We start from the raw sequence: 56,482 nt of genomic DNA on the forward strand, positions 1-56,482 counted from the left end.
TTTTGCCCGCCGTTGTTGTCTTCTGATATTACCTTGCGTGACTGGTGTTCAGAGGTGTTTTCTTCCGATCTAGCTGTGTTGGGGGGGGGGCCGGCCCCCCCCCCCCCCCCCCCCGGCCCACGATCAGCCGCCGACCTGCTGGTTGTAGCCGGCCACGATGTTCTCCAGGGCCTTGTCGGCCGACTGCTCGCCGTTGATCGCCTTGCCGATCTCCGCCTTGGTCGGGTCGTCGGCGAGGCTCTTGCCCTTCAGCACCCAGTTCGTCTGGGCCTTGTTGAAGTAGCCGGAGATCGGGTCGTAGAGCGGGATCGACTCGTTGTAGAGCTTGAACGCCGCCTGGGCCGCCTCGGACTTGAAGGGGTACGTCGGGTTCAGACCGGTCTCGACGGGCAGGAAGCCGGACGCCTCGCACAGCGCCTGGTAGTGGGCCGGCTCGTACAGCCAGGACAGGAACTTCTTCGCGGCGGCGGCCGCGTCGGCGTTGTTGTTGAAGCCCACCGTCATGCCGCCGCTGTTGACGTCACTGGCCTGGACCGGCTGAGCGGGGGTCGGGACGCTCGCCCACTCGAACTTCGTGATGCTCTCCGCGAAGGAGGCGACCTGCCACACGCCGGACCAGTAGGCGACGACGTCACCGCTCTGGAACATGGCCGACGGGTCGGCGCCGCTGGTCCACACCGACTTCGGCATGACCTTGTCGTCGTTCCATCCGACGAAGGTGTTCACGGCCTTCTTGGTCGCCGCGTCCACCGAGAACTTGCCGGAGTCGTCGGCGTGGACGTACTTCCCGCCCTTCTCGTACACCATGGCGCGCAGCCGGGACGGCGACTGGTCGAAGGTCAGGGAGTACTTGGCGTCGGTCTTCTCCCGGACCTCGTTCGCCGCCTTGATGAACTCGTCCCACGTCCAGGTCTTGTCGGGCGAGGTCGGGTAGTCGACGCCGGCCTTCTCGAAGAGCGACTTGTTGATGAACATGCCGGACGCGGTGACGTCCGAGGGGATGGACAGCACCTTCCCGGACGAGTCCTTGGCGACGAAGTTGGCGTTGATCTTGTTCGTCTTGTTGTCGGCGATGGAGGTGAGGTCGATCAGCTTGTTCGACCAGATCGGGTCCAGCGCCGGCACGGCCGCCACGTCGGGCAGCGAGTTCGCCTGCGCGGAGTTGCGCAGCTTCGTCGCGTAGCCGTCGTAGGGGATGTTGACGAGCTTGACCTTGACGCCGGTTTCCTTCTCGTACTGCGCCACCATCTTCTTCCAGCCCGCGTCCTGCCCCGGAACCGTGGAGATCCAGAACGTCAGCGACTTGGAGGTACCGCCCGAGTCGGAGCCCCCTCCGCACGCGGAGAGCAGCAGGGCGCCTGCCGACGCCGCGGCAGCGAGGGGAACCATGCGGCGCATGCCGCGGCCGAGTCGGCTGGAGCGCCGCACACCTACATTGGTCATCTTCGATCCCTTATTCGTCGCAGGGGACGGAGCACGGCGCCGATCGAGGCGGCACGGGTGCATCTTGCAGGAGAAGTCGCTCTCCGGGGGCGCGGCCTCGCCCGGCCGCGTCATCCTGACGGGCGAGGATCCCCGGCCGTCCTGGCCGTCACCGCACGGGCACGCCCTCGTGCGGTTGCCGTACGTCGAGTACGGGCGGGACGCTCGCTCCAAGCCGGCGTCCCGGCCGACTTAGAAAGCGCTTGTCCGGACATTGGCAGACCGAGCCGGAACCCGTCAATCCTTGGCTCGCGCCACATCGGTCACGGTTTGGACTCCCCGGGCGACGGCGAGCCGGGAAGCGCCCACGACGGTGCCGAGATCACCGACTGTGCTGCTGACCACCTCGGTGGGCCAGCTCAGTCTCGCCATCTCCGCCCGCACCCCCGCCAGCAGCTGGGGATCGGCGCCGGTGCTGCCGCCCAGCACGATCAGCCCGGGGTCCAGGACGGCCGTCACCGCGGCCGCCAGACGCCCGATGTCGGCCGCGTGGCGCTCCACGACCCTGCGGGCCGCCGCACGGCCCTCGTGGGCGAGGGCGAAGAGTTCGTCGGGGGTGCGCGGGCAGGGCCCGTCGGCCGCCGGCCAGGCCTCGGCGGCCCGGCGTACCAGCGAGCGGGCGCCGATGTACTCCTCCAGGGCCTCCTGGCGGGGCTCCACGCCGTCGTCCCACGGGTAGGGCAGCCGGGCGAGCTCACCGGCCGCCCCGTTGGCCCCGCGCAGCACCTGTCCGCCCACGACGATGCCCAGACCGATACCGACGCCGATCCGCAGATAGCCGAAGGAGGCACGGCCGCGGGCGGCGCCCTCGTGCAGCTCGGCCAGCGCGGCGCAATTGACGTTGTTCTCGAGATGGACCGGGACGCCCTTGGGCAGGGCGACGGCCATGGCGTCGAAGACGGGCCCGGCCTTGGCGGTGGCGGGACGGGCTCCCGCGCCGTCCTGCTCGGCGGTGACGTCACCGACGGCGACGACGATGGAGCGCAGCGGAGCGCCGTCGGGCAGGGCGAAGACGGCCTCGCGGACCACGTCGGCGACCTCGTCCCGGGAGCCGGTGGCCTGGGCGAGCAGGGTGCCGTCCAGGGCGCAGCCGCGCACCCGGGTGAGGGCGGGGCCGAGGTCGACGGCGAGCACCGCTCCGGCGGCCGGTCCCAGGCCGTATACGGCCGCGGAGCGCCCGGTGGCGCCGGAGGCGGTGCCGGAGTGGGCGGCGAGACGGGCGTTCTCGAGTTCCGCGACGGCGGAGGACACCGTCGGCTTCGACAGGCCCGCCAGGCTCGCGAGCTGCGGGCGGGTAGCCGTGCCGGCCTGTGCCAGCACGGCGAAGACCGCGCTGGCGCTCTCGGTCAGTCGGGGGGCTTCCGCCACGTCGTGTTCCACAGTTCTCCCACGGAGGTCGAGCGCCGCGCCCCGGGTCGAAGGTCTTCACGGGGTGCGGCGATGGGATGCCATGACGTCACGCGTTCCCGCCCCGCAGCGGCTCTGCGGTGGTCGAGTGCGCGATTTCTCTTGACGCACTGTACTTCGTTAGTTAACTTCCTAACGAACGTCACGGTACTCGCCTGCCGTGGTCCGTCAGAGGCCCGTCCCGGGGCTTCCCTAGCTCTTCAACTGCCCTTCCTCCGGCACGGTTTCGCCCGCCGTCGCATGCTTTCAGCGCAACGACGAAAGAGGATCCGTGCAGGACGCCACACTTTCCGGCCCTCTCGTGGTCGGTATCGACGTGGGCGGCACCAAGACGCATCTGCGCGCCTTCGCGGGTGACATCCCGGTCGCCGATCACGTCCGCTCCAGCAGCGGCTGGCGGCCGCACGACCCGGTGACCGCCGCCGGCTGGCTCGCCACGCTGGCCGCCGACGCCCTGCCGACGGGCGCCCGCCCGTCCGCCCTGGCGGTCGGCGGACATGCCTGCGAGACCCCTCGCCAGTGCGCCCAGATCCGCACCGCACTGCAACTCCACTTCGACGCGCCCGCGCTGGTCGTGGGCGACGCCGAACTCCTCGTGCCCGCCGCGGGCCTGGACAAGGGGGTCGGCCTGGTGGCCGGCACCGGTTCGGTCGCGGTGGGCCGCTTCCCCGACGGACGCCCGGCCCAGGTCGGTGGCTGGGGCGCGGTCCTCGGCGACGAGGGCGGCGCCGCCGGTCTCGTCCGCGAGGCCGCACGCGCCGTATGGGCCGCCCATGACCGCGGGGAGGAACCCGACGCGCTCGCACACGGGCTCGTCGCCTCCTTCGAGGTCGCCGAAGTCCCCGCGATCGGGGCGGCGATGGAGGCCGCCAAGGACATCTCCGCCGAGTGGGGCCGGCACGCACCCGCCGTGTTCGCCGCCGCCGAGGCGGGCTCACCGCTCGCCCTCGCGGTCATCGAGGAGGGCGCCCGCTCGCTGGCCGCGCTCGTCGAACGGCTCGCCGCCCGCGGAGTCGCGGTGGACGACGTGGTGGTCGCGGGCAGCACCGTCCTCGCCCAGCCCGTCCTCTACGACGCCTTCGCCTCCGCCCTCTCGGACAAGGTCCCCACAGCCAGGCCACAGCCGCTGCGGGTGCCGCCGGTCGAGGGGGCGGTGGCGCTGGCGCGTTCACTTCTGTGACACCCGCCGGACGCCGGGCCCACCCCCGTCCGACACAACTCGCCCGTAGATCTTCGCTCGTAAGCCTCATGGGGCACATCGCGGCTCGGTACTTCCCCCGCGCCCCACGGGCTGTCCTCGCACAACTCCCCCGGCCGCACGGCCGAAGAACTCAAGAGAGGCAGCAGCATGCCGTCATCCGCCGGGCCCCGCACCACGTCGTCGGTCAGTGAACTCGCCGTGAACAGAAGGGGGTTCCTGCGAACCTCCTTCGGTGTCTCGGCCGGCGTCCTGGCCGCGCCCACCTTCGCCTCGTGGCTCGGGGCCGCGGACGCGAAGGCCGCCACGGGCGCCGCCGCGTTCGTCGACGACTACAAGACCAACATCGTCGCGAACCAGACCGCCGAGACCAACGCGGTCCTGCGGATCCTCGGCGGCTTCGCCGAGATATGGAAGACCGGCGCCGCCTGGAACACCGGCGTCCCGCTGCTGCCCGAGATCCTGCGCGCCAACATGCGCTACTGCGCCCGTATCACCCAGGCCCGCACCGAGGCGCAGGCCAAGGAGGCGTTCGTCTACGACCGCCAGCACCAGAGCTACGCGATGATCGCCGCGCTCGGTCCGCTCGCCGATCTGTACAGGTCCGGTGCCAAGGCGGTCACGTCGATCACCAGCGCGCCCGACACCACCCCCGCGACCACCATCAGCGACGCCGTCCCCGCCGGCGCGCCCGCGGGCTCCGCGATCGGCGCCGGCTCCTACACCTCGGACCTCGGCCAGGTGGCCAAGCTGGTCGACACCGTGCGCGGCCCGTTCGCCTCCGGCAACCCGGCCAAGTTCGCCTTCCAGTACCCGCGTCCGTGGCGGATGAACGAGGACAGCGAGGTCGTCGACACCGGGACGACCGACGCGCTCGGCTTCCCCGTGTACGACTCGGACGTGGTCGTCGTGACCCAGCTGCTGCGTCAGCGCGGCACCAACCCGGCCGAGGACGGCGGCTTCCCCAGCGGCCACACCAACGCCTTCCACCTGGCGGCACTGGCATTCGCGTACGCCGTCCCCGAGCGGTTCCAGGAGCTGGTGACCCGCGCCTTCGAGCTCAGCCACACCCGGATCATGTCGGGCATGCACTCCACGGTCGACGTCCTCGGCGGCCGTGTCATGGCCACCGCCCTGGCCGCCGCCGCCCTCGCCGACCCGGCCAACGCCGAGCTCAAGGCGGCCGCCCGCGCCCAGGCCCTCGCCTACTTCGAGGCGCGGACCGGCACGACGGCCGACACCCTCTACGCCTACGCCCACGCGGACGCCTCGGACGCGTACGCCGACCGCGACGACAACGCCCGCCTGGTCGAGCCCAAGCTCACCTACGTCCTCACCCGTCGGGGCCGCAGCACCCCGCTGACCGTGCCGAAGGGCGCCGAGGTGCTGCTGGAGACGCGGCTGCCCTACCTGGACGCCGAGCAGCGGCGCGAGGTGCTGCGCACGACCGCGCTGCCCTCCGGGTACGTCCTGCTGGACGGCTTCGAGCAGTGGGGCCGGCTCAACCTGTTCGCCGCGGCGGACGGTTACGGCTCCTTCGACGCCGACGTGACCGTCTCCCTCGACGCCTCGGCCGGCGGCTTCGGCGCGGCCGACGCCTGGCGCAACGACATCGACGGCGACGGCGGTCTGACCAAGCGCGGCACCGGCGCCCTCACGCTGACGGGCCACAACCGGTACACGGGCGGCACGGTGGTGCGCGAGGGCGTGCTGTCGGCCGCCTCGGCGCACGCCCTCGGCCACGGCGACGTGCGGGTGTCGGGCGGCACGCTGCGGGTGGCGACCAAGTCGTCGGTGCAGATCCACGGGACGTACGCCCAGGAGTCCTCGACGCTCGACGTGACGCTGCGGTCGGGCCGCGGCCCCGCCCTGGAGGTGACGCGGCGCGCGGTGCTGGGCGCGGGCAGCGTGCTGTCGCTGCGGCTCGACGCCGACAAGCCGCCGGCGGCCGGGAGCGTGGTGCGTGTCCTCGGCGCCGCGGGACTGCGCGGCCGGTTCGACCGGGTGGAGCTGAACTCCGACACGCTGCGGGCCGTACCCGTCTACACGGCGGAAGGTCTGTCGGTACGACTCCTGAAGCGGTGACGCCCCAAGGGGCGGAAGCTGATGCAGAGTAGGCGCATGAGGCGCCCCCGCATCGCTCCCGCCCCTGCGCGGCCCACGTCGTCGCGGGGCGGATGATGGCGCGCGAACTGCACCCGGTCCTCGAGCCGCGGACGCCTCCCGACGTACCCGCCCCGCGCCCGGCGGGGCGGCCGGGCAGGCCGTGGCTCGTGCCGCTCCTCGTCGTGGTGCTGCTCGCGCAGATGGCCGTCGCCATGGTGACCACCGCCGTGCAGCAGACGCCCACCATCGACGAGCCCGTGTACGTGGGCACGGCCGCCGACTCCCTGCACGAGCACGAGATCCGCTACAACCCCGAGCACCCGCCGCTGGGCAAGCTCGTCATCGCGGTCGGGGTGGCCCTCGCCGATCCGCACTACGACCCCTCCTTCCGCGGCGACCAGGGGCAGGTCGGACGGCATCTGCTGTACGAGTCCGGCAACGACCCCCGGCAGCTGATGCTCTGGGCCCGGCTGCCGGTGATCGTGCTGACGCTGGCGTTCGGACTGGTGGTCCTCGCCTTCGCCCGTGAACTCGTCGGCCCGGCGGGCGGGGTCGTGGCGCTCGCCCTGTACGCCCTCTCCCCCGACGTGATCGCGCACGGCTCGCTGGCCACCCTCGACGTGCCCGCGGCCGGCTTCCTGCTGACGTCGGTGTGGCTGCTGTGGCGGGCCCGTCGGCGGCCACGGCTGTATGTACCGCTCGCCGGTGTGGCCGCCGGTGCGGCGCTGGCGACGAAGATGAGCACGCTGGCGGCCGTTCCGGTGCTGCTGGCTCTCGCCGCCTGGTCGGTGTGGCGCCACGACTCCCACGACCGGCGCAAGACGCGGGCGGCCGCGGCGGCGGGTGTCGTGGCGGTGGTCGCGATCGCCGTCGTATGGCTCTCGTATCTGGTGGTGGATCCGCGGCTGCGCTGGAGTCCGCAGCAGCATGTTCCCGTCGTGCACGGGCTGCGGGCGCTGCTCGTCGATCTGCTGCCGTTCCCGGAGGCGTACCGGGACGGGATGCGGGTGCAGTTCGGCTTCGAGAACCATCCGTGGCAGGGGTTCCTGTTCGGGCGGCTCTACACCGGCTCCCTCTGGTACTACCTGCCGGCCGCGCTGCTGGTGAAGACCCCGCTCGGCATGCTCGCCCTGTGGGCCGCGGGTGCCGTCGCGGTCGTGGCGGTACGACGGTTGCGGCCCGCGGCGCCCTATCTGCTGGTCCCCACCGCCGTGCTGCTCGCCTCGGCCATGACCGGCTCCCGGGACTTCGGCACCCGGTACGCCGTGTTCGTGCCGATGTTCCTGGCGGTGGCGGCGGCCGGGGTGCTCGCGGTCCGATGGCGGTGGGCCGGGGTCGCGGTGGGGGCGCTGGTGCTGTTCGTCGCGGTCAGCTCGGCGCGGACGTTCCCCTACTATCTGCCGTACTCCAACGAGGCGTTCGGCGGGCCGGCGAAGACGCATCTGCGGTTGCACGACTCGAATGTGGACTGGGGCCAGGACCTGGGCCGCCTCGCCGACCGGCTGCGCGAGCGGTATCCGGGGGAGCGGATCTGGCTCGTCTACAAAGGCAGTGGTGTGCCGTCGTACTACGGCATCGACGCATCCGATCCGCGCGAGGTGCCCCTGGACGACGTACGCGGACTGCTGGTGGTGTCCGACTCCTCGGTCGCCAAGGCCACCGGCCGGCTGGCCGAGTTGATCGACAGCAGTCGCTCGATCGATCAAGTCGGTCACTCGATCACGATCTATCGACGGTGACCGTACAACCCCTGGTCACAACAGTGTGTGGGCTATGTTGAGGCACTGTGGAAGACAAAGGAGGCGCACCCGTGCCATCGCCGCAGCAGGCACGCGCACAGGCATCCGCGATCACCTCGGGCAAGTCGGTTCCGGAGGCCGAGGCCTCCCCGACCTCCCAGCTCAGGACCCTCTTCGACCGGCCCCGACTCTCCCCCGGGCAGCGCCGCATCGCCCAGTACCTGATCGAGCACATCACCGAGGCGGCCTTCCTTTCGATCACCGATCTCGCCGAGCGGGTGGGCGTGAGCCAGCCCTCGGTGACCCGGTTCGCCGCGGCGGTGGGCTTCAGCGGTTACCCGGCGCTGCGGGAGAAGCTCCAGTCGATCGCGCTGGGCACCCTGGCGAGCGGTCCGGCGGCGGCCGAGGAGAACAGCGGCAACGAGTTGCAGGCCGCGGTCGACGCCGAGATCGAGAACCTGGAGAACCTGCGCCGCGACTTCGCCGACCCCGACCAGCTCATCGACATCGGCCGCGAGCTGTCGCGGTCGACCCCGCTGACCGTGCTCGGCCTGCGCATCTCGGTGTCGCTGGCGGAGTACTTCGCCTACGCCGCACGCCGCGTCCATCCCGACGTACGGCTGGTGACCCTGGGCGGCAGTGTCGCCTACGACGCACTGCTGCAGTCGCGTGAGGCGGGCGGTACCTGGGTGCTGGCGTTCTCGATGCCCCGCCATGCGCAGGAGACCCTCACGGCCGTGCAGGTGGCGCGCAGCGCCGGGCTGCGCGTCGCCCTCATCACCGACCTGGCGCTCGGCCCGGTCGCCGACGAGGCGGACATCGTCTTCGCCACCGGCACCGGCTCCCGCCTGGTCTTCGACTCCTACGCCGCCCCCGGGGTGATGGCCGCCGCGCTGCTCCAGGCCATGACCGACGCCGACCCCGAGCGGACCCAGGCCCGCCTCGAGGAGTACGAGCAGATCTCCGACCAGCACCAGTTCTTCCTGCGCGACTGACGCGGCGGGCGGACACCGCCCCCCTCCGGCCCTCATCGGCCACACCTGACGAACTGCATCACAACGGGACCAATCACCTCATTTCCCGCATGAATGTTTTCATACGTCTTGCAAACCGGACGGCATATATAAATACTGCTCACGGATCGCCCCGGCCGCCCCGGGACCCGTTCCGCACCCCCGTCCCCACCCCCCGCAACAGCCCGCAGAAAGCCGACGGTCCGCCCATGCGCACGCTGCACCATCCGCCGCGCGGGCGCCGTCTGCCCACCGGGCCCCTGCGCGAACACCCGAAGCCGCCGCCACCTACCCGCGACGGCGCATCGGATGTTCGGTCGGGCATCGCCTCGGCGAGCGCCCGCGGCGGCCCCGGTCATCCCCTAGGCCGGGGCCGCCCATATCCGTCGGACCACCCCCTCCTGACGCCGCACACCCGGAAGAGATGGCCATGACTCCCATGACTCTGACGACCACGCGCATCAGCCCGGACTGGCCCTGCCAGGTCAAGACGCCCGGCAGCTACGACTGGGAGCGCTCGGCGGCCAAGTGGCTGCGCGAACTGGTGCCGGCGCGCTACGCGAGCTACCCGGCGCTGATCCGCCACCCCGTGCTGCTGGCCCGGCACGCGCAGATCCAGGTCCAGCAGGAGATCCGGGTCGCCCGCACCGCCCTCCAGACCGCCCGCGCCGATCTTCCGGGGCTCGGTCTGCCCGAGTCGGTCATCGAACACACGATCAAGCTGTACGCGGCCGAGGTCCTCCAGCTCCAGCACATCGCCCGCAGCGTACGGGCGGTTTCCCAGGCTCTCGTCGAGCACAGCGCCGGACGCTGACCGAGGCGCACTTTCGAGTGAATCCGGTCCTGACAAGGCGGCGATCGGACCACGCTGCGTGTGCGATGCTCGTCGCGTGACGAGCGAGCCCACCGGCCCAGCGGAGTCCGGCGCCCCCGACACGGTCGCGCTGGCCAGGATCGTCGCCCGCCAGCGTGCCGAGATGGACCGGCTGCGCGACCAGGCGGCCACCTCGGCTGTCCTGGAACGGGCCAAGGGCGCCGTGATGGCACTGACCGGGTGCTCCCCGGACGCCGCCGGCGAGGAGCTGTCGCAGCGCGCCAAGACGGCACACCACACGCTGCTGGAGGAGTGCTGGATCACCCTCGGCGGTCTGGCCCCGTCGGCCCCGACCGCCGCGGCGGACGCACCGGAACGGGACGCCGTCGTCCACACCCTCCGGGACCCGGACGACGCCCACGACCTCGGACGCCTCGGCCGGGCCCTCGTCCGGATCGGCACCCCGCAGGATCTCGCCCGGTGCCTGCTGGAGCATCTGACGCCGAGCACCGAGCCGGACGCGGTGATGATCTTCGCCCGGCTGCCCGCCGGCGGCCTCGAACTGGTCGGGCACGCCGGCATCGACGACACCCTGGCCGCCCAGTGGCGCCAGGTGCCGCCGCTGAGCGGGATCGCCGCGTTCGACGCGCTCCGGGACGGGCAGCCGCGCTGGCTGGAGGACATCGAGACGGACCGCGAGCGGTATCTGCTCATCGGGGACCCGCCGGAGCGCTGGCTGTCCCGCGCCTGGATTCCCGTGGTCACCAAGGACCGGGCCGACGTCTGTATCGGAGTCCTGCGCGCCCGGGGTGGACGGTTCACACCGGCCGTCCGCGAGCATCTGCTCGCCGTCGCCCGGCTCTGCGCCGGCCGGCTGCGATCCTTCGCGCCGCGCCGGGAACCCTCCACCGACGCCGCCGTGGACGCCGTACAGACGGTGTTCGACGCGCTGCCGGGCTCGACCATGCTGCTCACCCCGCTGCGTACGCCCTCCGGTGAGGTGGAGGACTACCGCATCGAGGCCGCGACCGAGGAGGCGTTCGACGCCCTCGGCCGCACCGGCCGGGACCTGCTCGGTCTGCGCCTGCTGGAGTGCTTCCCCACCCTCGCCGGCGAGCCGCTGTGGGAGGGGTGCCGGCACACGCTGGCCACCGGGGAGACGTACGAGGGAGAGCCGTTCGCGCAGCAGGCGGTGGTGGAGGGCGTCGCGGAGCTGTCCACCTACTCCGTGCGGATCACCCCCCTGGGCGGCGCACTCGCCGTCAGCTGGCTGCGCCACGACTCCTCCGACCGGCAGGAGCAGCGGCTCGCGGACGTCCAGCGGCTGGGGAACCTGGGCTGGGCGAACTGGAACCTGATCACGCACGACGTCAGCTGGTCGTCGCAGGTCTACACCGTGCTCGACCGGGATCCCGCCGCCGGTCCGGTACGTCTGACCGCGCTGCGGGACCTCGCGGTGCCCGAGGACGCGCCCGCCCTGACCCACGCCGTCGGCGAACTCGTGCGCCGGGGCCGGCCCTGCTCCATGCCGTTCCGTATCCGCGCCACGGACGGGATCCGGCATCTGCGGATCGTGGCCGAGACGGTCACCGACGTCCACGGCACGCCCATCGAGGTGCACGGCTTCCTCCAGGACCTCACCGCGCAGCGCAGCGCCGAACTGGCCCTCATGGAGAGCGAGCAGGCGATCGTGACCCAGCACGACGTGCTGCGCGCCGAACGCTCGCTGGCCGCCCGGCTCCAGCACGCGCTGCTGCCCCTGCCCACCCGGCCCGTGCAGGCGGCCGGGCTCCAGGTCGAAGTCGCCTATCTGCCCGCGCAGTCCGGGATCCATGTCGGCGGCGACTGGTTCAGCGCCATCGAACTGCCCAACGGCGACGCCCTGTTCGTGGTCGGTGACGTCGCCGGGCACGGCATCGACGCCGTCGCCAACATGGCCCAGCTCCGCTTCACCGCCAAGGGCATGGTCATCACGGGCTCGTCGCTGACCGGTGCGCTCGCCCGGCTCAACACCCTGCTGCTGCACTCCCGCGGCACCCACGGCACGGCCACCATGGTCCTGGCCCGCTACAGCCCCGACGGGCACCGTCTCGTGTGGGCGCAGGCCGGGCATCCGCCGCCGCTGCTGCTGCGGGACGGCGAGCCGCGCTATCTGGACCGGCCGGGCGGCATGCTCCTCGGGGCGAGTTCCGCACCGCACTTCCAGGAGGCCGAGTGCGTGCTCGAACCGGGCGACCGGCTCCTGCTGTACACGGACGGGCTGGTCGAGCGCCCCTCGGAGGGCATCGACCGGGGCTTCAAGCGGCTGGCCGACGCCGTGGTGACCCACCACAGCGACGCGCCCGGCTCCCTGGGACCGATGCTGGCGGATCTGCTGGAGGGTGATCTGCGGGACGACGTGTGTGTCGTCGACATCCGGGTGCCGTTCGCCGATCTCTAGGGCCCGCTTCCCCTGCTCGCGCCTGGATCCGCCTCACTCGTCGCCGCGATGGCGCCAGTACCAGAGCGCGCCGACGACGAGGGCCAGCAGGAAGACGGCGGGCAGTACGAGGCCCGGGATGCGGGAGGCGCTCATCGGCACGGCTTTCGGGTCGGACGGGTGCCTCCATCGTGAGGCCCGTCGGCCCGTGGTCCCGCGTTCTTTCTCCTTTGTTACCCGGCGTTCGAGAGGTCAGCCCGTGCGGGACTCCAGTGCGAGGCGGGTGTCGTTCCCGTAGACGCCGGTCTCGTCGCCCCGGATGCCGTACCAGACCTGGAAGCGGGCCACGGCCTCGGTGAGCACGGCGTCGTAGGTGCCGCTGGTGGAGCCGTTCTCGTAGACGTTGGGGATGCGCAGGAGGCGCTGCTGGAGGTCGGTCACCTCGGGGCCGCTGGCGCCCTCGCGCAGGGTGCCGGGCCCGTCGGGGTCGGTGGCGGCCGGGGTGGTGACGGCGGAGGGGGTGGGTGTGGGGGACGGCGAGGGTGCCGCGGTGCCGTCGGCGCGGCCCGGCAGCAGGAGGGCGCAGCCGAAGCCGATCAGCGCCGCCGCACTCACGCCGACCACGACGGCGGCGCGGCGCAGGCCGGGGCCGAAGCCGAAGGGGCGGGGGCCGTCGTAGGCGGGGACGGGCGGCAGTTCCTGTGTCTCGTCCTCGGAGCCGGACAGCCGTCGGGGCATCACCACGGACTCGTAGCGGGCGCTCTCCTGCGGCGATTCCCTGAAGAGTTCGGCCAGGGCGTCGGTGCGCCGCGGGCGCAGCACCCGGATCGGTTCCAGGGGCGGGGGGTCCTGCTGCTGACCGCGCTCGCGCGGTGTCGGCATCTCGCTCTCCTTCCGTCCCGTAGGCAGGGGCGGGGTCCGTCCCTTCGCGGAGTGATACGCGGCCGTGGCCCGGTGAGTTCAGTGGATTCCTTCAACAGCAAACGATCGATACGCTCAGCTTGGCGTGAACTATTGAGCGTTTGATCGATGGCGTGCTAGAAACCGCCGTCATGACGACTCGTTGGTCACGTCGCGGCTTTCTGGCCGCAAGCACCGGTACCGCAGTTGCTGTCGGTCTCCCCGCACAGACGAGCGCTGTCCCCGCGTCCGCCCTCCAGGCCGCGGAGGCGGACGAGCTCACGACGCTGCGAGCGAAGTGGCGCACCCTGCTCCTCGGCGAGGGATTCAGTCCCACCGCCGAGCCGTTCAAGAGCCGGCTCACCGAACTGGGTAGCACCGCGGCCCAGTTGCGGTCCGCCATGACACCGGCGCCCGGTTCGCTGTGGCCGGATCTGGTGTACGCGGACCCGGAGCCCGACACCGACCAGGAGTCGTACGGCTACTCGGGCAACATGAACGCGAGTTACAACCGGCTGAGCACGCTCGCGCAGGCGTACTGCCAGCAGGGCACCGGGCTGACCGGCGACGCCGGCTTGAGGACCGCGATCCTCACCGGCCTCGACCACCTGCACTCCGAGGTCTACCACGCCGGCCGGACCCGCTACGGCAACTGGTACAGCTGGCAGATCGGCGCACCGCAGGCCCTGCTCGACGTGTGCGTGCTGATGTACGACCAGCTGTCGGCGACACAGATCGCCGACCATGTCGCCGCCGTGGACCACTTCGTGCCCGACTCGGCCGTCGCGAACTACACCGGCACCAGCACCGGGGCCAATCGCGTGGACCTGTGCCGGGTGCTGGCGCTGCGCGGGATCGTCGGCGGTTCACCGGCGAAGGTCGCGCTGGCCCGCGACGCCCTCTCCCCCGTCTTCCCGTACGTGAGCGGCGGCGACGGTCTCTACACCGACGGCTCGTTCGTCCAGCACACGACCGTGCCGTACACCGGCTCGTACGGTTCGGTCATGCTCGGCGGCCTCGGGATGCTGTTCGCACTGCTCAGCGGGTCGAGCTGGGCGGTCACCGACCCGAACCGGCAGATCGTGTTCGACGCCGTGGAGAACGCGTGGGCGCCCTTCCTCTACAACGGGCTCGTGATGGACGGGGTGTCCGGCCGGGCGATCAGCCGGGGCCTGTCCGCGACCGACGCCAAGCAGATCCAGCAGAACGATCACCTGCGCGGTCATCCGATCCTCGCGTCGATCGTGCTGCTCGGACAGGGCGCGAGCACGACGGAGAACGCCCGCTGGCGGGGCCTGGTCAAGGGCTGGATGCAGCGCGACTACTACAGCCCGCCGATGAGCAACCCCACCCTCGGTCTGACGGGTCTGGCCCGGCTCAAGGGCGTCCTGGACGACACGTCCGTCACCGCGATCGCCGAGCCGACCGCCCACCGCCTCTTCACCAACATGGCGCGGGCCACGCACCGCAGACCCGGCTGGGCCGCGTCGATCAGCATGGCCGACCGGCGCATCACCTACTACGAGACCGGCAACGGCGAGAACCTGCGCGGCTGGCACACCGGTTCCGGAATGCTCTACTGGTGGGGCGACACCTACGCCAACGGCCAGTACAGCGACGCCTTCTGGCCCACCGTCGACCCGTACCGGCTCCCGGGCACCACCGCCTCCCGGCTGGCACTCGCGGACGCGGCCGGCGGCGACTGGGGCGCCTCCCTGCCGGACGTCAACTGGGTCGGCGGCGCCACGGACGGGCAGCGGGCCGCGATCGGCCAGTACCTCAAGGGACTTCAGTCCACGCTCCTGGCGAAGAAGTCGTGGTTCTGTCTGGACGACTCGATCCTGTGCCTCGGCGCCGGCATCAAGTGCGCCGACGGCACGACCGTGGAGACGACGATCGAGAACCGCAACCTCGGCCCCACCGGCGCCCACTCCTTCACCGTCGACGGCACGCTCAAGTCGGCCGCCTACCCCTGGTCCGAGACGCTCACCGGCGCGACCTGGGCGCACCTCGGCGGCATGGGCGGCTATGTCTTCCCCGGTAGCGCGACCGTCCGGGCACTGCGCGACTCGCGCGACGGCACCTGGAGCGCCGTCAACAAGGGCGGCTCCACGACGGTCCTCAACCGCAAGTACCTGACGATGTACGTCGACCACGGCACCGATCCGACGAACGGCACCTACGCCTATCTGCTCATGCCGGGCGCCACCGCCGCCCAGACCCAGGCGCGGGCCGCCGCCCCGACCTGGCTGACCGTCCTCGCCAACACCGACAACCAGCAGGGCGTGTCCGTTCCCTCGCAGGGCTTCACCGGCGTCAACTTCTGGTTCGGCGGCACGGTCGGGAGTCTTGTCGCGAGCGATCCGTGCTCGGTGATGATCACCGAGAGGAGCGACGGGACCGCGGTGATCTGCGTCAGCGATCCGAAGCGGATGAACTCGGGCCTCACCCTCACCTGGAACCGGGCGGTGTCCTCGGTGGTGTCGAAACCGTCCACGGTGACCTCGGCGACGACAGGGTCCGCGCTGCGGCTGGTCTTCGGGGACATGACCACGCTGGCCGGAGTCACCCAGAAGACCACCGTCAAGCTCGGCTGAGGAACCTGTGCAGGGACGCCTTCATCGCCGCGACGAAGGCGTCCCTGCCGTCGTCGTTCAGCGCGTCCAGGGACAGATAGGGGTTCAGGTCCTCCAGCTCGACGAGCAGCAGCTCGCCGCCGGGCGCACGGCAGGCGTCGACGCGCTGGATGCCGTGGTCCACGGCGTTCCAGTCGATGAACCGGCGGGCGAACTCGAGGTCGTCGTCGGTGGGTTCGTACGGTTCCAGCTGCCAGCGCCGGTCGGGGTGCGGCGCGTACAGCGCGTACTGGAAGGCGTGGTCGATGAAGTAGAAGGACACTTCGTAGGCGAAGTCGATGCACGGCTGGACGAGAACGCCCTCGCCGACGAGGTCGCGCACACGGTCACCGGTCACGATCTCCAGCCCCATGGAGTCGGCACCGAGCTTGGGCTTGACGACGTACCGGTCCGTCTCCGGCAGCCGGTGCAGGTCGTCCGCGCGGTCGACCGTGGGAATGACCGGGTATCCGGCCGCATACAGCTCCAGCAGGTACTGCTTGCCCGCCATGTCGGCCTTGCCGGACAGCGGGTTGTAGACACGCGTCCCGGTCGCGAGCGCCCGCTCACGGAAGGCGTCGTACGCCTCCTGGTACGCGAGGACAGGCCCGCTGTTGCGGACGACGACGGCGTCGAAGGCGTCCATCAACGCCGCCGCGTCCCGCGGGTCGCACAGGGCGAGGTCGAAGTCCTCGCGCAGCCGTGAGGTGAGGAATATGTCCTCGTCGCAGTACCGGCGCCCGCGTGCCTGGTAGGCCAGGTCGGTGACATACAGGATGCGGGACATACGGAACTCCTCGGCGGCGGGGAGCAGTGATCGTATGCGGCAGGTGTTCTTCGAACAAAATGCCGGTCTACGGCTTCACAGTCCCGCCGCCCAGAGCTCCCGCCACCCGATTCCCTTCAGGTCGGGGACCACGGTCCGCCGGGGTGCGGGATCGATCGCCGCGTACGAGGGGACGGCGAGCACCCGGCACCCCGCCGCCTCTGCGGCGGTCACGCCGGTGGGGGTGTCCTCCACCGCGAGGCAGGCCGCCGGGTCGACGCCGAGCGCGCGGGCCGCCGCGCGGTAGGGGTCCGAGGCGGGCTTGGTGCGGGGTGTCTCGCCTTCGGCGATCGTCGTACGGAAACGCTGGGCGCCCAGCACGTCGAGGACCGCGTCCACGACGGGGCGCGAGGAGGCGGAGACCAGGGCCGCCGGGATGCCGGACGCCGCGAGGAGGTCCAGGAGGTCGAGGGCGCCCGGCAGTGGGGTGGCCTCCTGGCGGACGGCCGCCAGGAAGCGCGCCTCCAGGTCGGCGGCGAGGGCCCGCGGGTCGGCGCCGGTGCGGGTGTGCAGGTGGGCGGCGGTGTCGGCGACCGAGCGGCCCAGGACATGGGTCACGTCGACATCGGGTGCGGTCTCCCGGACCGTGCGCAGCCACAGCGACTCGGTGTCCACGAGGGTGCCGTCCATGTCGAGGAGGACGGCGTGCGGGCGGGCGGCGAAGGGGCGGCCGTCCAGCGACCAGTGCCGGTCCGGGTGGCGGCCGGCGGAGGCGAGCGCCTGGGCCGCGACATCCACGTGGCGGACCACGGGCGGCGGCGCGCCGATGCCCGGACCCGCCGCGACCAGCCACGCCGTGCGCTCCTCGGTCGTACGCCTGCCATGGCCGCCCGCGTCGACGTGGCCGTGGTCGGTGACGACGAGGACCGTCCAGCGTTCGTCGGCGTACGAAGGCCGGGAACGCACCGCCGCCAGCAGCTCGCCGAGGCGGGCGTCGGCCTGTCGTATCGAGGTCTCGTACTCCTCGCCGCAGCCCAGGAAGTGCGCCGTCTCGTCGGGGGCGCCGAGGTAGACGAACGACGCCCGCATGTCCTCCTCGGCGAGCACGCGCGTGGCCGCCGTGGTGATCTGCTCGTCGCACTGCTCCCAGGCCTCGGGGGTGTCCTCGGCCGGGGCGATGTAGACGGATCGGGACGGGGCCCGGAAGAGCGGGCCGCCGCCGCGGACCTGCATCAGGGGTTGCCAGCCGGCCGCCACGAACGTGCGGCTGCCGTCCTTCTCGGCGAGGCGGGTGGTGAAGTCGGGGAAGACGTCGAGCCGGTGGCCGGTGAAGTTGTTGCTCCACACCGCGTGCTTGGCCACCGTTACGCCGGTGACGATGGTCGCCCAGCACGGGCCCGACATGGTCGGGGTGTCCGCGTCCACCTCGACGGGGGTCAGGAAGCCGTCGGCCGACAGTGCGTCGAGGTGCGGGGTGGGCAGGCGCCGCAGTACGTCGAGGCGTACGCCGTCGATGCCGACGACCAGAACACGATCCTGCACGGGATTTCCCTTCGGATATGGGGTGTTCAGGCCGAGCGCGACAGTTCCTCGGACCCGACCTCGTGGGCGAACGGCAAGCCTTGCGCGTATCGGGAGACCTCGTCGATGGCCCAATCGGTCATCCGGTGCAGCTCGTTGCCGAGGGAGCCGGCGATGTGCGGGGTGAGCAGCACGTTGGGCAGGGTGTACAGCGGCGAGTCGGCGGGCGGCACGTCCGGTTCGGTGACGTCGAGGACGGCGTGGACACGGCCGGTGACCAGGTGCCCGGTGAGGGCGTCGGTGTCCACGAGGGAGCCTCGCGCGGTGTTGATCAGTGTGGCGCCGTCCTTGAGGAGTGCGAGGCGGCGGGCGTCGAACATGTGGCGGGTCTCCGGGAGTTGGGGTGCGTGGATGGAGACCACGTCGCTGCGGCGGGTGAGTTCGTCGAGGCCGACCGGCTCCGCTCCGAGGGTGCGGGCCCGCTGGTCGTCGACGTACGGGTCGTGCAGGAGGACGTCGAGGTCGTGCGGGCGCAGCAGTTCGATGACCCGGCGTCCGATGCGGGAGGCGCCGACGATGCCGACCGTGCGGTGGTAGTTGCCGTGACCGCTGAAGTACGGCAGCAGGTCGGGCTGGGCGCGGGCGGTGGTGTAGGCGCGGGCGACGTCGAGGACGCGTTTGTTCGCGAACAGGATGGCGGCCAGGGTGAATTCGGCGACCGGCAGGGCGTTGGCGGCGGCCGCGGAGGAGACCGTGATGCCGCGTCGCCAGACGGCGTCGGTGACATGGTGCTTGACCGAGCCGGCGGCGTGGACGACCGCGCGCAGCCGGGGCAGTCGGTGCAGGGCCTCCTCGGTGAGTTCGGGTGCGCCCCAGTGAGTGAAGAGGACCTCGGTCTCGGCGAGTTGACGGGCGTCGGCGGTGGTGAGGTCGGTGACGGCGGTGGCCGTGTCGACGCGGGCGACGGTGGGGAGCCGGTCGAGGCTGCCTTCGGTCAGGAGCCGCCGGTGGACGGCGGCGCCCATGGCGAGCAGCGTGTGCGGGCGGGGCAGGGCGGTCGGCGGGTGGATGGTGTTCAGGAGGGTGCCTTCCGGGGCGGGCAGCGTCACTTGACGGCACCGGCGGTCAGGCCGGAGCGCCAGAAGCGCTGGAGGCAGACGAACGCGACGATCAGCGGAACCACGGCGACGAGGGAGCCCGTGATGACGAGCGAGTAGAACTCGGGCTGCTGCGCGGTGGTGCTGTTCCACATGAACAGGCCCAGGTTGACCGGGTAGAGCTTGTCGTCGTTGAGCATGACGAGGGCACCGAAGAAGTTGTTCCAGCTCGCGGTGAACGAGAACAGGAAGATCGTCATGAAGCCGGGGGCCAGCATGGGCAGGGAGATCCGCGCGAACATGCCCAGTTCGCCGGCGCCGTCCACGCGGGCCGCCTCCAGGACCTCGTTCGGTACGTAGCCCTCCGAGAAGACGCGGGCGAGATAGACGCCGAAGGGGTTGACGAGGGCGGGCAGCAGCAGCGCCCAGTAGGTGTTGACGACTCCCGCCTTGGTGGCGAGGAGGTACATCGGCAGCTGGATGACCGTGGTGGGGACGAGGACACCGCCGAGCACCAGGCCGAAGAGCTTCTCCTTGCCCTTGAAGTCGTACTTGTCGAAGGCGTAGCCGGTGGCGACGCACAGGAACGTGGACGCGGCGGAGCCGACCACGGAGTAGAGGACGCTGTTGCCGAACCAGCGCAGGTAGATGCCGTCGTTGAAGGTGAAGAGGCGCTGGAGGTTCGCGAAGAGGTTGAAGTCGCCGAACGCGAAGCCGGAGGTGGCGAACAGGTCGCGGTGGCTCTTGGTGGCGGCGAACAGCAGCCAGCTGACCGGCATGAGCGTGTAGAACGCGGCGACGAGCAGGATGCCGTTGACGGCGCCCTTGGACAGGAGGGTCTTCGCGGAGCTGCGGCGGCGGGCCGGCGCCGGGGTGCTGGGATCCGCCTCGCGCCGGGCGGCGGGTGCGGTGTCGTGGGTGAGGGTGCTCATGACGTGGCCGCCTTCCACCGGTTGCCGAGCCGGGTGACGAGGTAGGAGAGGGCGACGCCGAGTGCGGCGAGCAGCAGGGACGCGGCGGCGGCCAGGCCGTAGTCGTGCTGGACGAATCCGGCCTTCCAGATGAAGAGGGTGGGCGACCACTCGGTGTCGATGGAGGGCGCGCCCCGCTGGCCCAGGAGTTTCGGCTCGGTGAAGATCTGGATCGCGCCGACGCAGGTGAACAGAACGGTCATGACGACCGCGGAGGCGATCATCGGCACCTTGATCTGGAGGGCGGTGCGGAGGGCGCCGGCGCCGTCCACGACGGCCGCCTCGATCACTTCGCGCGGGACGGCCTGGAGGGCGGCGTAGAAGATGACCATGTTGTAGCCCATCCACTGCCAGGCGCACAGGTTGACCATCGACGCGAGGACGTGGTCGTTGCTGTAGAAGTCCCAGGAGCCGCCGAGCGCGCCGATCCAGTCGATCACCGGGCTCAGGCCGGGGGTGTAGAGGTAGATCCAGATGATCGAGGCGATCAGTCCGGGGATGGCGTGCGGCAGGAACAGAGCGAGTTGGAAGAAGCGCTTGGCGCGGGCGAGAGCCGAGTCGACGAGGAGTGCGAGGGCGAGCGAGCCGCCGATCATCACCGGGATGTACACGGCGCAGTAGAGGGCGATGTGTGCGAAACCGCTCCGGAACCCGGCGTCCCCCAGGGCGTTGGCGTAGTTGCCGAAGCCTGCGAAGACGCGCTCGGTGCCGCCGAAGCCGAGCCCTGAGGACCGCTCCTGGAACAGGCTCATCCACACCGCGTAGCCGATGGGCGCCGCCATCACCGCGGCGAACAGGACGAAGAACGGAACGATGAAGAGCGCGGCGGTACGACGCTGACTGCGCCGCAGCTTCGAGACGCCCGGCGATCGGTCCGACGACCGCTCCGGGGGCCGAGGCGCGGCCGACCGGCTCGCGGGTCGGACGGAGGAGAGTGCCACGGGGGCTCCTTGACGGCGGGGTGGGAAGGGCTGATGTGCAGGGGCGGCAGGCCGTGCCCTCGGTGGGACACGGCCCCGTGACCGCCGGATGCGGCTAACGGTCTCCCGCGCCCGCTACTTCGCGAGCTTCAGGCCCCGCTCCTCGATACCGGACTCCGCCTTCGCCTGGCCCGCCTCGACGCCCGCCGTGAAGCCGGACTTGGCGGTGGTGTCCTGGACGGCGGTATAGACGTCCATCTGGTTCGGGCCCCAGGTCCAGCCGGGCACGATGGTGTCGACCTGCTCGGAGGCGAGGGCGTAGAGGTCCTGGCCGTTCAGGTACGAGGTGTCGAACTCGGCGGCGGCCACCTCACGCATCTCCGGGTTGGCAGGCAGGGCGCTGCTGGGCGACTCCAGGTCGGCGAGGCGGGCCTCGACGCCGGCCTTGTCCGTGGTGAGCCAGGTGATGAACTCGGCCGCGGCTTCGGCGTGGTCGCTGCCCTTGAGGACGCCGTAGGAGGTGCCGCCGTAGTTGCCGCTCGCGGCGGTGCCCCAGTTGGGCATCGGGGCGGCGGCCCACTTGCCGGAGAGGTCGGGCATCGAGGTCTTCATGCCGCCCGCGGACCAGGAGGCGCCGAGGAAGGAGAGGGTCTTGCCGGAGGCTCGGGCCTTGGTCTCCTCGGGGCTCCAGCCGGTGAAGGTCTGGACGAGGTCGTCCTTGATCAGGCCGTCCCAGTAGGCGGCGACCTTCTTGGTGTCGGCGTCGTTCACGCCGGCCTTCCACGCGTCGCCCTCGGTGGCGAACCACTTGCCGCCGGCCTGCCAGGACAGTGCGGCCAGCAGTGCGGGGTCGCTCTTGGGCATGGAGGCCAGACGGACGTTCTTGTCCTCCTTCTTGACCTTCTCCGCGACCGTCTTGAACTCGTCCCAAGTCTTGGGGACCGCGATGCCGTACTTCTCGAAGAGATCGGCGCGGTAGTAGTACAGCTGCGGCGCGGCGTCGTAGGGGACGGTCCAGGTCTTGCCGCCGAAGGTCACCAGGCTCTGGACGGCCTCCGGGAACTTCGACTTGACCGTTTCACCGGCGTATTCGGTCAGATCGATCAGGTTCCCCTGGCTCGCGAACTCGGGGACCATCTGGTACTCGATCGTGGCCACGTCGGGCGCGTTGCCCGCCTTCACCGCGTTGGCCATCTTGCTGTAGCCCTCGGTGCCGCTCGGTATCTCGGTGAACTTGACCTGGATGTCCTTGTGGGTCCTGTTGAACGCCTCGACGGTCGACTTGGCGCCGAGTGTCCAGGTCCAGTAGTTCAGGGTGACCGGCTTGCCGTCGGACGCGGAGTCGGACGTGTCGCCGTCGCCGCCGCAGGCGGTGGCGAACAGACCCAGGGCTGCGACGGCGGCTACGGCTGCGGTGCGGAACGAACGTGAAGTGCGCGGCATGGACGACTCCTACGAGACCTCGTACGGAAAGAGGCGGTCGGAGGACATCTTTTGTGCGCACACGATCGGAGTCAAGTGCGTTCGCGCAAGACAATCAAAACGATCGAACAACGCTCATCGATCGATCATTCGACTTCAGCCCGCCGAGGGATCGCCGCCGCAGGACGAGCGGACCCTCAACTCAGGGAGCAGGTCGAGGTGTTGACGGGGGCCCGGCCGCTGACCGCTCCTGCGCTCCGCGAGCCGTTGCAGCAGCAGCTGCGCGGCCAGTTCCCCGACCGAGCGCTTGGGCGGCGCGACGGCGGTGAGCGGTACGTCGGAGAGGCCGGCCACCTCGTCGTCGTAGGCGATCAGCGCCAGGTCGTCCGGCACGCGGATGCCGCATGCCTGGAGCCGGGGCACGAGCACGATCGCGTCCTCGTCGCTGTGCACGAGCGCCGCGGTGACCCCGCGCTTCTTCACCGCGTCGACCAGATAGTCGACGCTCGCCTCGTAGTCACCGTGCTCGCGCACGCTCGGGGCGGCCGTGTCGACGTCGAGACCCAGGGACTGCACCGCCGCCTGGAATCCCGCCGAGATCTGCACGGCGTGCGGGCCTTCCTGGAGCACGGCGGTGATCTTTCGGTGCCCGAGCGAGGCGAAGTGGCTCACGGCGACCGCTGCCCCGTGCGCCCGGTCGGTGCGCACCCGGTCGAGCACCGCCGCAGGGTTCGCGGGCGGCGCCGAGCGTTCCACCAGAACGGCCGGCACATCGCGCTCCAGCAGCCACTTCTCCTGGCCGTCGGCGGGTACTCCGCCGAACCAGCTGGGCGCGACCAGCAGCCCCTCGGCCCCGCCCGCCACCAGGTGCTCCGCCTGCACCGCGTCCTCGGCGTCGACATATCCGCTCACCCCGAGCACGAGCCGTGCTCCCTGCGCGGCGACGGCCTCCCGGGCGCCGCGGACGATGTCGGCGAAGATGTAGTTCGTGGTCGGAACGATCATTCCGACCACGACGCCCTCGGAGTCCTCCGTCCGCTCCCGCACCTCCACCGCCCCCTCCCCCGGCCACACCACCGCACCGTGCAGCCGCTGCACCCGGCCCTGCGCCGCCAGCGCCTCCACATCGCGCCGCAGGGTGACCGCGGAGACCCCGAGTTCGGCGGCGAGTTCGGCGACCCGGAGGCTGCCCCGCTCCCGGACTAGTTCGAGCACCCGCTCATGACGCTGGTCGACGTGCAGTCGCATGGAATCCCCCTGGGGCGAGGCCGGACGAACGATCTACGGGCCGACGCGGAGCGTGATCCCGAATCGCTCACTCTACGCCCACAATCGTATCGATCACTTCCGATCAATACGATCAGTGATAGAACGCGGCACTCAGTTCCCCACATGAGGGCACTAAGTGCTCTCTGTGCCCCTCCGGTGCTACGTTCCCGTCCATGAGCGAGAAGACGGACGCGGCCCCCACCAAGCCGCCCATGCGGGACGCCCTGATCGCGGCCGCTTTCCAGCTGTTCACGGAGCGGGGGTACGAGCAGACCACGGTCGACGACATCGTGACGCTCGCCGGGGTGGGGCGCCGGTCGTTCTTCCGCTACTTCCCCTCCAAGGAGGACGTGGTCTTCCCCGACCACGAGGGCTGCCTGGCCGACGTGACGGCCTTCCTGGCCGCCGGCGGCGACGCGGACGAGCCGGTGCAGCGGGTCTGCGACGCGGTCCGGCTGGTGCTGCGGATGTACACGGAGAACCCGGCCTTCTCGGTGCAGCGCTATCGGCTCACCAAACAGGTCCCCGGGCTGCGCGCGTACGAGCTGTCCGTGGTGTGGCGCTACGAGCGGGCCTTCGCCGAGTACCTCCGCGGACGGCTCGCCGGGCGGCGCGACGGGGCCCTTCAGGCCGACGTGGCCGCGGCCGCCGTCGCCGCGGCGCACAACAACGCGCTGCGTTCCTGGCTGCGCTCGGACGGCGAGGGCGATGTGGGCACCGAGATGGACCACGCGCTCGGATACGTCCGGTCCGCCTTCGGAACGCCACCCGCCGACCCCGAGCGCACCGAGGACGTCGTGGTCCTCGTCTCCCGGCGCGGGGCGCCCCTGTGGCGGGTGGTCCAGGAGATCGAGGCCACGCTCGGCCAGGACTGACCGCCCGACGGAACCGCCGACAAATTCAGGGTACGCAGTACCTTTACGGGTGACACTCAGTGCCATACATTATGGGCGTGCACGGTGGCACAGCGAACCGCGCATGTGGGATTCCGCCCGAGCGCAGGGAGTTGACCAGCGTGTACCACCACTCAGCAAGCGTTGCCCGACAGGGACTCGGCTCTGGAGCGGGCCTGCTCGAACCGTCGGCCCCGGGCAACGACGCCATGACCTTCCAGCGCTGCACCTGGTGCGGCACCGCGATGTACCACCGGCTGCTGTGTCCGGTCTGCCAGGGCAGCGATCTGCGCACGGAGCGCAGCGAGGGCGTCGGGATCGTCCGTCACTCCACGGTGGTGCACCGCAACACCCCCGCCGCGCGCAATGTGTCGATGATCGAGATGGCCGAGGGGTTCGTGGTGCGCGGCCGGGTCATGGGCCCGCTCATCGGCATCCACAGCGGGGACCGGGTGCGGCTGTCCGCGGCCAAGGACCCGGTGCGCGGCGAGCCCGTCTTCCAGCTGCTCGACGAGCCCTACCGCGCCTGGAGCTGACGGCCCCACGTCCCCGCCGTCTCCCGGTACCCCACCACCCCGCGCATCACCTCAGTCGTCCCACACCCCGCGGATCAGCGCCCGCACGGCCACGGGCCGCCCCGTCTCGAAGCACCGGTTGGCGGCGAGCCCGACGGCCAGTGCGAGGGCTCCGTCGCGTTCCGTGGCCGTCGGACGCGTCCCCTCCCCCGTCGCCGTGCCCGGGTCCACGGGACCGAAGAGCGCGTCCAGCATCCGCGGGTCTCCCCCGCCGTGCGCCTCGTGGGCGGTGACGAGCGGCACCTCGACCGGTGGCTCCCACAGCGGCCGCAGCACCAGCCGCGCACCTCCGGCGTGCTCCGCGGCAGTGTCCCCGTGCAGTGCTCCGGCGCCGGAGGTGATCCGCGTCGACGGCCGCTGCCAGCGGCTCTCCTCGACCTCAAGCTCCAGCCGCCCGGCGCTGCCGTTGAACATGACCCGGTAGCCCTCCCACGGCGAGTAGGCGGTGAGGTGGTACGTCATGGTCGCGCCCCTCGTGTAGCGCACCAGGACCGCCATGTCGTCCTCGATGGTGACGGGCTCGCCGAAGACGTTGCGGTCCCGGACGTAGCCGTCGTCCTGCTCGGCGTCCAGGTAGAGGGCGCGCAGTGTGTCGTCGGCCGCCAGGTCCAGGGCGAAGGGGTCGTCGGCGGCCGGCTCGGCTCCGTGGGCCCGTTCGTAGTCGCGGCGCAGCCCGTGGCGTTCGCCCGCCGCACTGCCGTAGAAGGCGAGTCGTCCGTAGCCGAAGACCTCGTGCGGTGCGTCGGCGAGCCACCAGTTGACCAGGTCGAAGTGGTGGCTCGCCTTGTGCACCATCAGCCCGCCGCTGCTGAGCTTGTCCCGGTGCCAGCGGCGGAAGTAGTCGGCGCCGTGACGGGTGTCGAGGAGCCACTCGAAGTGGACGGAGACGATCTCGCCGATCGCGCCGCCGGCGAGCAGGGCGCGCACCTTCTCGTGCACGGGGTTGAAGCGGTAGTTGAAGGCGACGGTCAGGGAGTTGCCGGTCTCCCGGACGGTGTCCAGGATGCGGGCGCAGCGGTCCGCGTCGACGGTCATCGGCTTCTCGGTGACCACGCGGCAGCCAGCCCGCAGTGCGGGGACGATGTAGTGGTCGTGGGCGGCGTCGACGGTGGTGACGACGACCTCGTCGATGTCCTCCTTCGCCAGCAGGTCGGTGAAGCGCTCGGGTTCCCACTGGGTGGCGGCGGGTTCACCGGCCTCGGCCAGCAGCCGGTTGTGGAAGGCCATCCGGGTCGGGCTGGGATCGCACAGGGCGGCGACCTGGTGGCCCGGGCGGGCGGCGAGGGCCCGGGTGTAGATCTGGGCGCGGTGGCCGGTACCGACGACTGCCGCGCGGAGAAGGGGAGTTCGGCTCATTGTGGGGGCCTTTCCCGTCGTAGGACACACCAGTCCTGTGCCCGCTCCGCTGGCTTGATCGCATCCCTCGGCCATCACTCGCCCCTCCTCACAGACAACCCACAGCCGCTCCTTGCCCGTCCTCTGTGACGCGAGAGGCTTTCCGGGACCGACGGGACGCCCGCGCTCTGGGTTTTGAGGAGTGAACCTTGATCCGTGCCCGGCGAATATGTGTGACCGCCGTGGCGGTGCTGGCGGCCCTGGCGGGCTCGCCCGGACCGGTACAGGCTCAACAGCCGCCCGATACAGGGACGTTGAGTGCGAGTGACGACAACGGTCTGCCGCCTGGTTGGCGGATCGACGGCGAAGGGGCGGCGCGCAAGCTGGTCTGGCGCGCTCCGGAGCACATACCCATGGGAAACGCCCGCGTCGAGTTCCGCGCCGGGGACCGGCTGCTCGGCGTGCCGCAGCCGGCGAAGGACGGCCGGACCTTCCGACTGGACCTGGCGGACGCCGCCGCCGTTGCTGGACTGACGGACCTTCAGGTGACGGCCGCCGGCCGCCGGTTGGACGCCGCCGATGACGAGGGCAAGGCCTCCGGAGTCGCCCCGAAGCAGTCGGCCGCGCTGCCGGCGAACTCCGTCGACCCCGGAAAGCCCGGCTCGTACCGCACGGTCAGCGGGGAGTACGAGCTCGACCCGGTGCGCCTGCCCGGCTACAAGGAACCGATCGAGATGCGGGCCGAGGTCGTGGCCCCCAAGGGCGCCACAGGCGCGCGACCGCTCGCACTGTTCCTGCACGGCCGCCACTCCACCTGCTACAAGCCGGGTGCCGAGGACGACGTGACCGGTGAGTGGCCCTGCCCGGACGGCTACAAGTCGATCCCCAGCTACCGGGGTTACGAGCGCGACCAGCGACTCCTGGCCTCCCAGGGCTATGTGACGGTGTCGATCTCGGCGAACGGCATCAACGCCCAGGACGCGGACGCCGATGACGCCGGCGCCCAGGCGCGCTCCTCGCTGGTGCGGCAGCATCTCGCCCGCTGGGCCGGCTGGACCGCCCGGCCGAGCACCGCCCCGGCCGCCGTGCGCCAGGCCGCGAAGGCCGACCTGTCCCGCGTGCTGCTCGTCGGGCACTCGCGCGGCGGCGAGGGCGTCAACCGGGCCGCCATGGACAGCCTGTACCCGCCGCCCGCGGCCCAGGACGGCTACCGGGGCCCGGTGCGCTGGAAGGTGCGCGGCACCGTGCTCATCGGACCGACGATCTTCGGCCAGAATCCGGTGGCGGACGTGCCGTCCGTGACCCTTCTGCCGGGCTGCGACGGCGATGTGTCGGACCTCCAGGGCGAGGTGTACGCCGACGGGACGCGCGGCATCAGCCGCGGCGGCGCGCTGCACAGCGCGGTCTACATGGTCGGCGCCAACCACAACTACTTCAACAGCGAGTGGACTCCGGGCCAGGCCGAGGCGCCCGCCTGGGACGACTTCGGGACGGACGAGGAGCAGCCCGACCCGGTGTGCGATCCGGGCACCGCGACCCGGCTGACCGCCGACCAGCAGCACAAGGCGGGCGCCACCTACATCGCCGCCGCGGCGCGGCTGTTCCTCGCCGGGGACGACCGGGTGCGTCCACTGCTCGACGGCTCCGGCAAGCGGGCTCCGTCCGCCGACCCGGCCCGGGTGCTGACCCACGCCGTCGGCGGCCGGCGCGTGGGCGGATTCCTGCCGGACGGTCCGGTGAAGGTGACCGGCGCCCGGCTGTGCGAGGCCATCGATCCCGACCCCGCCGTGTCCTGTCTGGCCCCGGACACGGCAGGCTCCTCACCGCACTTCGCCTGGTGGGAGACCGAACGGGAGACCGGCCGCCGCGCGGTCGACCTGAAGTGGTCGGCGCCCGGTACGGCGGCTCGCATCACCCCGGTCAAGCCGCTGTCCCTGGCCGGTTCGCAGAAGCTCGCGCTGCGGGTCTTCGTTCCCCCGAACACCACCGGCACCAAGCTCGACGTGTCCGTCACCGACGCCTCCGGCCGCAGGGCCGATCTCGGCGGCGTCCAGGTGGACGGCCTGCCTGGCTCCGACCGCACCTCCTCCTACTGGGCGCGCGAGGTGCGCGTACCGCTCACCGCCGCCACCCGCGCGGGACTCGACCTCAAGCACATCAAGTCCCTTGCGCTGACCCCGCGTTCCGGCTCCGGACAGGCCTGGCTGATGGACGCCTGGGGCTGGGCCCCCGGTACCCCGGCGGTCAAGGCGGCGGCCCTGCCGCGCGTCGACGTCGGCCGCACGGTCGTCAAGGAGGGCGACTCGGGCACCGTCACCTACCGGATCCCGGTACGGGTCTCCGGACACGGCAGCGGCCAGGTCCGCGTGTACGTCCTCGACCCGGACTCCGGTGCCGGCACGCAGAAACTGGTCACGGTGAAGCCCGGCAGCGACGCCGTCGACGTGCCGGTCGAGGTCAAGGGCGACACCACCTTCGGCTACGACGTGCAGCACGACATCGCGGTGAAGGCGGTGCGGGGTGCCGTCGTGGGTGCCCACCGCGGCGGGATCACCGTCCAGAACGACGACCCCGAGCCGGTGATCACCCTGAACCCGGTCGCCGACCGGGTCAGCGAGGGCGAGACGCTCACGTGGCGGTTGTCGCTGGCCGAGCCCGCCGCCGTGGAGATCTGGCAGCCCGTACGCGTGCTGCCGGTGACGGAGGGCGCCGAGCTGTCCACCAAGGACGTGGACCCGCAGTGGCTGCTGGACTACGCCGGTGACGTGCCGGACCCGGAGCGGCCGCTGTCCCGGGCGAACCTGTGGGTGTGGCTCAACATCCCGGCCGGGAGCACGAGCGTCGACTTCGATGTCGTGACGATCCGGGACCAGGTCGCCGAGCCGGCCGAGTCGCTGCGCCTGGCGCTCACCGACTACGACGCCGAGCCGCTGCCCGATCGCCCGGTGCTGACAGGGACGGTGCTGGACGCCTCATAGCCGGCCCGCGCAGCAGAGTCAGGGGGCACGGACCGGTCGGTCCGTGCCCCCTGGCCGTGTCCGCGTCCGTCACAGCGTGATGCGGATGCCGACCGTGCCGTCGACGCCTCGGCGCAGCCGGCTGCCGAGGAGGCTGAGCCGGCCGGTGATGCCGTACTTGCGGGCGATGAGCCCGCGGTAGCGGGCGCTGGTCTCGGCGTCGCAGATCTCGGCGGTGGCCGGGACCGGGTCGCCGGTCGGGTTGCCCCGCAGGTCGCAGGGGCCGACGAGGACGTCGGCGCGGGCCCGGATCCGCTTGACCTTCCAGGAGTCGGCGACCGTCCACACGCCGAGGGCGTCCCCGTCGCGCACCACCCATACCGGGGTGGGGACGGGGCTGCCGTTCTTGCGGTAGCTGGTGATCAGCAGGTACTTCCCGGCACCGAGCCGGTCCAGCGGCGTGTCGCTCATGGCGGGGAGTCTAGGCAGGGATCACCGGGCGAGCGCCTCCAGGGGGCGCGAACAATTCGGTTCACCTCTGGTTTCGTCCGGGGGATGCTGGTGGTGACGCACCGGACAGGGGGCTTCTCCGTGACCTGGAAACCTGAGGACGGCGTACGGGGCACGCTGGAGGTCGTGTGCGACGAGTCGGGGTCGGACGGGGAGAACCTCACCGGCGGCAACACCGACGTGTTCGCGCACGGCAGTGTGTCCATGCCGACGGAGATCGCCGCCGCGTACGTCCAGGAGGTCCGGGACCGGATCCGCTCACCCGCCACCGAGTACAAGGCGAACCATGTGCTGCGGGAGAAGCACCGGGACGTCCTGGAGTGGCTGCTCTCGCCCTCGGGCCCGATCGACGGACACGCCCATGTCCATCTCACCGAGAAGGCGTACTTCGTCGTGGACCGGACCGTCGACCTGCTGCTCGACGACGGGACGGAGGCGCTCGCGCTGTACCGGCAGGGGCGGCGGGAGTTCGGCGAGGAGCCGTGGCGGGGCTTCCTCGACGCGGCCAACCGGCTGCTGCGGGTACGGGTCGACGGGACGGTGGAGGGTCCGGTGGACGGGTTCTTCCGCACGGTGGACGACCTGCGGCGCGCGCATCCCCGCATGGAGGTCCTGGAGCGGCTCGCGGCGGCCCGGCCCCGCGCCGACGCCTACCGGGCGGGCCTGTTCGAAGGACCGCCGCTGATCCCCGTACTCAATCCGCTGCTGCCCGCCATCGTGCACACGGTCGCGCACTGGAGCGCGGGCGGGCGGACCGTGCGGGTGGTGCACGACCGGCAGAACATGCTCACCGAGCAGCGCGTCGCGTGGATCGAGGAGCAGGCGGCGCGGGCCGGGATCGCCTTCGCCGGCATGGAGCTGGTGCAGGCGCGCTGGGACCCGCGGATCCTGCTGGCCGACTTCCTCGCCGGGATCGCCCGCAAGCTGGCCTCCGACGAGCTGAACGGCCGGGCGGACCCGGCGCTCATCGCGTTGCTGCGCCCGTTCGTGGGTCCGACGTCGGTGTGGGGCGACGCGCACAGCTGGGCCTCGCTCGCGAAAAGCACGGAAAGTGCCGCCGCCCCCTCACCAAACATCAACTTTGCCGTCTAGATTGCCGGTTGACGTCGTACGCCAAGTACCGCACCAGGCATTCCAGGAGACCCGAGCCCTGTGACGGACGCCGAGGACCTCGCCGCGACCCTGCGCCGGCGGATCAACACCCTGCAACCGCACACGGCGCGGATCTGGAACTACTGGCTGGGCGGCGGGGACTACTACGAGGTCGATCGCGCGGCGGGTGACCGGATCCGTGAACTGCACCCGGGCATCGGCGAGTACGCGCGCGCCGACCGGCTGTTCCTGGGACGCGCGGTGCGGTATCTCGTCACGGAGGCCGGGATCCGCCAGTTCCTCGACATCGGCACCGGTCTCCCCACCGCGGACAACACGCACGAGGTCGCCCAGCGCCTGGCGCCGGAGTCGCGGATCGTCTACGTCGACAACGACCCGCTGGTCCTGGCCCATGCCCGCGCGCTGCTCACCAGCACGCCCCAGGGAGCGACCGACCATCTCGACGAGGACCTGCGCAATGTGGAGCAGATCCTCCAACGGGCCGCCGCAACGCTGGACTTCAGCCGTCCCGTCGCCCTGCTGCTGCTCGGCGTGGTCATCTTCATCGACGACGAGGAGGACCCGTACGGCATCGTGCGCCGGCTCATGGACGCCTTGCCGTCCGGCAGCCATCTCGTGCTGTCGCACACCGTCGTCCATCCGTCGATGCCGGATGTCGACGAGGCCGTGCGGTTCTGGAACGCGCACGGCACGCCCCGGCTGACCCAGCGCCCGCCGGAGGCGGTGGCCCGGTTCTTCGACGGGCTCGACCTGCTGGAGCCGGGCGTGGTGTCGTGCTCGCGCTGGCGTCCCGAGCGAGTGCACGGCGTCGAGCCGCAGCGGGTGGCGATGTACGGCGGTGTGGGGCGCAAGAGGTGAACGCAGACGCCCCGGGCCGCGTATGACAGGAGGGTGCTCGACTACCGGAGCGCCTCGCGGTGTTGATGCCGTGCTGTTCGGGGTTCGGGAGCCATGCATGAGGCACGCACGACGACGGATGGTCCGGCGAGTGACACGGCTGGCCGCCGTCGGCGGACTCCTTCTCGGCTCGGTGATGGTCACGCGTGCCGTGGCGAGCGAGCCCGCGGACGCCTCCGCCCTGCCGCGTACGACCGCGCAGTCGGCCTCCGCCACGGGCTCCGACCTGGTGTCGAAGCTCGGCACGTCCCGTACGGCGGGCTCCTGGATCGACGCCGAGGGCCGCCCGGTCGTCGCCGTCACCGACAAGGACACCGCCGCCCAGGTGCGCAAGGCGGGCGCCACCGCGAAGGTGGTGCGGCACAGCATGGACGACCTCAAGTCGGCGACCGGCACGCTGCGTTCGGCGCCCCGGGTGGCCGGCACGTCCTGGGCCGCGGACTACCGGACCAACGAGGTGGTGGTCCGGGCGGACAGCACCGTCTCGGCGGCCGACTGGTCCCGGATGACCCGACTGGCCGAGAGCATCGGCGGCTTCGTCCGCATGGAGCGCACCGAGGGCACCTTCACGACCCGGGTCAACGGGGCGCAGCCGATCCTGTCGACCGCCGGGCGCTGCTCGGCGGGCTTCAACGTGACCAATGGGCAGAGCGACTTCATCCTCACCGCCGGGCACTGCGGCCCCACGGGCTCCGTGTGGTTCGCGGACAACCGGGGCCGGACGCAGATCGGCAGGACCATCGAGCAGAACTTCCCCGGGGCCGACTACTCGCTCGTCCAGTACGACGGCGGAAAGGCGGGCGACGGCGCCGATGTCGTGGCGATCGGGAACGGCAACGGCGTACGGATCACGGGCGTCTCCGATCCGACCGTGGGGCAGCGGGTGTTCCGCAGCGGCAGTACGAGCGGGCTGCGCGACGGTACGGTCACGGCGCTCAACGCGACGGTGAACTACCCCGAGGGCACGGTCACCGGGCTGATCGAGACGAACGTGTGCGCCGAACCCGGGGACAGCGGTGGGCCGATGTTCTCCGAGGGGATCGCGCTCGGTGTGACGTCCGGCGGGAGCGGTGACTGTACGACGGGCGGGACGACGTTCTTCCAGCCGGTGACGAAGGCGATGACCGAGCTCGGGGTCCAGATCATCGTGTCGCAGCAGCAGGCCGGGGCCGGGCAGCAGGGTGCCTCGCCGGCGCCGTCCGCGGCGGCCACGCAGGGCGCGATCGCCCCGGGCGCGGCCTCGCCGGGCTCCACGGCGCCCGCCTCGGGCATCGGCACGACCACGCAGACGCTGCTGGCCCGGCTCACGGACACCCGGAACATCGGACCGGGGCTGCTGGTGATCGGGGGGAGTCTGATCGCGCTGGTGGCGACGCGGTACATCCGTGCCGAGCAGGACCGCAAGGCGTATCAGCGGTACTACTCGGCGACCTGGGGCTGAGGCTGAGGGGGCCCCGGCGTCGGCCGGGGCAGGGGGGATCGGGGCATGAAAAAGGCACCCGTGCGAGCGGGTGCCGTAGGTGGCCTGGCGAGGGGGGAGGCGTCAGACCGGCTGCGGGGCCGCGGCGGCCCACTCCAGGACGAGCCGCTGGTACTCCTCGCGCTGCTCGACGCTCAGTGTCCCGCCCGACCGGAGCCACAGGGCCCTGATCTCCTCGTTGACCTCGTCAGCCGTCCTATCGAAGGCGGATTCAACAGTGGTGGACATGATGTGAAGCATACGGCCGCGGAGGTGAAGGCGGCGTGAGTAAGTACGAGTAATTCGGGCATTTCGGACCGTGTCGCTGATCACGTGCATCTGTCAAGGCAGGCCAGGCAGTTAGGGCGCCCGCCCGTGGCGGAACTCACCCTTCCGCGGTGCCCAGCACCAGCACCTGGATCGCCAGGACGGCCGCTCCGCGGGCCCAGTCGTGAAAGTCGGACACCTTGGTCTCCAGGTCGACGGGGGCGGCCAGCGGGTGCCGTCCGGCGCGCACGGCCTCGGCCACGGACTTGCCCGCGACGTCCATCAGGCCGACCCCTTCGCCGGCGAGCAGGATCTTCTGCGGCATCGCGAAGTTGGAGATCTGGGCGACCAGGGTGCCCAGGGCGCGCGCGGCCTCGTCGATGACCCGGGCGGGCATGGGCTCGCCCGCGGCGGCGAGGGCGAGGATCTCCTCGTAGGTGTGGTCGCGGCCGGTGGCGGCGTGCACCTGGTAGCGGATGTTGGGGATGGTCAGGAACGAGACGGCGCTGCCACGCTCCCCCTCAGGGGTGAGCGGGCCGTTGGGGTTGACGATCCAGTGCCGCCCGAAGCCCCGGTCCTCCTCGGCGTAGGGCACCCGGTGCCCGCCCAGCACCAGTCCGTAGCCGAGACCGGCGCCGATGGTGAGGACGACGAAACGGTCGAGCCCGCGACCGGCCCCGAACCAGGTCTCGGCCTCGACCAGGGCGGCCACGTCGTTCTCCAGCACGACCGGCAACTCCGTGCGCTCCTCCACCAGTTCGGCGAGCGGGACGTCCCGCCAGTGCAGGAACGGGGACTCGCCCACCACGGCACGCCGCCGGACCAGGCCGCCCACCCCGATGCCGATGCCGGCCAGAGGTGAGCCGTGCGCGCGGGAGAGCTCGTCGGTCATCTCCGCGAGCAGGTCGGCGACCTCGGCCGGGTCATGGGTGGCCAGGGGGCGGTCGTGGCGGGCCACGATGTCGCTTCTGAGGGTGGTGACGACGCCGTAGACCATGTCGTCGGTGATCTTGAAGCCGATGAAGGAGCGGGACTCGACGACGACGTCGAGCGGCTGCGAGGGGCGGCCGGTGCGCACCTCGGCCGGGGCGCCCGCCTCGGGGACCTCGATCAGCAGGCCCGACTCGATGAGGGGTTTGGTGAGCCGGGTGAGGCTGCCCGCGGACAGGTCGAGGCGCCGGGCGAGCTCACTGCGCGAGAGCGGTCCGTTGACGAGCACCTCGATCGCCACCGAGCGTTCACCGGGGCTCAGGGGATGCCAGCTGGCGGCTACTGCGGTCATGCAGGTCAGTCTCCCCCATCAGGTTTCTTTCGCGATAAAAGCAACATGACCACTCTATGGCGCTCACGGTGGCCTGGAAAAGATGTTTGCACGCCTCTTGACGTCTGGATTCTTTCGCCACAAAAGTAAGTGGCCCGAGGATGAGCCGCAGACGAGGGAGTCTCCCGATGACCATCGCCTCCAGCAGCCCACCGTCGCGTCTGCCCCTGGGCGGCGCCGAGGGGGCAGCGACCAAACCCAGGACCCGGAAGGCGCGGGCTCGCGAGGGCGGGGGCGACGGACGGCTCGCCGCGGTGTTCATCGCGCCGGCGCTGCTGGGCTTCCTGGTCTTCCTGCTCTGGCCGACGCTGCGGGGCATCTACCTGAGCTTCACCCGCTTCAACCTGCTCACCCCGGCGGAGTGGGTGGGCCTCGACAACTACACGCGGATGGTCCACGACCCCATCTTCTGGGACTCGTTGACGGTGACCGTCGAGTACGTGGTCATCAACATCGGCATCCAGACCGTCTCGGCGCTCGCCATAGCCGTCCTGCTCCAGCGGCTGACACAGTCGGCGGTGCTGCGCGGGATCGTGCTCACGCCGTATCTGATGTCGAACGTGGTCGCGGGCATCGTCTGGCTCTGGATCCTGGACACCCAGCTCGGCATCGGCAACGAGATCATCGCGGGGCTCGGTCTCGACCGCATCCCGTTCCTGGCCGACGAGACCTGGGCGATCCCGACGATCGCCCTGATCAATGTGTGGCGGCACGTCGGGTACACCGCGCTGCTGCTGTTCGCGGGGCTCCAGGCCATTCCGAACGACATGTACGAGGCCGCGAAGGTGGACGGCGCGAGCGAGTGGCGGATGTTCTGGCGGATCACCCTGCCACTGCTGCGGCCGGTCCTGGCGGTCGTGCTGATCATGACCGTGATCGGTTCGTTCCAGGTGTTCGACACGGTCGCCGTGACGACCAACGGCGGTCCGGCCAACGCGACCAACGTGCTCCAGTTCTACATCTACGGCGCCGCGTTCGGCCGCTTCCAGTTCGGCTACGCCTCCGCGATGTCGGTGGCCCTGCTGGTCGTCCTGAGCGCGATCACCTTCCTGCAGTACCGGCTCACGCGGGCCGGCCAGACGGATCTCGGCTGAGGAGAGGGGAGACACCGACATGGCTGCTGTGACCACCGCGCCGACCACACCCGCGGCGCCCCGTGTACGTCCTGTCCGACGCCGCCCGTCCCTCGGGCGGGTCGTCGCCTGGGTGGCGATGGCCGCGATGATCCTCGTGACCCTGCTGCCGTTCTACTGGATCCTGCGCACCGCGCTGTCCTCGAACACCGCCCTGGCGGCCCATCCCGGCGACCCGCTGCCGGTGGACTTCACCACCGGCGGCTTCGAGCGGGCGCTGGGCCTGCAGTCCACCGAGGAGGCGATCGCCCAGGGCGGATCCGGCGGCGGACTGAAGTTCTGGCGCTATCTGATCAACTCGGTCGTCGTCTCGACCCTGATCACCGTCTGCCAGATCTTCTTCTCCGCCATGGCCGCCTACGCCTTCGCCCGGCTGCGCTGGCGCGGACGGGACAAGGTGTTCGGGCTGTTCCTGGCCGGCCTGATGGTCCCGGCCATCTTCACCCTGCTGCCGAACTTCGTGCTCATCAAGCAACTCGGCCTGGTCGACAACTTGTTGGGCATCGCACTGCCGACGATGTTCATGACGCCGTTCGCGGTGTTCTTCCTGCGGCAGTTCTTCATGAACGTGCCCCGGGAGGTCGAGGAGGCCGCCCTGCTCGACGGAGCCGGAAAGATCCGGATCTTCTTCCGGGTGATGCTGCCGATGGCGTCCACGCCGATCCTCACGCTCGGCGTGCTGACGTACATCACCTCCTGGAACGACTACTTCTGGCCGCTGATGGTGTCCTACAGCGACAGCTCACGCGTGCTCACCGTGGCCCTCGCCATCTTCCGGGCACAGACACCGCAGACCGGCTACGACTGGTCCGGCCTGATGGCGGCCACGCTCATCGCGGCCCTCCCGATGCTGGTCCTCTTCGGTGCCTTCGCGCGCCGCATCGTCAGCACCATCAGCTTCACCGGCGTCAAGTAAGGGGACCGGAATGCGAATTCGTACCGTAGTGGCGGTGACCGGAGCGCTGGCCCTGTCCCTGGTGTCCGGGTGCGCGCAGGGCGGCGCGGCCGGGTCGGGCGCGAACACCGTGACGTACTGGCTCTGGGACGCCAACCAGCTGCCCGCCTACCAGGCCTGCGCGAAGGGCTTCGAGAAGGAGAACCCGGGCCTCGACGTCAAGATCACCCAGATGGGCTGGGCCGACTACTGGACCAAGCTCACCGCGAGCTTCATCGCCGGCACCGAGCCGGACGTCTTCACCGACCACATCCAGAAGTTCGGCCAGTTCGCCGACCTCAAGGTGCTCGAACCGCTCGACGACCTGGGCATCGACGACTCCGCCTACCAGGCCGGCCTCGGCGCCAACTGGACGGGCCAGGACGGCCATCGCTACGGCGCGCCCAAGGACTGGGACACCGTGGCCCTCTTCTACAACCAGAAGATGGTCAAGGACGCCGGGCTCACGGCCGAGCAGCTCAACACCCTCGCCTGGAACCCGAAGGACGGCGGCACCTTCGAGAAGGCCATCGCGCACCTGACCGTCGACAAGAACGGCAAGCGCGGGGACGAGCCCGGCTTCGACAAGAACAACGTCAAGGTCTACGGCCTCGCCACGGGCGGCGCGGGCGACGGCGACGGGCAGACCACCTGGAGCCCCTTCGTCGAATCCGCCGGCTGGCACTACACGGACAAGGCGCGCTGGGGCACCAAGTACCAATACGACAGCAAGACCTTCCAGTCGGTGATCGACTGGTACTTCGGCCTGGCGAAGAAGGGCTACCTCGCCCCCTTCACCGACTACACCGACGGCGCCAACCCGGCCAACGCCCAGGTCGCCGCAGGCAAGGCGGCGGCCTCCTTCGACGGAGCCTGGATGATCTCGACGTACTACGGCACCAAGGGCCTGAAGGTCGGCACCGCCCCCACGCCGACCGGCCCGAGCGGCAAGCGGGCCACGATGATGAACGGGCTCGCCGACTCGGTCACCAAGAACGCCCACAACAAGGAGGGCGCGAAGAAGTGGGTGAAGTACCTGGCCTCCGACGCGTGCCAGAAGACCGTCGGTGGCTACGGCATCGTCTTCCCGGCCACCCCCTCGGGCACCGAGGCCGCCGTGGCCGCGTACAAGAAGAAGGGCATCGACGTGTCCGCCTTCACCGAACCGGTCACCGACAAGAAGAACTCCATGATCTTCTCCTTCCCCATCACCGACTACGCGGCGGACGTGTACGCCCTCATGCGCCCGGCCATGCAGGACGTCTTCGCCAACGGGGCCCCCGTGAGCGGCCTGACCAAGACCAACGACCAGATCAACTTCATCCTCGGCCAGTGAAAGGCACCCACCCCATGACGTTCTCCCTCGGCATCGTCGGCGCCGGGCAGTTCTCGGGCCAGTTCGCGAAACTGTTCCTGGCCCACCCCGGCGTCAGCGACGTCTACGTCACCGATCTCCTCCCGGAAAGGGCCGAACAACTCTCCGCCGCCGAAGGCCTGTCGGGCACCTTCCCCTCCTACGAGGCGATGCTGGAGTCGAAGGCGGTCGACGCGGTCGCGATCTTCACCCAGCGCTGGACGCACGGCCCGCTGGTGGTGCAGGGCCTCAACGCCGGCAAGCATGTGTACTCCGCGGTCCCCATGGCCATCACCAGGGACGAGATCGCGGCCATCATCGACGCGGTCCGGGCGACCGGACTGACGTACATGATGGGCGAGACCAGCCAGTACAACCCGGCGACCGTGCACGCCCGCAACCAGATCGCGGAGGGCTCCTTCGGGCGGATCTTCTACGCCGAGGGCGACTACGTCCACGACATGGACCTGGGGTTCTACGAGGCGTACCAGTACAGCGGCGGCGAGAACTGGAAGGCGACCGCCAGCTATCCCCCGCTGCTGTACCCGACGCACTCGGTGGGCGGTGTGCTGGGCGCCTGGCAGACGCACGCGGTCAGCGTGTCGGCGATCGGCGTGGTCGACGACCGGGACGACGGCGTCTTCGACAAGGAGGTCAGCCAGTTCGGCAACGACATCTCCAACGCCACCGCGCTGTTCGAGGTGGCCGGCGGCGGATCGTTCCGCACCAACGAGTTCCGGCGGGTGGGCTACCCCTCCCACATCCGTGAGTCCCGTTTCCGCTTCTTCGGCACGGAGGGGAGCATGGAGCAGCTCGCGACCTTCGCGCTGTGGCAGGACAAGAACGGTGTGAAGGACATCAGCGAACTGCTGGAACCCAAGCCCACGCTGTCTCCTGACGACCCGTCACTCCAGCACATCGCACCGGACCTCCGGGCCGCCTTCACGTCCGGCTCGGCCCCCGTCCACGACCGCTCCCGGCTGCCCCGGGAGTTCGACAACCTCCACAACGGCCATGAGGGCAGCCACCACTTCCTCGTGGACGACTTCGTCACCGCGGTCAACACCCGGACCCTGCCGTCGGTGAACGCGTGGGTCGCGGCCCGCTACACCCTGCCGGGCATCGTCGCGCACGACTCCGCGCGGCAGGGCGGTGCCCGGCTGGAGATCCCGGACTTCGGGGACGCGCCTCAGTGACGCGTGGGCGGCGAGCCGGGTACCGACTCTCAGGTGCCCGGCTTGCGGCCGTACACGTACACGTCGTCGCCCTTCTTCAGCAGCAACCAGTACTTCTTGGCGGTCGTCTTGGTCATGTTGACGCAGCCGTGGGAGCCGGGCGGGTTCCACATGCTGAGGTTGACCGAGTGGAAGGCCTGGCCGCCGTCGAAGAACTGGCTGTACGGCATGGGCACGTCGTAGATCGACGAGACGTGGTCGATGTCGCGCCAGTAGATCTTCTTCAGACCGGTGCGGGTCTCGTAGCCGTCGCGGCCGGTGCGCACGGGCACCGGACCGTAGACGAGGGTGGACCCGTCCTGGATCCAGCTCAGCTGGAGCGTGAGGTTGACGCAGGCGATACGGCCCTTGTTCGTCGGGCACTTGCCGTCCTTGTTGGGCTTGTTCCCGACGGCCTTCTGCTTGTTCATCAGGTCCATCACGCCCCAGGTGACGGGACCTGCGTAGCCGGCGTTCGGCGTGATGCCGTGCTTGTTCTGGAAGGCCTGGATGGCCTTGCAGTCGGCGGCGGACTGCTTGCCGTCGACGGGCCGGCCGAGGAACTTCTCGACCTGCTTCTGGTACGGCCCGGTCTGCGTGGTGCAGGCGGTGGCCGCCTGTGCGGGCGCGGTGCCCAGCGCGAGCGTGAGCGGCGCTATCAGTCCGGTGATTCCGAGGGCGACGGCCCCTCGTCTGCGTATGTCCCCCATGGCGGGCCCCTCCGTTGCCTGTCCTGTCCTGCGATCTGCCTGCTAGACCGGTGCGCGGGGGTTGCGGTTGTATGCCGGGTCAGGCTGTGACGAAACGGTGAACTTCCTGCTCGGCAGAGCGGCGCAGCAGGTGCACCGCGCGGCCGAGGACGTCCGGTGTCGCCGTGAACGGCAGGCGCAGGTGGTGGCTGAGCGTGGTGCGGTCGGCCGCGAAGTGCGGGCCGGGCGTCACCGCCAGGCCCAGCCGGGCGGCCCGGGCCGCGAGGTCGGTCGCCGAGGTGGTCGGGCCGAGGTGCGGCCACAGCGACAGACCGCCGTCCGGGACCGTGTACGTCCATCCCGTGCCGTCGAGGAGTGCCGCGAGGTGGTCGCGCTGGACGCGCAGCCTGGCCCGGCGGTCGGCGAGCACCTCGTCCAGTCCGTCGCCGAGCAGTTCCACGGCGATGAGCTGTTCCAGGGGTGGTGGCGACAGCTGTGACTGGAGGGGGTTCTGGCGCAGTTGTCGTACGAGATCGGCGGTGGCGCGGATCCAGCCGACCCGCAGCCCGCTCCATACGGTCTTGCTCGCCGAGCCGATCTGGATCACCCGGGGTCCCGCCAGATGGGGCTCGGCTCCGGGCCGCGTCCTCAGGTCGAGGTCGCGCATCGTCTCGTCGGCGATGACGGGGAGCGGGAGGCGGGCGACCTCGGCGCGGGTCGCGGCGTCCATGTGGGCGCCGGTGGGGTTGTGGAAGTCGGGGATCAGATAGGCGAGTTGGGGGTTCCGGGTGCGGACGGCGGTCGCGAGGTGCGCGGTGTCCCAGCCTGCGTCCGATGTCACGGGGACGGGGAGGAGACGGGTCTTGCGGGCGCGCAGGACGGCCAGGGCGCCCGGGTAGGACGGGGTCTCCACCGCGACGGGGCGTCTGCGGTCGGTGTGGAGGTGGCCGAGGAGCAGGGTGAGGGCGGCCTGGGCGCCGGAGGTGACGAGGATCTGTTCGGGGCGGGTGGCGAGGCCCTCGCGCGTGTAGCGGTCGGCGAGGAGTTCGCGCAGGCGTGGCAGTCCGGCGGTGGCGATGCCCGAGTCGACGAGGAGGGCCGCGCTGCGTTCCGCGGCACGGGCGAGGGCGGCGAGATAGGCCTCGTGGGGTGCGGCGGTGAGGGCGAGGGTGAGGTCGAGGTCCGCGTCGCCCGCTCCGCCGCGGTCCAGGGACCAGGGCGTGGTGCGTTCGGTGAGCCGGGCGGGGAGCCGGACCTGGCTGCCGCTGCCGTGCCGGGTGTGCAGCCAGCCGTCGTCGCGCAGCAGGGCGAGGGCGGCGACGACCGTGCCGCGGCTGATGCCGAGGACACGGGCGAGTTCCCGCTCGGACGGCAGTGCGGTCCCGGCGGGCAGCCGGCCGTCGACGACCGCCTCGCGCACGGCCGCGGCCAGCGTCTGGACCAGTGGTCCGCGCCGGTCGCGCCAGGCGCCGAGGGCGGCGGCGAATCCCGTGGTCATCGGTCCAGTCTGCCCCAAGTGGACCAGACCGTGGACGGCGGCTCCCTTCTACGCTGCCCCTCATGCACCGTACTCTCGCCGACGACCTCTCCCGGCTCCCCGAACTCCTCCAGTCCGCCCGCGACCTCGCCGCCCGTGAGCTGGCCGGACTGTCCGAGCGACCGGTCGTCCACCTCGACAAGGCACCCGACCGCGAGGCGCTGCCGACCGGAGGCGCCGGGGCGCAGGGCGCTCTCACGTGGTTCGCCGAACGGTGGGCGCCCGGCTTCTCGGGCTCGGCGGGGCCGCGCTACCTCGGCTTCGTCACGGGCGGCGCGACACCCGCCTCCGTCGCCGGGGACTGGCTGACCAGCGCGTACGACCAGAACGGCTCGGGGGCGGTGGGGTCCTGGGCGACCGCACTGGAACGGGAGACGGTGGGCTGGCTGCGCGAGCTGTTCGGGCTGGGCGAGGCGCACAGCGGGGCGTTCGTCACCGGGGCGACCGCGTCCAACACCGTCGGGCTCGCCGTCGCCCGCGAGTGGCTCGGTGAGCGGCTCGGCGTGTCGGTGTCGCGCGACGGGGCGGCCGCCCTCGGCCCGGTCCCCGTGCTGTCCGGCAGCCCGCACTCCAGCATCGGCAAGGCCCTGTCCGTGCTCGGCATCGGCCGCGACCGGCTGCGGACCGTGCCGGTGCTGCCCGGCAACCGGGAGGCCGTGGACGTGGCCGCGCTGGACGCCGCGCTGTCCGCGCTGGACGGCCGCCCGGCGATCGTCGTGGCGAACGCCGGCACCGTGAACACCGTCGACTTCGACGACCTGCGGGCCGTCGCGGCCCTCAAGGAACGGCACGACTTCTGGCTGCACGTGGACGCCGCGTTCGGCGGCTTCGCCGCGCTCTCCCCGTCGTACGCCGATCTCGTCGACGGTCTCGACGCCGCCGACTCGGTCTGTGTCGACCTGCACAAGTGGCTCAACGTGCCCTATGACGCGGCCGTCCAGTTCACCCGCCGCCGGGATCTTCAGGTGGCGGTCTTCCACAACGCGTCGCCGTACCTCGGACTGCCGGTCGGCGAGCCCGACTTCGTGCACCTCACCCCCGAGAACTCCCGGCGGCTGCGGGCCTTGCCGGCGTGGTTCTCGTTGATGGCGTACGGCCGTGACGGGCATCGCGAGATCGTCGAGCGGAACGTGGCACTGGCCCGGGAGCTCGGGGAGCGGATCGCCGCGACCGACGGGCTGCGGCTGCTCGCCCCGGTCCGGCTGAACGTCGTCTGCTTCACCCTGGCCGACGATCCGACTCAGGAGCGGGTCGACGCGCTGGCGCGGGCCGTGGCGGCCACCAGCGAGGCGTTCGTGACGCCGACCGTGTACGACGGGACTCCCGGGTTGCGGGCGGCGTTCAGCAACTGGCGTACGTCCGCGGCCGACGTGGACCGGATCAGCGGGGCTGTGGCGCGGGCGCTGTGACCGGGGCGTGGTGCGGGAGCTCGCGTCGGGTGCGGACCGGGGAGAGGAAGACCGGCAGGAAGGCCGCCGCGAGCAGCGCCCCGCCGACCCACAACGTGGCGCGCACCCCGGCCAGTTCGCCGAGCAGACCCGAGACCGCGGCGCCGAGCGCGAGCGCTCCGGTCAGGACGAATCGGAAGGTGGCGTTCATACGGCCGAGCAGGTCGTCCGAGGTCATCCGCTGGCGCAGGCTGACACCGAGGACGTTGTCCGTGCCGGTCTTGAACAGGGCCAGCGTCCAGCCCGCACCGGCGAGCCACAGCCACACACCTCGGTCGACGAGCGGCACCAGCAGCGCGGCGGGCGCCAGGACGACTCCCGCCAGCCCGAGGGACCGGCCGTAGCCCAGACGTGTGGCGAGGGGGCGGGCGCAGCGGGCGCCGATCAGGAGACCGAGGCCGCCCGCTGCCCAGAAAAGGCCCAACGCGCTTGCGGGGAGGTCGAGTTCGCGGACGAAGAGGACGGGCAGCATGGTGTTGATGATCTGCATGCCCAGGTTGGTGAGGGCCGCGGTGAGAGCGAGGGCGCGCAGTTCCGGATTGCCGAAGACGTGCCGCAGGCCTTCGGCGATCTGAGCCCTCAGGCTCGTCTTCTGGTTCCGGCCCTTCGGTCCCTCCTTGTGACGGATGGCGGTGAGCTGGAGGGCGGAGGCCAGATAGGCCGCCGCGGTGCACACGACGGCCACGGGGGCGGTGAGGAACTGGACCAGGGCGCCGCCCGCGCCGCGCCCGGCGACGTTGCTCACCGCCTGTAGCGCGACCATGACCGCGTTCGCCGGCACGAGGGCCTCGCGGCCGACCAGGCGGGGCAGGGTGCTCTGGGAGGTGACGTCGAAGAAGACGGTCGCGGCGCCGTTCAGCAGGACGACGGCGTACAGCTGACTCAAGGTGAGGGTGTCCGTCCACCAGGCGAGCGGGACGGAGGCGTACAGCACCGCGCGGGCCAGGTCCGCCACGATCAGCACCCGGCGGTGCCGCATCCGGTCCACCCAGGCCCCGGCGGGCAGCCCGATGAGCAGGAACGCCAGCGTGCTCAGCGTGGCCAGCGCGCCGACCTGTCCGGGACCGGCGTCCAGTGCGGTGACGGCGATCAGCGGGACGGCGACGTAACTGACGTTCGTACCGAGCTGGCTGAGGGTGCTCGCGGCGAAGAGGATGCGGAAGTCGGCGATACGCCAAGGTGAGCGGGGCGGGGTCTTGGGCTGGGCCTCGGGCTGGGTATCGGGCTGGGTGTCGGGCACACGAGAACGCTGCCCGACGCCGTCCGCGAAGGACAAGTGAAAAGATCTACAGCGATTGTTAAGCCCTGCTGCGCAGTTGACGGAACCCGGTGTCGACCGCGGTGATCCCGCCGTCGACGGGCAGGGTGACCCCGGTGATCCAGCACGCGTCGCGCGAGGCGAGGAAGAGGATGGCCGCGGCGATGTCCTCGGGTTCGCCGACCCGGCCCAGGGGATACAGCTCGCGCGCTTTCGCGAGGTCCTCGTCGCGGCCCTCCCAGGCGGCGGTGCGGACGGTGCCGGGGGCGACGAGGTTGACACGGACGCCACGGGCGGCGGCGTGTCCGGCGAGGGTGCGGGTCAGCGAGCCGAGGCCGGCCTTGGCGGCGCTGTAGGCGTGGTTGCCGAAGTCGTTCAGGCCGTTGACGGAACCGACGTTGACGATCGCGCCGCGGCCGGAGGCGGCCAGGTGCGGGAGGGCGGCACGGCAGCAGCGGTAGGCGCCGGTGAGGGTGATGTCCAGGTCGCGCGCCCACTCGTCGTCCGGTTCGTCTTCGAAGAGCGGGGCGTCCGGGGTGCAGTGACAGGCGTTGTTGACCAGGACGTCCAGCGAGCCGAAGACGTCCACGGCATGCGCGACGGCCGCCTCGACCTCGGCCCGGTCCCCCACATCACATCCGAACGCCCTCGCCGTCAGGCCCTGTTCACGAAGGCCGGCCGCGGTCTTCTCCGCCGCGGGCACGTCGATGTCGGTCACCAGGACCCGCGCCCCCTCCGCCGCGAACCGCCGCGCGGTCGCGGCGCCGATGCCACGGGCCGCGCCGGTGATGAGAACCCCGTACCCCTCGAAGCGTGTTGTGTCCGTCATGGGATCGCACCGTAGTGCCACGCCGATCAACTGGGCAGATACCGTGCGCCCATGTCCGCGTTCATACAGCAACTGCCCGCGCTCATCGGTGTCGTGATCGGCGCGCTCGGGTCCTATCTGGCGATCGTCCGGGGCGACCAGGCGAGGTTCCGCCGCGAGCAGACCGCGCGCTGGGAGGAGCGCCGCTTGGCGGCATACGTCGACTACGCGCACGCGCTCAAGAAGTCAGTGACGCTGGCGTACCGGGTAGCGGCCCATCTCGACAACGACCCCCACCCGCATCCGCTGTCCCGGCAAGAAGCGGAGCCCCTGTTCGAAGAAGCGACAGCCGCCAGGGATCCGGCCTGGGAGGCGTTGCTCCTGCTCGGCAGCCCCCACGTAGTGGAGAAGGCCAGAACATGGGTGCTGACACTCATCGACATGGAGCAGTTCGTGCGCCAGGACACCCACGATCCGGCGGCCTGGCACACGCTGCTGGAGAGACAGCGCACCTCTCGTGACGGCTACTACACGGCCGTTCGCAACGATCTGGCGCTGCCTCCGGGCCACTCCGCACAATGGGAACCGCCCATGCTCCGCACCTGATTCACCGGTAGCCGGTCGTGTCCGCCGGCTTGCCCGCGTCCTGGACCTCGACGACATAGCGCCAGGCGTCCGGGCGGCTGCCGTCCAGGTCGGTGAACCCGTAGGTCCGGGCCAGGCCGCCGCTGGAGAGGGACTGGCCGTTGAAGCGGGCCACGTCGGGGTCGGCGGCGAGTGCGGCGACGGCGCGGCCGACGTAGCGCGGGGTCTCCGAGATGGCGAAGTGGGGGACGCGGTCGAGGGCGTCGCGCCAGTTGTCCTCGCCCACCCCGTAGTGCTCCAGCATCATCTCCGACCGGAGCCAGCCCGGGGTCAGCGCGACGGCGGTGGCTCCGCGCGGACCCAGTTCGTGGCCGAGGGCGAAGCCCATCCGCAGGACCGACGTCTTGGCGAGGTCGTAGAAGAAGGTATTGCGGTAGGTGGCGCCGTTGTACTCGGCGGTGCCGTCCGTCATCTCGACGACCAGTCCCCCGGGGTTGCGCAGCAGCAGGGGCAGGGCGTGGTGGCTGGTGATCGCGTGGGTCTCGACCGCGAGCCGCAGCAGCCTGAGCCCGTTGTCGAGGTCGTGCTCCCAGACGGGGCTCTCCCATTCGAAGAGTTTCTCGCCGCCCCAGATGTTGTTGACGAGGACGTCGAGCCGGCCCTCGGTGTCCGCAATCCGGTCGACGAGCGTGCGGACCTGCGCCGGGTCCAGGTGGTCCGTGGGTACGGCGATGCCCTCGCCGCCGGCCTCGCTCACCAGGTCGGCGGTGTCCTCGATGGTCTCGGGGCGGTCGTACTCCGAGCGCTGCTCGCGTGTGCTGCGTCCCGTCACATAGACGGTGGCGCCGGCTGCCCCGAGTTCCACGGCGATCCCTCGCCCGGCTCCTCGGGTCGCTCCGGCGACCAGTGCGACCTTGCCCTTCAGCGGTTGTGACATGTCCGGCCTCCCGTGTGTGTCCGTCGTCGATTCCACGGTGCCGGGTAAGCCGGACATCTTCTGTCACCTTTTTCGCGGGTCACCCGGATCCTCTCCGACGTCACCCGGCCGCGCCGGCTGTACGGCGATGTGCGGGGCCACGACCTCGTCAGTGGCCGCGCGCGATCCACTCCTCCAGGTGCGGGGCCTCCGCGCCGATGGTCGTGGCGTCACCGTGGCCGGTGAGGACCTTCGTCTCGGGCGGCAGGGTGAGCAGCCGGTCGCGGATCGAGTCCACGATCGTGGGGAAGTGCGAGAAGGAGCGGCCGGTGGCGCCGGGGCCGCCCTGGAAGAGGGTGTCGCCGGTGAAGACCGTCGCGAGGCCGGGGTCGTAGAGGCAGACCGCGCCGGGGGCGTGGCCCGGGGTGTGCAGCACTCGCAGGTCGGCGCCCGCCGCCTCGATCACCTGGCCGTCCTGGAGGTGCGCGTCGGGCTCGCGGTCGGGGTGGGTCTGCTTCCACAGCGGCAGGTCGTCGGGGTGCAGCCAGATGGTGGCACCCGTGAGGTCGGCGAGGGCGGGCGCGGCGTCGATGTGGTCGTTGTGGGCGTGCGTGCACACGATCGCGGTCACCCGGCGCTCCCCCACGGCGGCGGCGATCGCCTCGGCGTCGTGCGCGGCGTCGATGACGATCACCTCGTGGTCGTCTCCGACGATCCACACGTTGTTGTCGACGTCCCAGGTGCCGCCGTCGAGGCTGAACTGTCCGGACGTCACGAGGCGTTCGATGCGGGCGGTCATCAGAACACCACCACCGAACGCAGGACGTCGCCGCCGTGCATGCGCTCGAAGGCCTTCTCGACCTCGTCGAGTTGGATCGTCTCGGTGACGAACGCCCCGAGGTCCAGGCGGCCTTGGAGGTGGAGGTCGATCAGCATCGGGAAGTCGCGGGAGGGCAGGCAGTCGCCGTACCAGGAGGACTTCAGCGAACCGCCGCGGCCGAACACGTCGAGCAGCGGCAGCTCCAGTTTCATCTCCGGGGTCGGCACACCCACCAGGACGACCGTGCCGGCTAGGTCACGGGCGTAGAAGGCCTGCTTGTACGTCTCGGGGCGGCCGACCGCCTCGATGACGACGTCGGCGCCGAAGCCGCCGGTCAGCTCGCGGATCGCCTCCACCGGGTCGCTCTCGCGAGAGTTCACGGTGTGGGTGGCGCCCATCGAGCGTGCCGTGTCCAGCTTGCGGTCGTCGATGTCGACGGCGATGATCCGCGCCGCGCCCGCCAGCCGGGAACCGGCGATCGCCGCGTCCCCGACCCCGCCGCAGCCGATCACCGCGACGGTGTCGCCGCGGCCCACGTTGCCGGTGTTGATGGCGGCGCCGATCCCGGCCATCACCCCGCATCCCAGCAGCCCGGCCACCTGCGGTGCCACCGAGGCGTCCACCTTGGTGCACTGCCCGGCCGCGACCAGCGTCTTCTCCGCGAACGCCCCGATCCCCAGCGCGGGCGAGAGCTCCTGCCCGGTCGAGGCGAGCGTCATCTTCTGCGAGGCGTTGTGGGTGTTGAAGCAGTACCAGGGGCGGCCGCGCAGACAGGCCCGGCAGTTCCCGCACACGGCCCGCCAGTTGAGGATCACGAAGTCACCGGGGGCGACATCGGTGACGCCCTCGCCGACCGCCTCCACGACTCCGGCCGCCTCATGGCCGAGCAGGAACGGGAAGTCGTCGGAGATCCCGCCCTGCTTGTAGTGCAGGTCGGTATGACAGACCCCGCAGGCCTGCACCTGGACGACCGCTTCCCCCGGGCCGGGGTCGGGCACCAGGATCGTCTCCACCCGGACCGGCTCGTCCTTGCCCGGTGCGATCACGCCGCGAACTTCCTGCGCCATGGTGGTGAACCTTTCCTTCCGCCGGTGTCCGTCTCCTCGACCCTACGTGCAACTGATCAGTAACGGCACGGGAGCGGATCCGTCACCTTCCGTCACCTGAGGAAGCCCCGGACGGCCCGGCCCAGCGCCTCCTCGCCCCGGAGGTCCGCGCCGCCCAGGGCCGGCAGCCGGTGCGGCACATGGACCAGGGGCTCGGCGACCTGCCGGGCCGAGGTCCCCGGCAGGCCCGGCTCGACCAGCACCAGATCCGCCCGGTCGGCGGCGAGGGCGGCCGTGCGCAGGCCGATCTCGTCGAAGGGCCGGACGGTGGTCGCGTAGAGGACTGTCAGGTCGAGGCCCGCGGTGGCGCGGAGCACCGGGTCGAGGCTGGAGCCGACCGCGAGGACCACCCCGTCGAGGCCTTCCCGGATGAGTTCGAACCCTTCCGTCGCCCCGCGCGGCTCGGCGTTGGAGTCGGCACAGACATGGATGTACGCCCGTTCGCCGCCCGCGACCGCCGCCAGGACGGCTCGGCGCACCTCGGCGGGGTGCCCTGGCACACGCACGGTCCAGCCCGGGGTGGCGGCGAACCTGGTCAGTTCCTCCACCGCTCCGTAGCCGACGAGGACGGTGCCGCTCGTCGTGGACTCCGGCAGGGATTCCGCGGCGGCGATCAGCATGTCCGAGTGCACGGGACGACCTCCTGGTGAGGATATCCGTTCGACACGTCAAGAATTCGTTGGGAAACGGGCTCGACGGTCCCTCATATCGATCTGGATTCCCCACACTTGGGCCGCTCACCCCGGGTAATTCAACCTTTAACAGGCTCACAGGAATGTGGACGTCTCTTTGCCCGGTCCAGATGTCCGCCTGGTTCTTGACGAGGGACCGCCGCGTTTACCTTGGCAGTCATCTCTCCCTGCAGTGGAAGCGGAAGGGGGCATCCCGCCATGGCCCAGAGCGACACGCGTGCGGCAACCGGTCCGTCGGTCCATCTCATCGCCGGGCCGACCGGTGTCGGCAAGAGCGCGGCGGCCACGCGACGGGCTCGGGCGACCGGCGTCCCGATCGTGGTCGCCGATCGCCTCCAGTGCTTCACCGACCTCGCCACCACGAGCGCCCGCGCGGGTGCCGATGTGCCGGGTGTGCGCCGGTACTGGCTCGGGGACCGCACCTTCCGCCGACGGCGACCTGTGCGCGGCGGAGGCGACGGACTCCCTGGTCGCGCTGGTGGAGCGGCTCGGCGCCCGGCACCGGTCGGTGATCGTCGAGGGCGGCTCGATCTCTCTGCTGCGGGAGCTGGCCGCCCGCCGCGCCGGGCTCTCCTGGCGGTTGTCGGTCCACCTTCTGTCCCCGCCGGGGCGGAACGAGTACGTCGCCGCGCTGACCCGCCGGGCAGGCGAGATGCTCGCCCCCGAGGCTCCGGTCCACAGCCTCATCGAGGAGCTGTCGGCGCTGGGACCAGATGGCCGCGCTGATCGCCGAACGGCACGCCGAGCACCGTTTTCTCCAGCACCGCGTGTTCTCCGAAATTTTCGACAGCCGAATAGCGGGCCTCGAATTCGACGGATTCGACTGGATGGACGAGATCGACGGCGACCTTCTGGAGCGTGCGGTGTGAATGCGATCCGGGCGGACATGGCACTCGCCTCGCACGGTTTCGGCCACATCGTCGAATCCCGCCCGCTCGGAGTTCTGACGGCGCGTTCCGGTGCCGCGGTCGGGAAACTCGTCTCGTTCGCCGCTGCCCGGGGGCTGCCCATCGCCGCCCGCGGCTGTGGACACGCCCCGTACGGGCAGGGCCAGGCTGCTGTCCTCCTGGAGCACGCCAGGGACGAGGGTTTCCTGCATGCCGGGGATCTGGAGCGGATCGTGGTGTGCCGGTCGGCGGAGGAGGTCCTCGCGCGGCTGACGGACACGCCGACGGCCGGTGCCCCGGTGCGGGTGCCGCGGGGCCGGACCGCGTTCCTGTTCTCGGCGGCCGGCTCGCAGCAGCCGCGGATGGGGCGCGAACTCCACGCCACGTCACCGGTGTTCGCCGAGACCCTCGACGAGGTGTGCGGCCTGCTCGCCCCCTACCTGGAACTGCCGCTGCGGGACGTGATGTTCGCCCCGGCCGGGACGCGCACCGCCGCGCTGCTCGACCGCGTCGACTACGGCCTTCCGGCGATCTTCGCGCTCCAGGTCGCCCAGTACCGGCTGCTGGAGAGCCAGGGACTGCGCCCGGACGTGCTGTTCGGCTACTCGGCCGGGCACATGGCGGCCGCCCACGCGGCGGGCGTGTTCTCGCTGGCGGACGCCTGTCGTGCGGTCGGCACGCTGTCGCGGCTGACGCGGACCCTGCCGGAGGAGGGACGCATGGCCGCGGTGGAGGCGGGGCCGCAGGAACTGCGCCTGGGGCCGGGCACGGTGGTCGCGGCGGTCAACGGGCCCCGGTCCGTCGTGGTGGCCGGGAACCGTGACGCGGTGACGGCGATGTGCGCCCAGTGGTCGGCCCGCGGCCGCCGCACCCACGTGCTGCGCGTGGACGCGGCTCCCCACTCCCCGCTCATCGAGCCTCTCCTCACCGACTACCACCGCACCCTGCTCACGATGGAACTGCACGTCCCCCGTGTCCCCCTCCTGTCCGACATCACGGCCGAACCGCTCACCAGGGCGGCCACCGAACCCGGCTACTGGGTACGCGCCCTGCGCCGGCCGGTCCGCTTCGCGGACGCGGTCGCCCGGCTGCACTCCGAGGGCACGACGACCTACGTCGAGCTCGGACCGGGCGAGGTCCTGACCGGCATGCTCGACGCCTGTCTGCCCCGTGGCGCCGCCCGTCCGCTGCTCCTGTCCGTGACACGGAACTGGCGGGCCCCGCGCAAGGAGTCGGACGTAGCCTGAAGGCTCCGCCCGACCCGCAAGGAGCCCCGTGAGCATCGCCGCGACCGAGCAGGCCCCGCCCACCTGGCGGCTGCTCCTCGGATACGTCCGACCCCACCGCTGGGCCCTGCTGGCGGGCGCCCTGCTCTCGCTCGTCACCGGGGCCACCGGGCTGCTGCTGCCGCTCGTGGCACGGGAGTTGATCGACGACCTCTCCCACGACCGCACGATCACGGGCGCGTTGCTCGTCATGTCCGGCCTGGTGGTGGCCAACGCGGCGGTGGGCGCGCTCGGTTCGTACGTGCTGCGGCGCACCGCCGAGTCGGTCGTGCTCGGTGCGCGGCGCTCGCTGTCGTCGTATCTGCTGCGGCTGCGCGTCGCGGCCGTGGACCGCAGCGAACCGGGCGACCTGATGGCCCGCATCACCTCCGACACCACGCTGCTGCGCGAGGTCACCACCGACTCGCTCGTCGGCCTCGGCACCGGTGGGCTCACGCTGGTGGCGACGGTGGTCATGATGGGGCTGGTCGATCCGGTGCTGCTGGCCGTCACCCTGGCCGTCGTCGCGGGCGCGGGCACGATCCTCGGTGTGATCGTGCCGCGCATCAACAAGGCCAGCCGGCAGGCGCAGGACGCGGTCGGTGTGATGGGGGCCTCGCTGGAGCGCATCCTCGGCGCGCTGCGCACGGTGAAGGCGTCGGGCGCCGAGCACCGGGAGGAACGCACGCTGCACGCGGCCGCCGAGGAGTCGTGGCGGCAGAGTGTGCGAGCCGCCAAGTGGACGGCGGCCGCGGGCAATACGGCGGGCCTTGCGATGCAGATCGCCTTCATCACGGTGCTCGCGGTCGGCGGGGCGCGGGTGGCGACCGGGGCGATCGACGTCGGCACGCTGGTGGCGTTCCTGCTGTACGTCTTCTATCTGATGTCGCCGATCCAGCAGGTGGTCGGTGCGATCACCCAGTACCAGACGGGCGCGGCGGCGCTCGCGCGCATCCAGGAAGCCCTACGGCTGCCCGCCGAACCGGCCGGTGCGCCCGCCCCGTTGCCCGCCGTCGGCGCGGAGCCGGCGGCCCTCGCCTTCACCGAGGTGCGCTTCCGGTACGCGGACGACTTGCCGTACGTCCACCACGGGGTGACGTTCTCGGTGCCGGCCCAGGGGATGACGGCGTTCGTCGGCCCGTCCGGTGCGGGCAAGACGACGGTCTTCTCGCTCATCGAGCGGTTCTACGACCCGGAGTCGGGAACGATCACGCTGGACGGCCGCGACCTCGCCGACTGGGAGTTGCCGCAGCTGCGTTCGGCGATCGGATACGTCGAGCAGGACGCCCCGGTGCTGTCGGGTTCGCTGCGGGACAATCTCCTGCTGGGAAATCCGGAGGCGGGCGAGGAGGGTCTGGCCCGGGTTCTCAAGACGACCAGGCTGGACGGTCTGGTGGCCCGGATGCCCGCGGGACTCGACACGCTGGTCGGTCATCGCGGCACCAAGCTGTCCGGTGGCGAACGCCAACGCGTCGCCATCGCCCGCGCGTTGCTGCGGCGCCCCCGGCTGCTGCTGCTCGACGAGGCGACCTCGCAGTTGGACGCGGTGAACGAGGCGGCGTTGCGGGACACGGTCGCCGATGTCGCGCGCACGACGACCGTGCTGGTCGTCGCGCATCGGCTGTCCACGGTGACGATGGCCGACCGGATCGTGGTGATGGACGCGGGGCGGGTGCGGGCGGTGGGGACGCATCGGGAGTTGGTGGCCGGGGATCCGCTGTATGCGGAACTGGCGGCTACGCAGTTTCTGGCGACGGCCGGTTGAGACGCCTACTGAGGGCCACGACACGTCGTTGTGCGTCTGCGGGTGTGACGTGGCTGGTCGCGCAGTTCCTCGCGCCCCTGAAAGAAGGGGCGCCACAGCCCGGGCTAGCTTTCCAACCTCCGTAGCCTCTCCACGTCGTTCGTGCGCGGGCAGGTCGAGCAGGCCTCGGCCGGGCGGATCGCGTAGAACATGCAGCAGCCGGTGCGGGTCCGGGTGGCGTGGCGGGTGCCGTCGTCGCCCACCAGGTAGCGGAAATCGGCGCCGCTGGGGTACGGGGGGACGGGGATGGGGAGCACCTCGGTGGCCGCTCTGATCGCGGCACCCTCCTGGTCCAGCATCCGGCCGAGGTACCACAGGGCCGACACGAGGTCGTCGGAGACCATGCCCCACAGAGCCCGCGAGCGGCGGCGCGCGATCGGTCCGATCGCGGCGAGCAGGGGACGCATGTGCTCGGCGAGGGACATGCGCAACTGGGCGCGCAGCTGGTCTTCCTGAGAGAGTGTCAGGACGCCGGGGAGCGCGGCCACGGGGTCGCCCGGGAGGCAGGCGAGTTCGGTGCCTGGTGTGATCTCGTACGTGCCTGAGGCGAGGTCGAGGCGGAGGTCCTCGGGGCGGATGCGGGGCACCCTCCGTTCGAGGTACCAGGCGCCGCCCATGAGCACGCCGACGGACCAGGCGTAGTCGTGCAGGGCGCGGGAGGCGGCGACGTCCGGGCGGACAGCGACCCCGTAGCGCTCGCGGATGCGGGCGGCCTCGGCTTCGACGAACGCGTCCAGCACGGACGGGTCGGACGTCAACTGGGCTGCCGTCACGCCTACTTGGCCCTCCTCCGCGACTCTCGCGTCCAGCGCTTCACAGATGCCGGCCAGCCGTCGGTAGACATCACCGAGGGCTCGGGAGACGGCACCGTCCGGCGTGGTCTTGAGGGCCAGGGACATCGACGTGCTCCAGGTGCGGGAGTTTCAGAAGAGATTTAATAGGCAAGCCTAACCTTAGCTCGATCAAGGGATCCGCACGTCAAGGCACCCCAAAGGAATCACACAGTCAGTTGAAAACTAAAGCAAGCCTCACCTAAGCTCACGCCTCGTGACTGCGACCCATCGGGGCGCACCCCCCACAGGTGTGCCCTTTCGTGCCTTCAGGCACATACCGCTCTTTCTGACCGGCCTCGCGGCCCTGGCCCTCTGCACCGCCCTGAGTCTCGCCCTCGGCGCCCGCTCGATCCCCCTGTCCACCGTGGCCGACGCCCTGTTCGGCCACACCCACGGCCGCGACGCCCTCGTCGTGACCGGTCTGCGGCTCCCCCGCACCGTCATCGGCCTCGCGGTCGGTGCCGCGCTCGGTGCCGCCGGAGCCGTCGCCCAGGGCATCACCCGCAACCCGCTCGCCTCCCCCACGACCCTCGGCATCAACGCGGGCGCGGGCTTCGCGGTCGTCGTCGCGATCTACGCGCTGAAGCTCAACGACCCTGTCGAGTACGTGTGGTTCGCGTTCGCCGGAGCCGCGGCCGCCGCCGTCTTCGCACAGGCGCTGGCCCGCCGCGCCGGGGACATCGATGCCGTACGGCTCGCCCTCGGCGGCACCGTGCTCCAACTCGTGCTGCTGTCCTGGACGTCCGCGGTGATGCTGCTGAACCAGCGCACGCTCGACGAGGCCCGCTTCTGGCTCGCCGGGTCCCTGTCCGGACGCCCTCTCGACACCCTGTGGCCGGTCCTGCCGACCCTGCTGCTCGGTATCGTCATCGCGCTGGCCGTCTCCCCCGCCCTCAACGCCCTTTCCCTGGGCGACGATTCGGCACAGGCCCTCGGTGTCCCGGTGGCCCGGATCCGACTGGCCGGCGGCATCGCGGTCGTCCTGCTCGCCGGTTCGGCGGTCGCGGTGGCCGGGCCGATCGCCTTCATCGGGCTCGCCGCACCCCATCTCGTGCGTCCACTGCTCGGCGGCGACCACCGACTGCTGGTGCCCGGCTGTCTGATCGCCGGTCCGCTGCTGCTGCTCTCCGCCGACGTACTCGGCCGGATGGTGATCCGCCCCTCGGAGCTGGAGGTCGGCATCGTGACCGCGTTCCTGGGCGCGCCCCTGCTGGCGCTGCTGGCCCGGAAGGTGGCGACCCGGTGAACCGGTCCACGACTCGTGGGCGCGTCCTCGTCTTCGCCGGCTCCGGCCTCGTCGCGCTGTTCGTGCTGCTCACCGTCTCCCTGACGACGGGTGAGATGCGGATCCCCGCCGCCACCGCCCTGCGTGCCCTGGTCGGGCTCGGCGACGCGGGGGACGTCCTCGTGGTACAGCAGTTCCGGGCGCCCCGGTCCGTGGCGGCCATCGTCGGCGGCGCCGGGCTCGGTGTGGCGGGCTGTGTGCTGCAACGGCTGTTCCGCAACCCCCTGGCCTCCCCGGACGTCATGGGGATCACGGGCGGCGCCTCGCTGGGCGCGGTCGCGCTGATCGCCGCCGGGGCCTCGCAGACCCTGATCCCGCTCGGGGCACTGGGTGGCGGCCTCCTCGCGGCACTGCTCCTCGGCGTGTTCGCCTGGGGCTCCGGGCTCGCCGTCACCCGCCTGGTGCTCACCGGGCTCGCCGTGCAGGCGGCGCTCGCCGCCGCCGTGAACCTGCTGATCGTGCGCTTCCCCGCCGAGCTGGCCGGATCGGCGCTGCAGTGGACCACGGGTTCGGTGTACGGGCGGACGTGGACGGAGGTGTGGGGAGCGGGCGGCGCCATGGTGCTCGCGCTCGCCGCCGCCTTCGTCCTGCATCGCCGGCTGGCCGTGCTCGACCTCGGGGACGACTCCGCGGGCGCCCTCGGCCTCAACACCGCCACCGCACGCCTTCACCTGCTCGTCCTCGCGGTCGTGCTGGCCTCGCTCGCCGCCGCGCTCGCCGGACCGGTGACCTTCGTGGCGCTCGCGGTGCCGCACATCGTGCGGTTCGTCACCGGGCCGCCCACCGCCGTCTCGCTCGCGCTGGCCGGCCTCACCGGGGCGGCGCTGCTGCTCGCCTCCGACCTGGTGGTCCAGCACCTGCTGCCGATCGAGGGGCTGCCGGTGGGCGCGGTCACCGCCACGCTCGGCGCGCCCTGGCTGCTGGTGCT

General features: G+C 71.2%; 47 protein-coding genes and 2 pseudogenes (1 of these 49 cut by a window edge). 26 read left to right on the forward strand and 23 right to left on the reverse strand.

The annotated features are described in order from the left end of the window. Positions 1 to 123: 123 nt before the first annotated feature. Positions 124 to 1,443 carry an extracellular solute-binding protein gene (locus ACFY0U_RS36215; RefSeq protein ID WP_388643105.1) on the reverse strand — a complete coding sequence of 440 codons (1,320 nt, stop codon included), beginning with the start codon at positions 1,441 to 1,443 and terminating at the stop codon, positions 124 to 126. A 276-nt stretch (positions 1,444 to 1,719) separates the two neighbouring features. Beyond that, complete coding sequence (locus tag ACFY0U_RS36220; protein ID WP_388643108.1) at positions 1,720 to 2,850, reverse strand: ROK family transcriptional regulator; 1,131 nt, start codon at positions 2,848 to 2,850, stop codon at positions 1,720 to 1,722. Positions 2,851 to 3,160: 310 nt separating this feature from the next. Between ACFY0U_RS36220 and ACFY0U_RS36225 the strand changes: the two genes are divergently transcribed. The 6 genes from ACFY0U_RS36225 to ACFY0U_RS36250 all read left to right on the forward strand — a co-directional run bounded on the left by ACFY0U_RS36225 (position 3,161) and on the right by ACFY0U_RS36250 (position 12,199). Beyond that, the gene (locus ACFY0U_RS36225; protein ID WP_388643109.1) at positions 3,161 to 4,069 is read left to right on the forward strand and encodes an N-acetylglucosamine kinase; all 909 of its coding nucleotides are present in this window, start codon (positions 3,161 to 3,163) and stop codon (positions 4,067 to 4,069) included. A gap of 168 nt (positions 4,070 to 4,237) precedes the next feature. Further along, entirely contained in the window at positions 4,238 to 6,172 is a 1,935-nt protein-coding gene (locus tag ACFY0U_RS36230; protein ID WP_388643111.1) for a phosphatase PAP2 family protein, read from the forward strand. Positions 6,173 to 6,264: 92 nt separating this feature from the next. After that, positions 6,265 to 7,932 carry a phospholipid carrier-dependent glycosyltransferase gene (locus tag ACFY0U_RS36235; protein ID WP_388643113.1) on the forward strand — a complete coding sequence of 556 codons (1,668 nt, stop codon included), beginning with the start codon at positions 6,265 to 6,267 and terminating at the stop codon, positions 7,930 to 7,932. 71 nt (positions 7,933 to 8,003) lie between these two features. Next, on the forward strand, positions 8,004 to 8,927 hold the full coding sequence (locus ACFY0U_RS36240) for a MurR/RpiR family transcriptional regulator (protein ID WP_388643115.1): 924 nt from the start codon (positions 8,004 to 8,006) through the stop codon (positions 8,925 to 8,927). A gap of 457 nt (positions 8,928 to 9,384) precedes the next feature. Further along, positions 9,385 to 9,759, forward strand: coding sequence for a hypothetical protein (locus ACFY0U_RS36245; protein WP_266829624.1), 375 nt, complete (start codon positions 9,385 to 9,387; stop codon positions 9,757 to 9,759). 76 nt (positions 9,760 to 9,835) lie between these two features. Continuing rightward, the gene (locus ACFY0U_RS36250; protein WP_388643118.1) at positions 9,836 to 12,199 is read left to right on the forward strand and encodes a SpoIIE family protein phosphatase; all 2,364 of its coding nucleotides are present in this window, start codon (positions 9,836 to 9,838) and stop codon (positions 12,197 to 12,199) included. A gap of 231 nt (positions 12,200 to 12,430) precedes the next feature. Here ACFY0U_RS36250 and ACFY0U_RS36255 read toward each other — a convergent pair whose 3' ends face one another. Then, on the reverse strand, positions 12,431 to 13,060 hold the full coding sequence (locus ACFY0U_RS36255; RefSeq protein WP_388643119.1) for a peptidoglycan-binding protein: 630 nt from the start codon (positions 13,058 to 13,060) through the stop codon (positions 12,431 to 12,433). Between the two features lie 170 nt (positions 13,061 to 13,230). On the opposite strand from ACFY0U_RS36255, the gene ACFY0U_RS36260 reads away from it, so the two are divergent. Then, positions 13,231 to 15,675 carry a polysaccharide lyase 8 family protein gene (locus ACFY0U_RS36260; RefSeq protein ID WP_388643122.1) on the forward strand — a complete coding sequence of 815 codons (2,445 nt, stop codon included), beginning with the start codon at positions 13,231 to 13,233 and terminating at the stop codon, positions 15,673 to 15,675. Here ACFY0U_RS36260 and ACFY0U_RS36265 read toward each other — a convergent pair. From ACFY0U_RS36265 to ACFY0U_RS36295, 7 genes are all read right to left on the reverse strand, one after another. Continuing rightward, positions 15,662 to 16,480: a hypothetical protein gene (locus ACFY0U_RS36265; protein WP_388643123.1), complete on the reverse strand. Its 819-nt coding sequence runs from the start codon at positions 16,478 to 16,480 to the stop codon at positions 15,662 to 15,664. The genes ACFY0U_RS36260 and ACFY0U_RS36265 overlap by 14 nt on opposite strands. Before the next feature lie 75 nt (positions 16,481 to 16,555). Beyond that, positions 16,556 to 18,001, reverse strand: coding sequence for an HAD-IA family hydrolase (locus ACFY0U_RS36270; RefSeq protein ID WP_388643126.1), 1,446 nt, complete (start codon positions 17,999 to 18,001; stop codon positions 16,556 to 16,558). A 26-nt stretch (positions 18,002 to 18,027) separates the two neighbouring features. Next, positions 18,028 to 19,005: a hydroxyacid dehydrogenase gene (locus ACFY0U_RS36275; RefSeq protein WP_388643219.1), complete on the reverse strand. Its 978-nt coding sequence runs from the start codon at positions 19,003 to 19,005 to the stop codon at positions 18,028 to 18,030. 80 nt (positions 19,006 to 19,085) lie between these two features. After that, complete coding sequence (locus tag ACFY0U_RS36280) at positions 19,086 to 20,009, reverse strand: carbohydrate ABC transporter permease (protein ID WP_388643127.1); 924 nt, start codon at positions 20,007 to 20,009, stop codon at positions 19,086 to 19,088. After that, positions 20,006 to 20,830 carry a carbohydrate ABC transporter permease gene (locus ACFY0U_RS36285; protein ID WP_388643222.1) on the reverse strand — a complete coding sequence of 275 codons (825 nt, stop codon included), beginning with the start codon at positions 20,828 to 20,830 and terminating at the stop codon, positions 20,006 to 20,008. The genes ACFY0U_RS36280 and ACFY0U_RS36285 overlap by 4 nt, the downstream gene beginning before the upstream one ends. Positions 20,831 to 21,103: 273 nt before the next feature. Beyond that, positions 21,104 to 22,411 carry an ABC transporter substrate-binding protein gene (locus ACFY0U_RS36290; RefSeq protein WP_388643129.1) on the reverse strand — a complete coding sequence of 436 codons (1,308 nt, stop codon included), beginning with the start codon at positions 22,409 to 22,411 and terminating at the stop codon, positions 21,104 to 21,106. A gap of 135 nt (positions 22,412 to 22,546) precedes the next feature. Beyond that, complete coding sequence (locus ACFY0U_RS36295) at positions 22,547 to 23,638, reverse strand: substrate-binding domain-containing protein (RefSeq protein ID WP_388643132.1); 1,092 nt, start codon at positions 23,636 to 23,638, stop codon at positions 22,547 to 22,549. Between the two features lie 233 nt (positions 23,639 to 23,871). Here ACFY0U_RS36295 and ACFY0U_RS36300 point away from each other — a divergent pair, with 233 nt between their 5' ends. Then, entirely contained in the window at positions 23,872 to 24,534 is a 663-nt protein-coding gene (locus ACFY0U_RS36300; RefSeq protein ID WP_388643225.1) for a TetR family transcriptional regulator, read from the forward strand. A gap of 140 nt (positions 24,535 to 24,674) precedes the next feature. Further along, positions 24,675 to 25,088 carry a Zn-ribbon domain-containing OB-fold protein gene (locus ACFY0U_RS36305; protein WP_388643134.1) on the forward strand — a complete coding sequence of 138 codons (414 nt, stop codon included), beginning with the start codon at positions 24,675 to 24,677 and terminating at the stop codon, positions 25,086 to 25,088. 51 nt (positions 25,089 to 25,139) lie between these two features. Here ACFY0U_RS36305 and ACFY0U_RS36310 read toward each other — a convergent pair whose 3' ends face one another. Beyond that, a complete protein-coding gene (locus ACFY0U_RS36310) occupies positions 25,140 to 26,483 on the reverse strand; it encodes a Gfo/Idh/MocA family protein (protein WP_388643135.1) in 1,344 nt (447 codons plus the stop codon). Between the two features lie 212 nt (positions 26,484 to 26,695). On the opposite strand from ACFY0U_RS36310, the gene ACFY0U_RS36315 reads away from it, so the two are divergent. Continuing rightward, positions 26,696 to 29,440 (forward strand): hypothetical protein, encoded by a 2,745-nt coding sequence (locus ACFY0U_RS36315; protein WP_388643138.1) that lies wholly within the window; start codon positions 26,696 to 26,698, stop codon positions 29,438 to 29,440. Positions 29,441 to 29,509: 69 nt separating this feature from the next. Here the strand turns inward: ACFY0U_RS36315 and ACFY0U_RS36320 are convergent, their stop codons facing one another. Further along, positions 29,510 to 29,890: a PPOX class F420-dependent oxidoreductase gene (locus ACFY0U_RS36320; protein ID WP_388643139.1), complete on the reverse strand. Its 381-nt coding sequence runs from the start codon at positions 29,888 to 29,890 to the stop codon at positions 29,510 to 29,512. A 120-nt stretch (positions 29,891 to 30,010) separates the two neighbouring features. Here ACFY0U_RS36320 and ACFY0U_RS36325 point away from each other — a divergent pair, with 120 nt between their 5' ends. The 3 genes from ACFY0U_RS36325 (at position 30,011) to ACFY0U_RS36335 (ending at position 33,380) form a co-directional block, all read left to right on the forward strand. After that, entirely contained in the window at positions 30,011 to 31,021 is a 1,011-nt protein-coding gene (locus ACFY0U_RS36325; RefSeq protein ID WP_388643142.1) for a hypothetical protein, read from the forward strand. Positions 31,022 to 31,081: 60 nt separating this feature from the next. Then, positions 31,082 to 31,900, forward strand: coding sequence for an SAM-dependent methyltransferase (locus tag ACFY0U_RS36330; protein ID WP_388643144.1), 819 nt, complete (start codon positions 31,082 to 31,084; stop codon positions 31,898 to 31,900). Between the two features lie 97 nt (positions 31,901 to 31,997). Further along, positions 31,998 to 33,380: a S1 family peptidase gene (locus tag ACFY0U_RS36335; RefSeq protein ID WP_388643147.1), complete on the forward strand. Its 1,383-nt coding sequence runs from the start codon at positions 31,998 to 32,000 to the stop codon at positions 33,378 to 33,380. A 102-nt stretch (positions 33,381 to 33,482) separates the two neighbouring features. On the opposite strand, the gene ACFY0U_RS36340 is transcribed toward ACFY0U_RS36335, so the two are convergent. Together ACFY0U_RS36340 and ACFY0U_RS36345 are read right to left on the reverse strand one after the other, a co-directional pair. Then, the gene (locus ACFY0U_RS36340; protein WP_388643236.1) at positions 33,483 to 33,647 is read right to left on the reverse strand and encodes a hypothetical protein; all 165 of its coding nucleotides are present in this window, start codon (positions 33,645 to 33,647) and stop codon (positions 33,483 to 33,485) included. Between the two features lie 136 nt (positions 33,648 to 33,783). Further along, positions 33,784 to 34,947 (reverse strand): ROK family protein, encoded by a 1,164-nt coding sequence (locus ACFY0U_RS36345; RefSeq protein WP_388643149.1) that lies wholly within the window; start codon positions 34,945 to 34,947, stop codon positions 33,784 to 33,786. A gap of 167 nt (positions 34,948 to 35,114) precedes the next feature. Between ACFY0U_RS36345 and ACFY0U_RS36350 the strand changes: the two genes are divergently transcribed. Genes ACFY0U_RS36350 through ACFY0U_RS36365 form a run of 4 tightly spaced genes read left to right on the forward strand, consistent with a single transcriptional unit; the run spans position 35,115 to position 39,603 of the window. After that, the gene (locus ACFY0U_RS36350) at positions 35,115 to 36,080 is read left to right on the forward strand and encodes a carbohydrate ABC transporter permease (RefSeq protein ID WP_388643150.1); all 966 of its coding nucleotides are present in this window, start codon (positions 35,115 to 35,117) and stop codon (positions 36,078 to 36,080) included. A gap of 19 nt (positions 36,081 to 36,099) precedes the next feature. Next, positions 36,100 to 37,035 carry a carbohydrate ABC transporter permease gene (locus tag ACFY0U_RS36355; RefSeq protein ID WP_388643152.1) on the forward strand — a complete coding sequence of 312 codons (936 nt, stop codon included), beginning with the start codon at positions 36,100 to 36,102 and terminating at the stop codon, positions 37,033 to 37,035. A gap of 10 nt (positions 37,036 to 37,045) precedes the next feature. Then, entirely contained in the window at positions 37,046 to 38,389 is a 1,344-nt protein-coding gene (locus ACFY0U_RS36360; RefSeq protein ID WP_388643155.1) for an ABC transporter substrate-binding protein, read from the forward strand. 14 nt (positions 38,390 to 38,403) lie between these two features. Beyond that, positions 38,404 to 39,603: a Gfo/Idh/MocA family protein gene (locus ACFY0U_RS36365; protein ID WP_388643228.1), complete on the forward strand. Its 1,200-nt coding sequence runs from the start codon at positions 38,404 to 38,406 to the stop codon at positions 39,601 to 39,603. A 29-nt stretch (positions 39,604 to 39,632) separates the two neighbouring features. On the opposite strand, the gene ACFY0U_RS36370 is transcribed toward ACFY0U_RS36365, so the two are convergent. Together ACFY0U_RS36370 and ACFY0U_RS36375 are read right to left on the reverse strand one after the other, a co-directional pair. After that, positions 39,633 to 40,331 (reverse strand): L,D-transpeptidase family protein, encoded by a 699-nt coding sequence (locus ACFY0U_RS36370; protein WP_388643157.1) that lies wholly within the window; start codon positions 40,329 to 40,331, stop codon positions 39,633 to 39,635. 79 nt (positions 40,332 to 40,410) lie between these two features. Further along, a complete protein-coding gene (locus tag ACFY0U_RS36375; protein ID WP_388643160.1) occupies positions 40,411 to 41,808 on the reverse strand; it encodes a PLP-dependent aminotransferase family protein in 1,398 nt (465 codons plus the stop codon). A gap of 62 nt (positions 41,809 to 41,870) precedes the next feature. Between ACFY0U_RS36375 and ACFY0U_RS36380 the strand changes: the two genes are divergently transcribed. Then, entirely contained in the window at positions 41,871 to 43,256 is a 1,386-nt protein-coding gene (locus ACFY0U_RS36380; RefSeq protein WP_388643161.1) for a pyridoxal phosphate-dependent decarboxylase family protein, read from the forward strand. On the opposite strand, the gene ACFY0U_RS36385 is transcribed toward ACFY0U_RS36380, so the two are convergent. Both ACFY0U_RS36385 and ACFY0U_RS36390 read right to left on the reverse strand, forming a co-directional pair. Then, positions 43,228 to 44,535, reverse strand: coding sequence for an MFS transporter (locus ACFY0U_RS36385; RefSeq protein WP_388643163.1), 1,308 nt, complete (start codon positions 44,533 to 44,535; stop codon positions 43,228 to 43,230). The genes ACFY0U_RS36380 and ACFY0U_RS36385 overlap by 29 nt on opposite strands. 58 nt (positions 44,536 to 44,593) lie before the next feature. Then, positions 44,594 to 45,382, reverse strand: a complete 789-nt coding sequence (locus ACFY0U_RS36390) for an SDR family NAD(P)-dependent oxidoreductase (RefSeq protein WP_388643166.1) — start codon at positions 45,380 to 45,382, stop codon at positions 44,594 to 44,596. 51 nt (positions 45,383 to 45,433) lie between these two features. On the opposite strand from ACFY0U_RS36390, the gene ACFY0U_RS36395 reads away from it, so the two are divergent. Then, a complete protein-coding gene (locus tag ACFY0U_RS36395) occupies positions 45,434 to 45,967 on the forward strand; it encodes a hypothetical protein (RefSeq protein WP_388643168.1) in 534 nt (177 codons plus the stop codon). 1 nt (position 45,968) lies between these two features. Here the strand turns inward: ACFY0U_RS36395 and ACFY0U_RS36400 are convergent, their stop codons facing one another. The 4 genes from ACFY0U_RS36400 to ACFY0U_RS36415 form a co-directional block, all read right to left on the reverse strand. Further along, positions 45,969 to 46,883, reverse strand: coding sequence for an SDR family oxidoreductase (locus ACFY0U_RS36400; protein WP_388643170.1), 915 nt, complete (start codon positions 46,881 to 46,883; stop codon positions 45,969 to 45,971). 148 nt (positions 46,884 to 47,031) lie between these two features. Continuing rightward, positions 47,032 to 47,661 (reverse strand): MBL fold metallo-hydrolase, encoded by a 630-nt coding sequence (locus ACFY0U_RS36405; RefSeq protein WP_388643172.1) that lies wholly within the window; start codon positions 47,659 to 47,661, stop codon positions 47,032 to 47,034. Further along, a complete protein-coding gene (locus ACFY0U_RS36410; RefSeq protein ID WP_388643175.1) occupies positions 47,661 to 48,749 on the reverse strand; it encodes an S-(hydroxymethyl)mycothiol dehydrogenase in 1,089 nt (362 codons plus the stop codon). Before ACFY0U_RS36410 ends, ACFY0U_RS36405 begins: the two co-directional genes overlap by 1 nt. 92 nt (positions 48,750 to 48,841) lie before the next feature. Further along, positions 48,842 to 49,420, reverse strand: coding sequence for a transketolase (locus ACFY0U_RS36415; RefSeq protein ID WP_388643177.1), 579 nt, complete (start codon positions 49,418 to 49,420; stop codon positions 48,842 to 48,844). Positions 49,421 to 49,678: 258 nt separating this feature from the next. Here ACFY0U_RS36415 and ACFY0U_RS36420 point away from each other — a divergent pair. The 5 genes and pseudogenes from ACFY0U_RS36420 to ACFY0U_RS36440 all read left to right on the forward strand — a co-directional run. After that, positions 49,679 to 49,846 (forward strand): annotated as a pseudogene (locus ACFY0U_RS36420) (isopentenyl transferase family protein); the annotation flags it as partial. Positions 49,847 to 49,862: 16 nt separating this feature from the next. Next, a pseudogene (locus ACFY0U_RS36425) lies at positions 49,863 to 50,126 on the forward strand (isopentenyl transferase family protein); the annotation flags it as partial. 67 nt (positions 50,127 to 50,193) lie between these two features. Further along, positions 50,194 to 50,349, forward strand: a complete 156-nt coding sequence (locus ACFY0U_RS36430) for a hypothetical protein (protein ID WP_388643238.1) — start codon at positions 50,194 to 50,196, stop codon at positions 50,347 to 50,349. Further along, positions 50,346 to 51,614: an acyltransferase domain-containing protein gene (locus ACFY0U_RS36435; RefSeq protein ID WP_388643230.1), complete on the forward strand. Its 1,269-nt coding sequence runs from the start codon at positions 50,346 to 50,348 to the stop codon at positions 51,612 to 51,614. Before ACFY0U_RS36430 ends, ACFY0U_RS36435 begins: the two co-directional genes overlap by 4 nt. A 28-nt stretch (positions 51,615 to 51,642) precedes the next feature. Then, positions 51,643 to 53,397, forward strand: coding sequence for an ABC transporter ATP-binding protein (locus ACFY0U_RS36440; protein ID WP_388643179.1), 1,755 nt, complete (start codon positions 51,643 to 51,645; stop codon positions 53,395 to 53,397). Positions 53,398 to 53,501: 104 nt separating this feature from the next. Here ACFY0U_RS36440 and ACFY0U_RS36445 read toward each other — a convergent pair whose 3' ends face one another. Next, positions 53,502 to 54,335, reverse strand: a complete 834-nt coding sequence (locus ACFY0U_RS36445; protein ID WP_388643180.1) for a (2Fe-2S)-binding protein — start codon at positions 54,333 to 54,335, stop codon at positions 53,502 to 53,504. 184 nt (positions 54,336 to 54,519) lie between these two features. Between ACFY0U_RS36445 and ACFY0U_RS36450 the strand changes: the two genes are divergently transcribed. Next, the gene (locus ACFY0U_RS36450; protein WP_388643231.1) at positions 54,520 to 55,515 is read left to right on the forward strand and encodes a FecCD family ABC transporter permease; all 996 of its coding nucleotides are present in this window, start codon (positions 54,520 to 54,522) and stop codon (positions 55,513 to 55,515) included. Next, positions 55,512 to 56,482, forward strand: the 5' portion of a protein-coding gene (locus ACFY0U_RS36455) for a FecCD family ABC transporter permease (protein ID WP_388643183.1). It continues 43 nt past the right edge of the window; the window shows 971 of its 1,014 coding nt (coding positions 1-971); the start codon lies at positions 55,512 to 55,514; its stop codon lies off the right edge, out of view. The genes ACFY0U_RS36450 and ACFY0U_RS36455 overlap by 4 nt, the downstream gene beginning before the upstream one ends.

The organism is Streptomyces sp. NPDC001536, from assembly GCF_042894505.1.
Classification (GTDB): Bacteria; Actinomycetota; Actinomycetes; order Streptomycetales; family Streptomycetaceae; genus Streptomyces.

What these genes read in the sequence shown, in the direction of transcription:
- ACFY0U_RS36215 (WP_388643105.1), bottom strand. Translation starts at nt 1,443, where the DNA reads ATGACCAATGTAGGTGTGCGGCGCTCCAGCCGACTCGGCCGCGGCATG.
- ACFY0U_RS36230 (WP_388643111.1), top strand. Translation starts at nt 4,238, where the DNA reads ATGCCGTCATCCGCCGGGCCCCGCACCACGTCGTCGGTCAGTGAACTC.
- ACFY0U_RS36235 (WP_388643113.1), top strand. Translation starts at nt 6,265, where the DNA reads ATGATGGCGCGCGAACTGCACCCGGTCCTCGAGCCGCGGACGCCTCCC.
- ACFY0U_RS36245 (WP_266829624.1), top strand. Translation starts at nt 9,385, where the DNA reads ATGACTCTGACGACCACGCGCATCAGCCCGGACTGGCCCTGCCAGGTC.
- ACFY0U_RS36255 (WP_388643119.1), bottom strand. Translation starts at nt 13,060, where the DNA reads ATGCCGACACCGCGCGAGCGCGGTCAGCAGCAGGACCCCCCGCCCCTG.
- ACFY0U_RS36260 (WP_388643122.1), top strand. Translation starts at nt 13,231, where the DNA reads ATGACGACTCGTTGGTCACGTCGCGGCTTTCTGGCCGCAAGCACCGGT.
- ACFY0U_RS36265 (WP_388643123.1), bottom strand. Translation starts at nt 16,480, where the DNA reads ATGTCCCGCATCCTGTATGTCACCGACCTGGCCTACCAGGCACGCGGG.
- ACFY0U_RS36275 (WP_388643219.1), bottom strand. Translation starts at nt 19,005, where the DNA reads ATGGGCGCCGCCGTCCACCGGCGGCTCCTGACCGAAGGCAGCCTCGAC.
- ACFY0U_RS36280 (WP_388643127.1), bottom strand. Translation starts at nt 20,009, where the DNA reads ATGAGCACCCTCACCCACGACACCGCACCCGCCGCCCGGCGCGAGGCG.
- ACFY0U_RS36285 (WP_388643222.1), bottom strand. Translation starts at nt 20,830, where the DNA reads ATGGCGGCGCCCATCGGCTACGCGGTGTGGATGAGCCTGTTCCAGGAG.
- ACFY0U_RS36290 (WP_388643129.1), bottom strand. Translation starts at nt 22,411, where the DNA reads ATGCCGCGCACTTCACGTTCGTTCCGCACCGCAGCCGTAGCCGCCGTC.
- ACFY0U_RS36295 (WP_388643132.1), bottom strand. Translation starts at nt 23,638, where the DNA reads ATGCGACTGCACGTCGACCAGCGTCATGAGCGGGTGCTCGAACTAGTC.
- ACFY0U_RS36300 (WP_388643225.1), top strand. Translation starts at nt 23,872, where the DNA reads ATGCGGGACGCCCTGATCGCGGCCGCTTTCCAGCTGTTCACGGAGCGG.
- ACFY0U_RS36310 (WP_388643135.1), bottom strand. Translation starts at nt 26,483, where the DNA reads ATGAGCCGAACTCCCCTTCTCCGCGCGGCAGTCGTCGGTACCGGCCAC.
- ACFY0U_RS36320 (WP_388643139.1), bottom strand. Translation starts at nt 29,890, where the DNA reads ATGAGCGACACGCCGCTGGACCGGCTCGGTGCCGGGAAGTACCTGCTG.
- ACFY0U_RS36335 (WP_388643147.1), top strand. Translation starts at nt 31,998, where the DNA reads ATGAGGCACGCACGACGACGGATGGTCCGGCGAGTGACACGGCTGGCC.
- ACFY0U_RS36340 (WP_388643236.1), bottom strand. Translation starts at nt 33,647, where the DNA reads ATGTCCACCACTGTTGAATCCGCCTTCGATAGGACGGCTGACGAGGTC.
- ACFY0U_RS36345 (WP_388643149.1), bottom strand. Translation starts at nt 34,947, where the DNA reads ATGACCGCAGTAGCCGCCAGCTGGCATCCCCTGAGCCCCGGTGAACGC.
- ACFY0U_RS36350 (WP_388643150.1), top strand. Translation starts at nt 35,115, where the DNA reads ATGACCATCGCCTCCAGCAGCCCACCGTCGCGTCTGCCCCTGGGCGGC.
- ACFY0U_RS36355 (WP_388643152.1), top strand. Translation starts at nt 36,100, where the DNA reads ATGGCTGCTGTGACCACCGCGCCGACCACACCCGCGGCGCCCCGTGTA.
- ACFY0U_RS36360 (WP_388643155.1), top strand. Translation starts at nt 37,046, where the DNA reads ATGCGAATTCGTACCGTAGTGGCGGTGACCGGAGCGCTGGCCCTGTCC.
- ACFY0U_RS36365 (WP_388643228.1), top strand. Translation starts at nt 38,404, where the DNA reads ATGACGTTCTCCCTCGGCATCGTCGGCGCCGGGCAGTTCTCGGGCCAG.
- ACFY0U_RS36370 (WP_388643157.1), bottom strand. Translation starts at nt 40,331, where the DNA reads ATGGGGGACATACGCAGACGAGGGGCCGTCGCCCTCGGAATCACCGGA.
- ACFY0U_RS36375 (WP_388643160.1), bottom strand. Translation starts at nt 41,808, where the DNA reads ATGACCACGGGATTCGCCGCCGCCCTCGGCGCCTGGCGCGACCGGCGC.
- ACFY0U_RS36380 (WP_388643161.1), top strand. Translation starts at nt 41,871, where the DNA reads ATGCACCGTACTCTCGCCGACGACCTCTCCCGGCTCCCCGAACTCCTC.
- ACFY0U_RS36390 (WP_388643166.1), bottom strand. Translation starts at nt 45,382, where the DNA reads ATGACGGACACAACACGCTTCGAGGGGTACGGGGTTCTCATCACCGGC.
- ACFY0U_RS36395 (WP_388643168.1), top strand. Translation starts at nt 45,434, where the DNA reads ATGTCCGCGTTCATACAGCAACTGCCCGCGCTCATCGGTGTCGTGATC.
- ACFY0U_RS36400 (WP_388643170.1), bottom strand. Translation starts at nt 46,883, where the DNA reads ATGTCACAACCGCTGAAGGGCAAGGTCGCACTGGTCGCCGGAGCGACC.
- ACFY0U_RS36405 (WP_388643172.1), bottom strand. Translation starts at nt 47,661, where the DNA reads ATGACCGCCCGCATCGAACGCCTCGTGACGTCCGGACAGTTCAGCCTC.
- ACFY0U_RS36410 (WP_388643175.1), bottom strand. Translation starts at nt 48,749, where the DNA reads ATGGCGCAGGAAGTTCGCGGCGTGATCGCACCGGGCAAGGACGAGCCG.
- ACFY0U_RS36430 (WP_388643238.1), top strand. Translation starts at nt 50,194, where the DNA reads ATGGCCGCGCTGATCGCCGAACGGCACGCCGAGCACCGTTTTCTCCAG.
- ACFY0U_RS36445 (WP_388643180.1), bottom strand. Translation starts at nt 54,335, where the DNA reads ATGTCCCTGGCCCTCAAGACCACGCCGGACGGTGCCGTCTCCCGAGCC.